The sequence below is a fragment of the Haladaptatus sp. R4 genome (genome assembly GCF_001625445.1).
Lineage (GTDB): Archaea > Halobacteriota > Halobacteria > Halobacteriales > Haladaptataceae > Haladaptatus.
This window is the reverse complement of sequence record NZ_LWHG01000029.1, coordinates 1-57,671: the sequence shown is the minus strand read 5'-3', so window position 1 is coordinate 57,671 and position 57,671 is coordinate 1. Positions and strand designations below refer to the sequence as shown.

General features: G+C 59.6%; 44 protein-coding genes and 8 pseudogenes (1 of these 52 running past the window's edge). 18 read left to right on the top strand and 34 right to left on the bottom strand.

Translation table 11 applies throughout. The annotated features are described in order from the left end of the window. The 5 genes and pseudogenes from gfo6 to A4G99_RS17975 form a co-directional block, all read right to left on the bottom strand. Window positions 1-1,054: pseudogene (gene gfo6, locus A4G99_RS17995) on the bottom strand (D-xylose 1-dehydrogenase Gfo6); it reaches 16 nt to the left of the window's first position. 436 nt (window positions 1,055-1,490) lie between these two features. Then, window positions 1,491-2,588, bottom strand: a complete 1,098-nt coding sequence (locus A4G99_RS17990) for an ABC transporter ATP-binding protein (protein ID WP_066146856.1) — start codon at window positions 2,586-2,588, stop codon at window positions 1,491-1,493. Window positions 2,589-2,621: 33 nt separating this feature from the next. Beyond that, entirely contained in the window at window positions 2,622-3,452 is an 831-nt protein-coding gene (locus A4G99_RS17985; protein WP_066146853.1) for a carbohydrate ABC transporter permease, read from the bottom strand. Window position 3,453: 1 nt separating this feature from the next. Further along, a complete protein-coding gene (locus tag A4G99_RS17980; protein ID WP_150123150.1) occupies window positions 3,454-4,374 on the bottom strand; it encodes a carbohydrate ABC transporter permease in 921 nt (306 codons plus the stop codon). Window positions 4,375-4,385: 11 nt separating this feature from the next. Beyond that, window positions 4,386-5,594: an ABC transporter substrate-binding protein gene (locus A4G99_RS17975; protein WP_223302022.1), complete on the bottom strand. Its 1,209-nt coding sequence runs from the start codon at window positions 5,592-5,594 to the stop codon at window positions 4,386-4,388. A 446-nt stretch (window positions 5,595-6,040) separates the two neighbouring features. On the opposite strand from A4G99_RS17975, the gene A4G99_RS17970 reads away from it, so the two are divergent. Continuing rightward, window positions 6,041-6,811, top strand: coding sequence for an HpcH/HpaI aldolase/citrate lyase family protein (locus tag A4G99_RS17970; protein WP_066146849.1), 771 nt, complete (start codon window positions 6,041-6,043; stop codon window positions 6,809-6,811). Between the two features lie 237 nt (window positions 6,812-7,048). Here the strand turns inward: A4G99_RS17970 and dgoD are convergent, their stop codons facing one another. Further along, window positions 7,049-8,227, bottom strand: coding sequence for a galactonate dehydratase (gene dgoD, locus A4G99_RS17960; protein WP_066146843.1), 1,179 nt, complete (start codon window positions 8,225-8,227; stop codon window positions 7,049-7,051). A gap of 178 nt (window positions 8,228-8,405) precedes the next feature. Between dgoD and A4G99_RS17955 the strand changes: the two genes are divergently transcribed. Continuing rightward, complete coding sequence (locus A4G99_RS17955) at window positions 8,406-9,170, top strand: IclR family transcriptional regulator (protein ID WP_066146839.1); 765 nt, start codon at window positions 8,406-8,408, stop codon at window positions 9,168-9,170. A 27-nt stretch (window positions 9,171-9,197) separates the two neighbouring features. Here A4G99_RS17955 and A4G99_RS17950 read toward each other — a convergent pair whose 3' ends face one another. The 8 genes and pseudogenes from A4G99_RS17950 to A4G99_RS17915 all read right to left on the bottom strand — a co-directional run bounded on the left by A4G99_RS17950 (window position 9,198) and on the right by A4G99_RS17915 (window position 17,723). Continuing rightward, complete coding sequence (locus tag A4G99_RS17950) at window positions 9,198-10,919, bottom strand: glycoside hydrolase family 2 protein (RefSeq protein WP_066146836.1); 1,722 nt, start codon at window positions 10,917-10,919, stop codon at window positions 9,198-9,200. A gap of 25 nt (window positions 10,920-10,944) precedes the next feature. After that, window positions 10,945-11,325, bottom strand: a complete 381-nt coding sequence (locus tag A4G99_RS26115; protein WP_190303805.1) for a hypothetical protein — start codon at window positions 11,323-11,325, stop codon at window positions 10,945-10,947. Further along, entirely contained in the window at window positions 11,289-11,678 is a 390-nt protein-coding gene (locus A4G99_RS17940) for a hypothetical protein (RefSeq protein ID WP_066146830.1), read from the bottom strand. Before A4G99_RS17940 ends, A4G99_RS26115 begins: the two co-directional genes overlap by 37 nt. After that, window positions 11,675-12,535 carry a carbohydrate ABC transporter permease gene (locus A4G99_RS17935; protein WP_066146828.1) on the bottom strand — a complete coding sequence of 287 codons (861 nt, stop codon included), beginning with the start codon at window positions 12,533-12,535 and terminating at the stop codon, window positions 11,675-11,677. Before A4G99_RS17935 ends, A4G99_RS17940 begins: the two co-directional genes overlap by 4 nt. Further along, window positions 12,532-13,456: pseudogene (locus tag A4G99_RS17930) on the bottom strand (carbohydrate ABC transporter permease). The gene A4G99_RS17935 and the pseudogene A4G99_RS17930 overlap by 4 nt, the downstream one beginning before the upstream one ends. Then, window positions 13,446-14,774 carry an extracellular solute-binding protein gene (locus tag A4G99_RS17925; protein WP_082837890.1) on the bottom strand — a complete coding sequence of 443 codons (1,329 nt, stop codon included), beginning with the start codon at window positions 14,772-14,774 and terminating at the stop codon, window positions 13,446-13,448. The pseudogene A4G99_RS17930 and the gene A4G99_RS17925 overlap by 11 nt, the downstream one beginning before the upstream one ends. Window positions 14,775-14,922: 148 nt before the next feature. After that, window positions 14,923-16,062, bottom strand: a complete 1,140-nt coding sequence (locus tag A4G99_RS17920) for an ABC transporter ATP-binding protein (protein ID WP_255359122.1) — start codon at window positions 16,060-16,062, stop codon at window positions 14,923-14,925. 162 nt (window positions 16,063-16,224) lie between these two features. Next, window positions 16,225-17,723, bottom strand: a pseudogene (locus A4G99_RS17915) (alpha-N-arabinofuranosidase). A 552-nt stretch (window positions 17,724-18,275) separates the two neighbouring features. Here A4G99_RS17915 and A4G99_RS17910 point away from each other — a divergent pair. From A4G99_RS17910 to A4G99_RS17890, 4 genes are all read left to right on the top strand, one after another. Further along, window positions 18,276-19,154, top strand: a complete 879-nt coding sequence (locus tag A4G99_RS17910; protein WP_066146821.1) for a fumarylacetoacetate hydrolase family protein — start codon at window positions 18,276-18,278, stop codon at window positions 19,152-19,154. A 626-nt stretch (window positions 19,155-19,780) separates the two neighbouring features. Then, window positions 19,781-20,875: a Gfo/Idh/MocA family protein gene (locus tag A4G99_RS17900; protein ID WP_066146815.1), complete on the top strand. Its 1,095-nt coding sequence runs from the start codon at window positions 19,781-19,783 to the stop codon at window positions 20,873-20,875. A gap of 3 nt (window positions 20,876-20,878) precedes the next feature. After that, entirely contained in the window at window positions 20,879-21,742 is an 864-nt protein-coding gene (locus tag A4G99_RS17895; protein WP_066146812.1) for an amidohydrolase, read from the top strand. 49 nt (window positions 21,743-21,791) lie between these two features. Next, on the top strand, window positions 21,792-22,523 hold the full coding sequence (locus A4G99_RS17890; RefSeq protein WP_066146808.1) for a fumarylacetoacetate hydrolase family protein: 732 nt from the start codon (window positions 21,792-21,794) through the stop codon (window positions 22,521-22,523). On the opposite strand, the gene A4G99_RS29910 is transcribed toward A4G99_RS17890, so the two are convergent. Beyond that, complete coding sequence (locus tag A4G99_RS29910; protein ID WP_223302021.1) at window positions 22,520-22,921, bottom strand: LLM class flavin-dependent oxidoreductase; 402 nt, start codon at window positions 22,919-22,921, stop codon at window positions 22,520-22,522. The two genes, A4G99_RS17890 and A4G99_RS29910, sit on opposite strands and share 4 nt — an antisense overlap. Continuing rightward, window positions 22,918-23,502 (bottom strand): annotated as a pseudogene (locus A4G99_RS29905) (LLM class flavin-dependent oxidoreductase); the annotation flags it as partial. The gene A4G99_RS29910 and the pseudogene A4G99_RS29905, both read right to left, overlap by 4 nt. 277 nt (window positions 23,503-23,779) lie before the next feature. Between A4G99_RS29905 and A4G99_RS17880 the strand changes: the two are divergent. Further along, window positions 23,780-24,256 carry a hypothetical protein gene (locus A4G99_RS17880; protein ID WP_066146805.1) on the top strand — a complete coding sequence of 159 codons (477 nt, stop codon included), beginning with the start codon at window positions 23,780-23,782 and terminating at the stop codon, window positions 24,254-24,256. A 20-nt stretch (window positions 24,257-24,276) separates the two neighbouring features. On the opposite strand, the gene A4G99_RS17875 is transcribed toward A4G99_RS17880, so the two are convergent. The 9 genes and pseudogenes from A4G99_RS17875 to A4G99_RS17840 form a co-directional block, all read right to left on the bottom strand. Next, window positions 24,277-25,806, bottom strand: a complete 1,530-nt coding sequence (locus tag A4G99_RS17875) for an Nramp family divalent metal transporter (protein ID WP_190303804.1) — start codon at window positions 25,804-25,806, stop codon at window positions 24,277-24,279. Window positions 25,807-25,873: 67 nt separating this feature from the next. Then, window positions 25,874-27,121 (bottom strand): MFS transporter, encoded by a 1,248-nt coding sequence (locus A4G99_RS17870; protein ID WP_066147300.1) that lies wholly within the window; start codon window positions 27,119-27,121, stop codon window positions 25,874-25,876. An 88-nt stretch (window positions 27,122-27,209) separates the two neighbouring features. Beyond that, on the bottom strand, window positions 27,210-27,584 hold the full coding sequence (locus tag A4G99_RS27470) for a UxaA family hydrolase (RefSeq protein ID WP_223301968.1): 375 nt from the start codon (window positions 27,582-27,584) through the stop codon (window positions 27,210-27,212). A 377-nt stretch (window positions 27,585-27,961) separates the two neighbouring features. Next, window positions 27,962-28,303 (bottom strand): annotated as a pseudogene (locus A4G99_RS29445) (UxaA family hydrolase); the annotation flags it as partial. Next, window positions 28,300-28,491 (bottom strand): UxaA family hydrolase, encoded by a 192-nt coding sequence (locus A4G99_RS27460; RefSeq protein ID WP_255359121.1) that lies wholly within the window; start codon window positions 28,489-28,491, stop codon window positions 28,300-28,302. The gene A4G99_RS27460 and the pseudogene A4G99_RS29445, both read right to left, overlap by 4 nt. A 109-nt stretch (window positions 28,492-28,600) precedes the next feature. Next, window positions 28,601-29,779: pseudogene (locus A4G99_RS29900) on the bottom strand (UxaA family hydrolase). A 119-nt stretch (window positions 29,780-29,898) separates the two neighbouring features. Beyond that, window positions 29,899-32,103: pseudogene (locus tag A4G99_RS17850) on the bottom strand (LUD domain-containing protein). Then, the gene (locus tag A4G99_RS17845; RefSeq protein WP_066146802.1) at window positions 32,104-32,613 is read right to left on the bottom strand and encodes an LUD domain-containing protein; all 510 of its coding nucleotides are present in this window, start codon (window positions 32,611-32,613) and stop codon (window positions 32,104-32,106) included. 96 nt (window positions 32,614-32,709) lie between these two features. Next, the gene (locus A4G99_RS17840) at window positions 32,710-33,885 is read right to left on the bottom strand and encodes a mandelate racemase family protein (protein WP_066146798.1); all 1,176 of its coding nucleotides are present in this window, start codon (window positions 33,883-33,885) and stop codon (window positions 32,710-32,712) included. Between the two features lie 402 nt (window positions 33,886-34,287). Between A4G99_RS17840 and A4G99_RS17835 the strand changes: the two are divergent. After that, window positions 34,288-35,681: pseudogene (locus A4G99_RS17835) on the top strand (FAD-binding oxidoreductase). Window positions 35,682-35,705: 24 nt separating this feature from the next. On the opposite strand, the gene A4G99_RS17830 reads toward A4G99_RS17835, so the two are convergent. The 3 genes from A4G99_RS17830 to A4G99_RS17820 form a co-directional block, all read right to left on the bottom strand. Continuing rightward, the gene (locus A4G99_RS17830) at window positions 35,706-35,978 is read right to left on the bottom strand and encodes a hypothetical protein (protein ID WP_066146795.1); all 273 of its coding nucleotides are present in this window, start codon (window positions 35,976-35,978) and stop codon (window positions 35,706-35,708) included. A gap of 98 nt (window positions 35,979-36,076) precedes the next feature. Beyond that, the gene (locus tag A4G99_RS17825; protein WP_066146791.1) at window positions 36,077-37,279 is read right to left on the bottom strand and encodes a glycoside hydrolase; all 1,203 of its coding nucleotides are present in this window, start codon (window positions 37,277-37,279) and stop codon (window positions 36,077-36,079) included. Window positions 37,280-37,616: 337 nt separating this feature from the next. Then, the gene (locus tag A4G99_RS17820; RefSeq protein WP_066146787.1) at window positions 37,617-37,847 is read right to left on the bottom strand and encodes a hypothetical protein; all 231 of its coding nucleotides are present in this window, start codon (window positions 37,845-37,847) and stop codon (window positions 37,617-37,619) included. A 200-nt stretch (window positions 37,848-38,047) separates the two neighbouring features. On the opposite strand from A4G99_RS17820, the gene A4G99_RS17815 reads away from it, so the two are divergent. Next, entirely contained in the window at window positions 38,048-38,470 is a 423-nt protein-coding gene (locus A4G99_RS17815; RefSeq protein WP_066147298.1) for a GtrA family protein, read from the top strand. 234 nt (window positions 38,471-38,704) lie between these two features. After that, window positions 38,705-39,262 (top strand): MaoC family dehydratase, encoded by a 558-nt coding sequence (locus A4G99_RS17810; RefSeq protein ID WP_066146784.1) that lies wholly within the window; start codon window positions 38,705-38,707, stop codon window positions 39,260-39,262. Window positions 39,263-40,341: 1,079 nt separating this feature from the next. On the opposite strand, the gene A4G99_RS17805 is transcribed toward A4G99_RS17810, so the two are convergent. Continuing rightward, a complete protein-coding gene (locus tag A4G99_RS17805; protein WP_066146781.1) occupies window positions 40,342-40,872 on the bottom strand; it encodes a hypothetical protein in 531 nt (176 codons plus the stop codon). A gap of 351 nt (window positions 40,873-41,223) precedes the next feature. Here A4G99_RS17805 and A4G99_RS24490 point away from each other — a divergent pair, with 351 nt between their 5' ends. Then, window positions 41,224-43,122 carry an ABC transporter permease subunit gene (locus tag A4G99_RS24490; protein WP_082837887.1) on the top strand — a complete coding sequence of 633 codons (1,899 nt, stop codon included), beginning with the start codon at window positions 41,224-41,226 and terminating at the stop codon, window positions 43,120-43,122. On the opposite strand, the gene A4G99_RS24485 is transcribed toward A4G99_RS24490, so the two are convergent. From A4G99_RS24485 to A4G99_RS17780, 4 genes are all read right to left on the bottom strand, one after another. Continuing rightward, window positions 43,119-44,030: an ABC transporter ATP-binding protein gene (locus tag A4G99_RS24485; RefSeq protein WP_082837886.1), complete on the bottom strand. Its 912-nt coding sequence runs from the start codon at window positions 44,028-44,030 to the stop codon at window positions 43,119-43,121. The genes A4G99_RS24490 and A4G99_RS24485 overlap by 4 nt on opposite strands. 898 nt (window positions 44,031-44,928) lie before the next feature. Then, window positions 44,929-45,981: a S66 peptidase family protein gene (locus A4G99_RS17790; RefSeq protein WP_066146771.1), complete on the bottom strand. Its 1,053-nt coding sequence runs from the start codon at window positions 45,979-45,981 to the stop codon at window positions 44,929-44,931. A 922-nt stretch (window positions 45,982-46,903) separates the two neighbouring features. Continuing rightward, window positions 46,904-47,665, bottom strand: a complete 762-nt coding sequence (locus A4G99_RS17785; RefSeq protein ID WP_066146768.1) for an IclR family transcriptional regulator — start codon at window positions 47,663-47,665, stop codon at window positions 46,904-46,906. Between the two features lie 161 nt (window positions 47,666-47,826). Further along, window positions 47,827-48,612, bottom strand: a complete 786-nt coding sequence (locus A4G99_RS17780; protein WP_066146765.1) for a creatininase family protein — start codon at window positions 48,610-48,612, stop codon at window positions 47,827-47,829. Between the two features lie 322 nt (window positions 48,613-48,934). Between A4G99_RS17780 and A4G99_RS17775 the strand changes: the two genes are divergently transcribed. The 7 genes from A4G99_RS17775 (at window position 48,935) to A4G99_RS17745 (ending at window position 56,353) form a co-directional block, all read left to right on the top strand. Further along, window positions 48,935-50,635: an ABC transporter substrate-binding protein gene (locus A4G99_RS17775; RefSeq protein WP_150123166.1), complete on the top strand. Its 1,701-nt coding sequence runs from the start codon at window positions 48,935-48,937 to the stop codon at window positions 50,633-50,635. Window positions 50,636-50,765: 130 nt separating this feature from the next. After that, window positions 50,766-51,728 carry an ABC transporter permease gene (locus A4G99_RS17770; protein ID WP_190303818.1) on the top strand — a complete coding sequence of 321 codons (963 nt, stop codon included), beginning with the start codon at window positions 50,766-50,768 and terminating at the stop codon, window positions 51,726-51,728. Window position 51,729: 1 nt separating this feature from the next. Then, entirely contained in the window at window positions 51,730-52,722 is a 993-nt protein-coding gene (locus A4G99_RS17765; RefSeq protein WP_066146757.1) for an ABC transporter permease, read from the top strand. Then, entirely contained in the window at window positions 52,719-53,738 is a 1,020-nt protein-coding gene (locus A4G99_RS17760; RefSeq protein ID WP_066146754.1) for an ABC transporter ATP-binding protein, read from the top strand. Before A4G99_RS17765 ends, A4G99_RS17760 begins: the two co-directional genes overlap by 4 nt. After that, entirely contained in the window at window positions 53,731-54,840 is a 1,110-nt protein-coding gene (locus A4G99_RS17755) for an ABC transporter ATP-binding protein (RefSeq protein ID WP_066146751.1), read from the top strand. The genes A4G99_RS17760 and A4G99_RS17755 overlap by 8 nt, the downstream gene beginning before the upstream one ends. Next, entirely contained in the window at window positions 54,837-55,046 is a 210-nt protein-coding gene (locus tag A4G99_RS17750; RefSeq protein ID WP_066146749.1) for a hypothetical protein, read from the top strand. The genes A4G99_RS17755 and A4G99_RS17750 overlap by 4 nt, the downstream gene beginning before the upstream one ends. Window positions 55,047-55,657: 611 nt before the next feature. Next, the gene (locus A4G99_RS17745; RefSeq protein ID WP_066147296.1) at window positions 55,658-56,353 is read left to right on the top strand and encodes a plastocyanin/azurin family copper-binding protein; all 696 of its coding nucleotides are present in this window, start codon (window positions 55,658-55,660) and stop codon (window positions 56,351-56,353) included. A gap of 202 nt (window positions 56,354-56,555) precedes the next feature. On the opposite strand, the gene A4G99_RS26110 is transcribed toward A4G99_RS17745, so the two are convergent. Beyond that, window positions 56,556-57,671: hypothetical protein (locus A4G99_RS26110; RefSeq protein WP_190303802.1), on the bottom strand; the 1,116-nt coding region annotated here is incomplete at its 5' end.

Here is a 57,671-nt window from a genome sequence, read left to right as displayed (position 1 = left end):
TCGTTACGGTCGGCGGCGTCGTGGATCGCTGCGATGGTTCGCATGTCCAGCAGTCCGTGCCGACCGTCGGCGTACACGTCCCCTCCGGCGAGGAGTTGATTCGCGAAGTAGTCGAACTCCTCTTCCATCTGGTCGGCCGATTCGACCGTGGCTTCGTACGTCCGATCGTCCGTGGTGACGGTGAGCGTGGTCTCCATGTGGAACGCCGGTTTCAACGTGAGTTCGCCCTCGGTCCCCACGATATCGAGGCTGGTGGTGTCGAAGGCGTTCTGGCTCGCGCCGAACGCGGCGTGCGTCCCGTCGTCGTACCTGACGCCGAACGTCACCCGCTCGTCGGGAACGTCGGCGAACGCCTCGTGTTCCGAACTCATCATCGACTGGACCGCAACGGGGTCGGCGTCGAGAACGAACCGGGCGGTGTTGAGCGGGTAAATCCCGAGGTCCATCACGGAGGTTCCGTACCCCGTAAGCTCCGAATTCAGCCGCCACTGATCGGGATCGCCGTTCATCTCCAACAGCGGTTGCGCGTTCATCCCCTGCACCAATCGAGGGTCGCCGATACAACCGTCCACGACGATGCGGCGTGCCAGCCTCACCACGGGTTCGGTGTGCATCCGGTAGGCGACCATGAGCGTCACGCCCGCATCGTCACAGGCGTCGACCATCGCCTCCGCGTCCTCGACGGTCGCCTCCATCGGTTTCTCACAAAGTACGTCCTTACCGTGTCGAGCGGCGGCCTCGGCGTACTCCCTGTGGTAGGAATTAGGCGTGGCGATATAGACGGCGTCGTACGACTCCGTCGCCGCGCGTCCACGAACTCGTCGTAGGTCATCGACGCTTCGACCGTCTCGACGTCCGACGCGACCCGTTCCGCCTTCTCGATGCTTCCGCTGACGACGGCGGTGACGGTGCAGAGATCGGAGTCGGCCACAGCCGGGATGACGAAGTCGTTCGTCCACCACCCGAGGCCGACCAGCGCGAATCGGACGGTTCCGTCGTCCACCGTTTGCCAATCTCTCGGTCCGGGGGCATCGAAGTGCTCCTGTAGTTCCATATCGACTACTCCCACGCCGCTCCCATAATAGTTCATGTTGCCCCGTGAACGAACGCAATAGGGTACGAGTAGCTGATCGGATGAAGAGTGGCTTCGATATCGCCGGAACCGTCCACTCACCGCCCGTGGGAGACGTAGTCGCAAAACCGAGCGGGTCAAAGATCATTACATGAATAAGACTGTAATGTACGTCGCGCCGAATCGGGGGATACGGCACGGTATCCTCGGATAGAGGTCGAGGTGCGGACGATCCACCGAGATATCCGACAATGTCGAAGGATGGGTGGATGGACGGAGGGTTCCCTTAGCCGATACCGCGTCGTACCCGAATCGGTCGTGACGAACAGGAATCAAACCCGACGATCCGAAAAAGAGGGAGTACCGGCCGTGACCATCGGTGAACTCGATTTGGGCGAACCGTGCCCCCGTTCGACGGTCAGCGCGTGGACTGGACGTTCCGTTCCGACGTGCGTTCGATGAGGTCCCCGCGCTCGTCGAAGAAGTTGACGTCGCCGAAGTCGAATTCGAGCGCCAGCGCGTCGCCTTCTTCGGCGATTTCGTCGTTCGATTGCGTGAACGTCACCTCGCGGCCGTCGAAATCACAGATGAGGTACGTGGCCGACCCACGCATCTCGACGAGGTCCACCTCGACGATGAGGTGGTCGCCGGACGAGACGTCGGAGGCGGGAACGAGGTCGGCGTCCTCCGGACGGACCGCCATCGAATCGGCCCCGTCCGGCACGGTGCTCGGTGCCTCGGGGTAGGGTACGCCTTCGATACGGAGCGTTCCAGCATCGCCTTCCACGTCGAAGAAGTTCATCACCGGGTTTCCGATGAAATCCGCGACGAAGCGGTTCGCTGGTTTCCGGTACACCGTCTCGGGCGTATCGACCTGCTGAAGTCGTCCCTCGTTCATGATGGCGATACGGTCGGCCAACACCATCGCCTCCTCCTGGTCGTGGGTGACGAACATCGTTGTCACGCCCGTCTGATCCTGAAGGCGTTTGAGCTCCTTTTGAAGTCCGGTGCGCAGTTTCTGGTCGAGCTTCGAGAACGGTTCGTCGAGCAGGAAGGCCTGCGGTTCGCGGACCAACGCGCGACCGATGGCGACACGCTGTTGTTGGCCGCCGGAGAGTTCGCTCGGTTTCCGGTCGAGCAGTTCCCCGATGTCGAGCATGCTCGCGGTGCGTTCGACGCGATTCTCGATGGTTCCGGAATCGGCCCCGGCGGCGCGAAGCGGCGACGAGATGTTCTTTCGGACGCTCATGTGCGGGTAGAGGGCGACTTCCTGAAACACCATGGCGAAGTCGCGCTCGGCCGGTGCTCGGTCGTTCACCCGTTCGCCGTCGACGACGATATCCCCGCTGGTGGCCGTTTCGAGTCCGGCAGTCATCCGAAGGGTCGTACTCTTGCCGCACCCGGACGGGCCCAACAGCACGAGGAACTCCCCGTCGGCCAGCGTGAGCGAGAAATCGTTGACGGCGACTACGTCTTCGTACTCCTTTCTGAGGTCGTCTAATTCGGTTTGTGTCATGTTTGATGTCGGTGTGTGATTGGTTGATGGCTGCTATTCGAGGCTGAATCCGGCGACGAGTCGGTCCTGCGCGATGAACGTCAGCACGAGCAGCGGCGTCATCGCCACCACCGTCGCGGCCCCCATCCGTCCCCAGAGGATGCCGCGGGTGGTGACGAACCCCGCCAAATAGATGGGTACCGTCTGTGCCTTGCTCGTGGTGGTGAGCACCAGCGCCAGCACGTACTCGTTCCACATCAGGATGGCCGTGAGGATGGCGGCGCTGGAGATGCCCGGTGCGGCCAGCGGCAGGACGACCCGCCGCCACGTTTGGATGCGCGACCACCCGTCGACGCGACTCGCCTCCTCCAACTCCTCGGGGATGTTCTGGAAGAAGATGAGCAGTATCCACGTCGATATCGGGATGCCGACGGTGAGGTACGCCACGATGAGCGACTGCCACGTGTTGATCCAACCGAAGCCGAGGAACAGGGTGTACATCGGAATCGCCACCGCGATGGGGGGCAAAAAGCGCATGCTGAGCGCGAAGAAACTGACTTGCCCGTCACCCGGGTCGTACCGAGTGAGCGAGTAGGCGGCCAACGCGCCGACCACGACCGAAACCGACGTGCTGACGCCGGTCACGATCACGCTGTTTCGGATGTACGTGAGCATGTTCCCGCTGGTGAAGATTTGATAGTAGTGTTCGAGCGTGAGTTTCGCCGGAATCAAGCGCGGCGGGTCGGTCCGGGGGGTGACCGCGAGGCCGGTGAAGAGGTCCCACAAGATGGGGCCCCACACCCAGGCCAACCAGAGCGCGACGAGCGTGTAAGTGCTGACGCGGACGAACCGGTCAGAGTAATCGTGAAGCGTTGCGAGTCGCATGTCAGTCCTCCTCCGGGCTGATCAGCCCTTCCGCGACCGATTTGAACAGCACGAACGCCGTGAGGAACATCAACAGCCAGTAGAGCACGCCCGATGCGCTGGCCACGCCGAGTTGGAAGAAGCGAAAGCCGTAGTTGTAGGTCATCATGGCGATGGTCTCCGTGTACGCCCCCGGTCCGCCCTGCGTGAGCACCTGAACCTTGGGAAACACCTTGAACGCGCGAACGATCCTGAGCAGCATGACGACCACTATGGCGGTCCGCATCTGGGGGAGCGTGATCCACTTGAACTGCTGCCACTTGCTCATCCCGTCCACCTCCGCGGCCTCGTAGTAGACGTCGGGGATGGACTGGAGCGCGGCGGTGAACACCAACACGAACAGCGGCGTCCACATCCACACGTCGGCGACGATGAGCGCCACGCGCGACCACGGCCGGGAAGCGATCCAATCGATGTTGAGACCCAGCAGGTGGTTCACCATGCCGTAACTCGGGCTGAACAGCATCCGCCACGTCAACCCGGTGATGATTGGGCTCATGATCATCGGCGGGATGCTGAGCGTCACGAGCAGTTGGCGTCGCTCGATGTACGCGCTGTAAAGCAGGAGCGACACGCCGAGGCCGAGGAGGAATTCGATGGTGACGGAGACGACGACGAAGATGACGGTGAACCCCGTCGCGTTGAGGAAGCGAGGGTCCGAAAGCACCGTTCCGTAGTTGGCGATGCCGACGAACGCCGCGCGCTCCCCGGCCTGCGTGAACCCGAACAGGCTGTCGTAGATCATCTGTGCGAACGGGTAGATGGCGACCATCGCCAACAGAACGATCGCGGGGGCGACGAACAGCCACGCGATAAGCCGTTCGTCGTCCCTGTCGCGGCTGAAGCCGTTCCACCAGTTCGAGAGGGTGTTCGATGTGCTCATGGCGACGGGACTCACTCACCCATGATGTTCTTCCACTTGTCGTCGATGTTCTTCATCGTCTTCTCGGCCCCCGGCCCGCCCGAGAGCGACTGGCTGATTTGAACCTGCATCGCGTCGCCGAGTCGCTGATACTTGGGATTACGCGGGCGGAGCGACGGCGTCCGGATACCCGGATTCTCCTCCGGGTCGTAGTACTGAGACTGGGGAAATCGCTCCTTTATCTGCTTGGTGTACGACGACGCTCTGGTGGGCGTCACGCCGTGTTGCTTGTAGGCGTACTTGTCCATCTCCTTCGAGGTGGCCCACTGGGCGAACACGAACGCAGCGTTCTTCCGTTTCTGTTTCGAGAAGGAATTGATGAGGATACCCCACCCCCCGAGGTTGGGATAGCCGCCGGGGGTAAGGCTGACGCGAACGCCGTCCTCCCAGCCGTACTTATCGACGAACTTCTTCGTCGCCGTCCCCCACTGTTCGACGGCCCACGTCTTCCCGGAGAGGAACTGGTCGCGACTCTGGGTGTAGCCGGTCGAGAGGGGGTTCAACGCCCACTCCTTCTGCTTCAACATCTGTTCGAGTCCCTTGACGGCACCCTTCTCGCTCAGACGAGATTTCCCGTCCTCGGTGAGCATGCGCTGTTGGCCCGTTTCGGCCGCGAACCGGTTGGGGTAGTAGTAGACGAGGTTCCACCCGCGCTTGCCTTCGAGTCCCATCGGCCACCCCTTGTCGTGCATGAACTTCGCGACGCGGTTGAAGTGATCGTAGTCCTCGTATCCCTTCGGGAACGGCGGGAGTATCTCCTCGTCGTGTTTTCGCTTGTACTCCTTCGCGTGTTTTTCGAGGACGTCCTTGCGGACGGTCAGATCCATGATGTCGCCGTACCACGGCAACCCGTATTTCTTCCCCTTCCATTGGCCGTAGGACTGGGCGAAGATGTCGAGGTGGTCGTCGTACGCGTAATTCGACATCCCGAGGTTCGAGTTGTTCAGATAGCCGTCGAGCGGTTCGACGAACTCGGGACTCATCAGCGATCCGGTCCAGATGACGTCGGAGATGAACGCGTCGAACGACGCCTGACGGGACCGAAGTTGATTCTGAAGCTTCGACAGCATCTCGCTCTGAGCGTACGAAGTGACGTTGATCGTCACGTCGTGATCCTTTTCGAACTTCTCGGCCAGATCCTGCCACGCCTCCGTATAGAGCGAACTGGTGGCGAACGTTATCTTCGCCCCTTTGTACTCGTCGGTATCACCACCTCCGCCACCGCTCCCGCCGCCGAGGCATCCGGCTAGTCCGACGGCACCGGCCGTGCGACCGTTTTCAGGTACAGTCGTCTGCTCTCCGCTGTAGACACTGGCTTTCCACCAACCATGAGAAGAGATATATTAGCATACACTAATATTTGTTACGGATAGGGTATTTATAACGATAATCGTCGTCACGTCCGACGTTATCGGATCACTGCTTCGGGACTGACCCCCGTCGAAACCGAACTACCGACATCGAGACGACGATCTGAACGAACCGTCGCGCGAGGGAGGCGAAAAACGGCTCGTTCGGCCCGTCCGAGGATATCGAAACGACGTCATAGCCTTCAACACCCCGAAAAACAGTCAATTCGATTCGATCCTACGCAATATTTATTGCAGTCGAAAAACGTACTAGCAATATGTCCGCAGATTCGTTTCGCCAGAGACTGCTCAGTGGAGAGTGTGTCGTCGGTACGTTCCAGTTGCTCGATTCGACGATGGTCTCGGAGATGATCGGCGTCGCAGGAATGGACTTCGTCGTCTACGACCAGGAACACGGACCGTTGACGGCGGAGACGACGCTCGAACTCTCGACCGCCGCGCAGAACGAGGACGTCGCGCCAATCGTCCGCGTCCGCGAAAACACGGAATCGGAGATTCAGCGTGCGCTCGACATCGGCACCGCAGGCGTACAAGTTCCGCAAGTGGAGACGCGCGAAGGAGCCGAAGCGGCCGTCGAGGCAGCCCGATTCAGCCCACTCGGAAGCCGGGGACTCTCCCAGTACGTCCGCGCGGGAGACTACGTCGGCGGGGAATCGTACACCGAGGACCAGAACGACGAGACGCTCCTCGTCATCCAAGTCGAGGGGGAACGCGGCGTCGAGAACATCGACGAGATACTGCAGGTAGACGGTATCGACGTCGTCTTCCTCGGGCCGTACGACCTCTCGCAGTCGCTGGGGATTCCGGGACAGGTGACGGACGACCGGGTCGAGGATCTCATGCGACGGGTATGTGAGCGCGCCGCCGAAACGGAGACCGTCGTGGGCGCGTTCGCGGACGACGCGGAGACCGCCAACAAGTGGATGGACGCCGGGATTCAGTACCTCACCCTCGGCGTCGAAGTAGGGCTCTTCACCGAGCACCTCAGCGACGTCGTCGACGACGTGGACGTTCCTCGAACCGAATAACGAACGCACGGAGACGACGCCCGGGAAGTGGGCGAGCGCTCACGAATGGATTCGTGGGACGGAGTGACGGTTTTCGAAAAACGATACCGCTGGAATCGAGCGATCCGGTTCGGAACGGGACGATTTCGGAATCGGCACGGTTCGATAGTCGATCCGATACGATTCGACATCGGGTTCAGCACGGAACGACGTTCGATGTTCGGCGTTACTTCGAACGGTTCGCCGGTCGGTAACCCGTCAGTCGACCAACGAACGGGTTTCCCAGTTCTTCTCGAAGAGGTTGATGGTGTGCACCTCGTCCTTCGCGCCCGTGTAGGAGTGTTCCTCGACGACGTCCATGTCGAGTTCGACGCCCAGTCCGGGTCGCTGTGGGATTTCGATGTGGCCGTCCTCGACGACGACGGGGTCGACGAGGAGGTCGTTGACCCACTCGACGTCGTACGTCTGGAAGACCTCCTGAATCATGAAGTTCGGAACCGCGGCGTCGACGTGCGCCGAAATCGCCGTCGCGACCGGTCCCTGTGGGTTGTGCGGCGCGAAGCTGACGTGCTCCGCCTCGGCCTGCGCGGCGATTTTCTTCGCCTCCGTGATGCCGCCGGTGTTCATGATGTCCGGTTGGACGATATCGACGTCCGTGTTCGCCAGCAGGTCGCGGAATTCGTACTTCGTCATCAGCCGTTCGCCGGTCGCGATGGGAATCGGCGACTTCGCGGCCACCTTTCCGAGGCTGTTGATGGAGTCCGGGGGGCACGGCTCTTCGAACCACGTGGGGTGGAACTCCGAGAGGGCGTTCGCGACTTCGACGGCCTGTCCGGCCGTGAACCGGCCGTGGCCTTCGATGAGGAGGTCCACGTCGGGGCCGACGGCTTCCCGCACCGCACCGACGACGTCGACGGCGTGGTTGAACGTCTCGCGGTCCATCCGTTGCCACGACTTTCCGAACGGGTCGAACTTCATGGCGTCGTAGCCGTCGGCGACGACCTGCTCCGCGGCTTCCCGCCACGTATCGGTGTCGTCGGTCGTCTCGGTGTACCACCCGTTGGCGTACGCCCTGATCCTATCGCCGTGGACGTTCCCGCCGAGGAGTTCGTACACGGGGCGGTCGAGCACCTTCCCCTTGATGTCCCAACACGCCATATCGATAGCCGAACAGACGGTCGTGTTGACGACGTTCTTCGAGAACCACTCGTCGCGGTACATCTCCAGCCAGAGCCGTTCGGTGGAGAACGGGTCCTCGCCGATGAAGAAGTCGCTCATCTCCTCGATGGCGGCAGCGACCGTCTCGGGTTTGTCATGCGTCGTCGCCTCTGCGAGCCCCTGAACCCCTTTGTTGGTGTCCAAATGGACGAACACCCAGGGTTTCCACGGGTTGGCTACGACATACGTTGCCACGTCGGTAATGCGCAGTTCCGACATACCTCTTCCTTTTGCGAAGACCGTAATAATACTTATCCCTCGGTCGTTCGCATTGAGTATGTCCGCGAAACGGACCGTCTATCGGGGACGAACTTCCGGAATGACCGATCATCCTCCGACCCGGAACTCGTCCGATATTAGCGGAAAATTATTTAAAAGATGGCTATCTTCGTAAAATATGGGCATCGAATCAAGCACGAAAATCAAATCGACCGCGACCGCGTTCGGCATCGTCGAGTACCTCAAGGAGTTGGAAGGCGCGACCCTGAGCGAGGTCGTGGATCACTTCGAGATGCCGACGAGTACCGTTCACGACCACCTTCAGACGCTGACCGAACTCGGATACGTACTGAACGACGACGGCACCTACAGGATCGGAACGAAGTTCCTCGAACTGGGTGGATACGCGCGAATCAATTCGCGCATCTTTCAGGTTTCGGAGTCGGAGTTGCAGAACTTGGCGGTCGAGACGGGCGAGCACGCCAATCTGATGGTCGAGGAGAACGGGATGGGCGTCTTCCTGATGAAGCAGAAAGGGAGCGAGGCGATCAAAATCGATACGTACGAAGGGATGCGCGTGTACCTCCACACGACCGCGATGGGAAAGGCGATACTGGCGTTCATGGACGACTCCCGGCGTGAAGACGTCCTCGCCCAGCACGGCCTTCCGCGAGTCACCGAGCACTCCATCGGGAATCGGGACGTCCTCGAAGACGAACTCGACGCGATTCGAGAACGGGGATACGCGACGGACGACGAGGAACGACTCAACGGGATTCGATGCATCGCAGCGCCGGTGATGACCGACTCGGGGCGGGTCGCCGGAGCGGTCAGCATCTCGGCACCGAAAAACAGGATGCAGGGAACCGTGTACGAGGAGACGTTTCCGAAGAAAATCCTCGGGACGGCCAACATCATCGAGGTGAACATGAGACACATGTGAGGACGAACGGGGCGACCCGCCCAATCGTCACGAGGTGCGTTCGAAGGCCGCGACCTGCTCGTTGATTTCGCGGAGTCGCTCGGCGTCGAACTTGGGTTCGCGGTCGTAGGTGTACAGTCCGTTGGTTTCCTGTTCGACGTCGTAGAGTTGCGTGTAGCAGAACGCCCACATCGCCTCGTTTTCGAGCAACGTCTCGGTCAGGCCTCGGTAGCGTTCGAAGAACTCGGATTCGTCCTCGGGGCGGTCGCCGTATCCCCACCCGTCCTCGGCCTGCGGGTTCCACCAGATGCCGCCGTACTCGCTCACGTAACTCAGATCGTCGCTCCACTCGGTGTGGCTGTGGCCGGTCGGTTCGACCGGGCCGTCGATCTCGCCGTAAGTTTCGCGAAAGGTCTCCGGGTCCTGTTCGTAGTCGTGGGCGTCCACGAGGTCGGTTTCGACGTGATACCACCCGCTGGTGTCGATGACCGGTCTCGTCGGGTCCAACCGCTTCGTGACACGGTACACCGTCCGCAGGAGGTCGTCGTTCTGGTGGGATTGCGTTTCGTTGAACGGCGTCCACCCGACGAGCGCCGGGTGGTTGTAGTCGCGTCGAACGACTCCCAACCACTCCTGGAGGAACGGTCCCAGCGTTTCGGGACGGCCGTGGTCCATCCCCCAGTTCGCGTGTTCGTCCCAGACGAGGTATCCCAACCGGTCCGCGTGGTAGAGGAAGCGCGGTTCGAACACCTTCTCGTGGAGACGAGCGCCGTCGAATCCGAGTTCCTGCGCGCGTTCGATATCGCTCCGGAGCGCCTCGTCGGACGGGGCGGTGTAAATCCCGTCCGGGTAGTAGCCCTGGTCGAGCACCAGTCGCTGGAACACCGGTTCGCCGTTGAGGTACACGCGGTTTTCCCCGAGCGTCACCGACCGGAGGCCGAAATAACTCTCCACGACGTCGGTGGTCTCACCGTCCACGACGAGTTTTACCGTCAGATCGTAGAGGTTCGGATCGTCGGGCGTCCAGACGTGCGTCTCGTCGAGCGGTAGCGAAATCGCGGCGTATGTACCGTCGGTTCTCACGGTCGTTTCGCCCACGACGCGGTCGTCGAACGTGGCGGTGGCGGTGAGCGTCCCCGCCCGAACCGTCCCCGCCAACTCGACGTCGGCGTGCAACGTGTCGTTCTCGGGGTCGGGTTGGAATCGAAGACTCTCCACGTACGTCTCCGGAACCGGTTCCAGCCACACCGTTTGCCAGATACCCGTCACTCGCGTGTACTTCACGCCGCTGGAGGCGTACTCCTGACTCTGCTTTCCGGCGGGTTGGAGCGTCGAACGGACGTCGTCCTCCGCACAGACCGTCACGACGTTCGTTCCCGGTTCGACGGCATCGGTGACGTCGAAAGCGAAGGGGGTGTAACCGCCGCGATGCGTCCCGACGGACGTCCCGTTGACCCAGACTTCCGTCTCGTAATCGACCGCACCGAACCGCAGGAACAATCGTCCGTCGAGAAACCGTTCCGGAACCTCGATTGCCCGTCGATACCACACGGCGTCCATGAAATCCGTGTGTTCGACGCCGGACAGTTCGCTTTCCGGCGCGAACGGTACTGTAATCGTCTCCGCCAGCGAGTCCGCTTCGGGGAGTCCGCGGGCGCGGCCGCTCGCTCCGCCGTCGATTTCGAACTCCCATTCGCCGTTCAGATTGCGCCACCGCTCGCGTCGCCGCTGGGGCCGCGGATACTCCGGTCGTGGTACGGAATCGTCCATCACGTTCGTTTCACGTGATACCGTATTAATTGTTGTTCCCGGCGGCGAGTGAAACGTCGCCGTTGGCCGGGCGGTCGTTATCGGCTGACCGTTCGGTATCTGTTGGGGGGTCGGTATCGGCCGAACGTTCTGCCTCGACGACGGTCGGCGGCGAACTGCCATCCCCGTCCACGACTTGCAGGTGGAAGCTGAACAGCAGCGCGGGGACGATGATGACCGTCCCGACGACGGACGCGATGCCGACGAGAACGATACCGGCCATCGTCACCACACTCATCGCGGAGCGCAGCGGGTCGTGTATCACCCATCCGTAACCGCCGCTCACCGCCTCCACGAACCCGTCGCCGTCGGACAGGCGGGCGATGGTCGTCAGCACCACCAGCAGGAGGAAGAAGACCAGATACACTCCGGCAATCGAGAGGAGGAGGGACCGAACCGACCCGGTTCGACGTACCGGACGACGTACAGCGCCGTACCCGCCGCGAGGAGGACGGGGACGAAACTCATCAGCGTCACGTTCACTCCCTGACGGCGCAACGAGTTCGTGACGACCCGCCACCGCGGCCGGTCGCCGTTCCGCAGCGACCGAATCGCCGAGAACGCACCGAGCGTGGCGACCCCCGACGTGACGACCGGTATCGACGCGACGACCCAACAGACGCTCACGGCCACGAGCCACGTGCTGTTGTGGTAGACGAACGTCGCCGTCCGCCGGAGCGAGCGTCGGTATTGCTCCGCGCTCGCGTGGGGAGCGGTCATCCGGTCGCCCCCTGAAACTGCACCGCCTCGATGATCCTGTCCTGCAACAACAGGAACAGGATGAACAGCGGGAGCGCGGCGATGACGCCGGAAGCCATGGTGAGTCCCGGTTGGAACGTGAAGGTGTCCCGAAGCACCACCAGTCCGAGCGGGAGCGTGAACGAACTCTGGCTCTGAAGCACCACCACCGGCCAGACGAACTGGTTCCAGTTGAACACGAAGACGAAGATTGCCAGCGCGGACAGTATCGGCTTGGAAATCGGGAGGATGATGTGGGCGTAGATCTGGAAGTTGGAGAAGCCGTCTAATCGGGCGGCCTCGTCGTACTCGTCGGGGATGTCCCGGAAGAACTGATAGAGCAGGAAGACCCCGAGCGGGTTCGCCACCGCGGGAAGAATTACGCCGAGGAGGCTACTGACCAGCCCCAAGTCCGCGACGATGGTGAACAGCGGCACCAGGTTCACGTAGAACGGGACGAGGAAACTGGCGACGATGATGCTCAGCAGTATCGACTGTCCCGGCCAGTCCAACCGCGTGAGCGAGAACGCGATCATCGAATCGACGATGAGGACGAGCACCGTCGCCACGGTTGCGACGATGAACGTGTTGATCACCCACGGAACGATCAGCGACCCGTCGAGCAGGGCCGTGTAGTTCGCGAAGGTGACCTTCGGCGGGATGAGATGGGGCGTCGAACTGATGGCGATGCTCTCCGGTTGGAGGGACAGCGACAGCATGTAGATGTACGGGAGCAGGAAGAGGAACGCGACCCCGTACAACCCGACGTGGACCGCGATGGTACGCACCGTGATGGTGGATCCGATACGACTCGTCCGGCCGACGTTCGAGTTGCTCATGCTGAATCACTCCCGATGTATCGGTAGTTGACGTAGGAGACCCCGACGAGGATGGCGAACAGGAGATATCCGATCGCCGCGGCGTAACCGAACCGCTGCTGGCTGAACGCCGCGTTGTAGAGGTAGAACACCAACGTCGTCGTCGATTCGTTCGGTCCGCCGTTGGTCATCACGTACAGGTTGTCCGAACACCTGAAACTGCTGGATGAACTGGATGATGATGACGAACGCGATGGCGTTGCGCATCTGTGGGAGGGTGATGTCGCGAAACGCCCGCCACGTCCCCGCACCGTCGAGTTTCGCCGCCTCGTACAGGCGCTCCGGGACGTTCTGCCGTGCGGCCAGCAGGATGACGAAGTTGAACCCGAGGAGCCACCAGTCGGTGACCACGGCGAGTATCGGCATCGCCAGTCTCGGCGAACCGAGCCAGTCGGGTGGACTGTCCATCACGAAGCCGAGATAGTAGTTGACGGGACCAAACCCGGTCGCCAGGAACAGCGACCAGACGATGCCGACGATGGAGACGGTGAGGATGTACGGGCTGAAGTAGATCGTCCGCAGGTATCTCCGTCCGAACACCTTCCGGTTCACCCCGAGGGCCAACGCCAGACTGAGGACGACCATCGTCGGGACGGTGAGGACGACGAAGTAGACGGTGTTCGACAGCGCGTTCCAGAACGCCGGGTCACCGAACATCGCGGCGTAGTTTCCGAGGCCGACGAACTGGGACTCCGAGGGGAAGAGGGGGTCCCATTCGAAGAGGCTCATGTACAGGCCCTGTAACAGCGGATAGAGGAGGAACAAGCAGAAGAAAGCGAGATACGGGAGGGAAAACAGGATACCGTCGATGGTCTCCCGCCGTCCGAGGCTCTCTCTCAACCGATTCCGCCCGCCGCTTCCGAATCTGTCCTTAATCGACATCGTTGATCAACCGTTGAATCGAGTTCGCTCCGCGTTGCATTCCCGCCTTCGGTGACACGTTGTGCGCGTAGATGTCCGGGAAGAAACTCCACGTCGAGGAGTTGTTGACGTTGAACGGCGTCCGTGGGAGGTAGGCCAACCGGTCGTTGTTCGCCATCTGGAAGAACTTGGAGAGCGATTTCGGCCACAGCGGCGAGTTCCGTAACGCCTTCGAGTGCAACGCGTCCTTCGCGGCCGGTAGATGCCCGGCCCGGGTTCCCCACACGGGGTTTTTCTGCGTTATCCACTCGGCGGCCTTCACCGCGACGCGCGTCTTCCGCTCGTCCCGGTGTGGATTTCGAGGCAGGGTAACCGTGTGACTACCGGATTGGGTGACGTTCCGTTTCTTCTCGGGTGCCACGAACGGCTTGAACATGTCCCAATCGAACCCGTCGAGCGACTCCAAAACCGCCGCGTACCACGTCCCGTTCATCGTCATCGCCAACCCGTTATCCTGAAACGCGATATCGGCCCTGTTCTCCGAGGCGTTCGGGATGTCCCAACCGTACTTCCCGGTTATGTCGCCGAACAACTGGGCGGTTCCCATCCCAGCGTCGTCGTCGAACGTCACCGAGGAGAGGCCGTCGGTGAAGAGGTGACCGCCGCGCTGTTCGTCGAAGGCGATAAACGTCCGAAGCATCCCTATCGGGTCCAGGTACGGGGTGGGAGCGAACGCGTGTGCGTCCGTTTTCTTCGTGATCGTATCGCAGACGTGCTCGAACTCCTCGAAGTTCGTCGGCGGCGAGTCCGGATCGAGACCGGCCTTCTCGAAGAGCGACCGGTTGTAGTAGATTCCGATCGGGTGTGCGTCGAGCGGGAGCGACAACTGATCGCCGTCGAAGCGCATTCGCTCCCACAGCGTCGGAACGTACTTGTCCGACGTGGAATCGCTCAGATACGGGTTGTAGGGGACGAGCATCCGTTGAAACCGACCCATCAACGCTTGATGCATGATGGCGATGTCCGGTCCCTTGTCCGCGACCAGCGCGGTGTACAACTTCGTGTAGTAGTCGTCCCACGGGATTCGTTGACGGTCGATTCGGACGTTTCCGATCGGTTGCTCGTCGTTGAACCGGTCCACGATCGACTTCATCGTCGCTCCGTCGCCGCCGCTGAATAGCGTCCAAAACTGGATCGTCGTCCCGGACGTGTCGGCCGAGTTTCCCAGGATCACACTCCGTGAATTACACCCGGACAGTCCGACGGTACCAGCCAAGCCGACGCCTCCGAGGAGTTGTCGTCTTGTTAACGCACTGTTCGCTCCCTCTGTGGATGGCATGGTATTAATTATCGTTAAGAAATGATTTAAGTATTTTGTATGATTATATATTATATGGATTCGTTAGGGATGTGGGCCCGTAGAATCCACGATGCCCGCCGTACGATAACCGAAGCCGTACTCGGTGCAGTTCCGGTGGTCCAGTCGTCTACGCGTCCTGTTTCGTGGTTCCCGTGGGGGTAGTGCGGACGGCGTTCCGTCCGACGAAGACGTTCTCACCGGTCGCCCTGTCGAAGACGTGCAGGTCCGACTCGTCGAAGGATACACGGAGCCTGTCGCCCTCCTCGTAGTCGACTTCGCCCAGAACGCGCATCGTGAACTCCGTCTCGCCGCTTCGCAGGTAGAGATAGTTGTCGTCCCCGACCGGTTCCCGCACTTCGAGGACGGCATCGATTCCGTTGTCGTCGTCGGTTTGGGCGAACGCCATGTGCTCGGGGCGGATACCGAGAATCAGGTCGTCGTTCGTACTTCGGTCCACGATTCGTTCGGCGAACGACCGCGAAACCGAGTACTCGATATCGTGCCCGACCAGGGTCGAATCCTGCAACCGAACGTCGAAGAAGTTCATCGACGGACTGCCGATGAATTCGGCGACGAACGTGTTCTTCGGCCGGGTGAACACGTCCCTCGGCGTGCCGACCTGTTGTAACTCCCCGTGATTCAGGATGACGACCCTGTCGCTCATGGTCATCGCTTCCTCCTGGTCGTGGGTGACGTACACCGTGGTCGTCTCCAACTCCTCCTGAATCCGCTGGAGTTCGGTGCGCATGTGCGTCCGGAGTTTCGCGTCGAGGTTCGACAGCGGTTCGTCCATCAGGAACGCCGTCCGGGTCGCGGACGATGGCGCGACCGGTCGCGACCCCTGTTGTTGGCCGCCGGAGAGTTCGCTCGGTTTCTTGTCCAACTGGTCCGCGATTCCCATCATCTCGGTGGCTTCCTGCACCCGCCGCTGAATCTCCTCGTCGGACTTGTCCGAGTTGAGTTTTAATCCGTAGGAGATATTCTGCTCGACAGTCATGTGCGGGTACAACGCGTAGTTCTGGAACACCATCGCGATGTCGCGGTCCTGCGGCGGTACGTCGTTGATCCGACGGTCGCCGATGGAGATGGTACCGTCCGTAATGGACTCCAATCCGGCTATCATCCGAAGGATGGTCGACTTGCCGGACCCCGACGGGCCGACGATAGTGATGAACTCGCCGTCCTGAATGGTGAGATCGAATCCGTCTACCGCGACGATATCGCCTCCGTACCGTTTACCCACGTCTTCGAGATGTATCCCGCTCATGAGTAGCTATATCACCGTCTATAATGTATATACTTTTCTGAAGATATCAGTCTCGGTAGTTATTTGAACGACAACGGTGAAAATTATATTCGGTGGGCGATAGAACCCGTCAGGACCGCCGCAGTCACGGTGCGGCCGACAGGATGGATCGACGGCGGGCGATCATCGGACGGAGATTCCGGCCACGTCGACGCCGCCAACTCCGCGGTCAGTACCCCATCTTCGACCGAAACGTCGAGGTCCGTCGCTTCGAATTCCGCCGCGTTATCGACCGTGACTTCCGCGTTCGGAGCATGGTCCGCGAACAGGATCGTCGCGTCGATGTGGTCCGGGTTTCGAGCGGCCCCTTCGAGCGCGATTTCGACGGTCCGGGACCCGCGACAGTCGAGGTTCGTCACGGTGACGTAAGTTCCGTCCTCGTCCGTCGATGCGGACGCATTGACCAACGGGAGGTCGGTACCGTCGTCGAGTTCCCGCGTCGGCGTATCGACCGACGTTCGAACGGCGTCGTTCCCTTTGTGAGAGGCGTAGAGGTCGAAGACGCGGTACGTCGGTCGCTTCCACGCGTCGCCGCCGTCCGTCTCGATGAGACACTGAAGGACGTTGACCGTCTGGGCGATGTTCGCCATCGTCATGACGTCGCTGTTCTCGTTGAACACGTCGAGGACGGCCGCGGCGGAAAGCGCGTCGAGGACGGTACCCGGCTGTTCGAGGCCGCTTTCCGGAACCGACTCGGGATGCCACGCCCCCCACTCGTCGATGATGACGCCGATGTCACGGGTGGTCGCCACGGCGTCGATGGCCGCGGCGATACGTTCGATGTGTCCCTCTATTTCGAGCGCTTCCACGAGGAACCGGTCGTATTGGTCCTCGTCGGCCTCCGCGACGGAGAACGACCGCCCGTAGTAGTGATGCAGCGTGAGGTGGTCGAGTGGGAACTCGACACCCCAGCTACTGCTCCCGATTTCGTCCATGAACCGTCGGTTCCACTCGTGGTTTTCGAACCCGCAGGCGATGAGTTCCAAGTCGTGGTCGAGCATCAGTTTGTCCATACTTCCGACGTAGGTCGCGTATCGACGATACTCACGGGCGTACTGCTCGGGGGTCATCTGGCCGCCGCATCCCCAATTCTCGTTGCCGAGTCCCCAGTATCGCACGCCGTACGGTTCTTCGTGCCCGTTCTCGCGGCGGCGGTCCGCGAGTTCGGTGTCACCGTCGTAATTGCAGTACTCGACCCAATCCGCGGCCTCCTGCGGGTCACCCGAACCCACGTTGGCGGCCATGTACGGTTCGGTGTCGATGTGTTCACAGAGTTCGAGGAACTCGTCGGTGCCGAACGCGTTGGACTCCTCGGGACGTTCGCCGGTGTCCTGTGACCAGAAGAGGTTCCGCCGCCGCGGCCGTTCCTCCCGCGGACCGACGCCGTCCTCCCAGTGATAGTCGTCGGCGAAACAACCGCCGGGCCATCGAAGTACCGGAATGTCGAGGTCGGAGAGGAGCGAAACGACGTCCTCGCGGAAGCCGTCCTCCTCGTCGGCCTCACCGTGCCAGATTCCGTCGTAGATGCACCGTCCGAGGTGTTCCGAGAAGTGGCCGTGTATCTCGGGGGCGATGCGGTCGATAACCGCCGCTGTGTGAACTGTGACGCGAGCGTCTGTCATACACTTCAATGATATTTATTCGCCGCGATATAAATGAATTGGTCATCGAGCAAAAATATATCTATTTCGCCAAATAAAATGGTCGAGACGTCCCCGAGTCGGCCATCCGGTCACCGATACGGGGCGGTGAATCGGGAGCGATACTGCGGAGAGCGTACGATTTTCTCGGATATCGTTGTACGCGATTGCCGCATGTATGGTCCGGGACGAACCTCAGCCGAACCGTTCGAGACCACGGAAACTCGACCTGATCGGTGGACATCCGCAAGTCACCGTCGCGTTGTATCACTGAACAGCCTCAGTTTTCGGTACTCTCACACGAATAATTCCGATAGTATCGGATCACGGGCATCCACCATCGAGATCGTATTCGGAACCGTGTTCGTGATCGAAAACACGATACCATTACAGTACTATTTTCGTAATAGCAGGGTACGTGGACGCGACGTATTCTTCCGATATTGTCGGAACATGTCGAAAGAATTCGTATTTTCATCACCTGTATATATTTTGGGAGAAAGTTATTTCAACACCATCCGCTCATCTCTCTGTATGCGCTATTACCGACTCCCCAGCGGAGAGCGTGCAGCGACAGATATCCTCGTCGCGATGGACGACGAAGGAACCGCCTACGACCTTACGTCGGCCTCGCCAGACCTCGGTTCGTTCCGGGCGCTGGCCCGCGCCGCGAATGCGAGCGACGAATCCATCGACACCATCGCCCGCAGACGCATCGACGAGGCCGACCGCATCGAGGACGCCGCCCTCGCGGATGCGCTTCAACCGGTCGTCGCCGAGGAGGTGTGGGCGGCGGGCGTCACGTACCGAATCAGCGAGGAGGCGCGCAAAGCCGAGAGCGGCAAGCCCGAAGTGTACATCGACGTCTACGACAGCGACCGACCGGAACTGTTCATGAAGGCCACACCGTCACGAACCGTCGGCCCCTCGGAAGCCATCGGGGTGCGCGGCGATTCGGGGTGGGACGTCCCGGAACCCGAACTCGGCGTCGTCCTCCACCGCGGAGAGATAGTCGGCTACACCATCGGAAACGACGTCTCCAGCCGCGACATCGAAGGGAAGAACCCGCTGTATCTCCCGCAGGCGAAGGTGTACGACCGCTGTTGTTCACTCGGTCCCTGCGTCGCAACCGAGGAAACGATCGGCGATCCACACGACCTCGAAATGTCGCTGACGATCGAACGCGACGGCGAGATCATGTACGAAGACTCGACGTCGACGGGAGAGATGGCGACCACCTGCGAGGAACTCGTCTCGTATCTCGAACGGCACAACACGCTCCCCGAAACGCTGGTTCTGCTCACCGGGACCGCACTCGTGCCGCCGGAATCGTTCACCCTCACCGAGGGTGACGAGGTTACCATCGACATCGACCACATCGGTCGACTCGTGAACGGTACCGTCAGCGTTTGAGCCGGCGGCAAACCCGTTTTCGAGCGAACCTACACCGATCGTGAACGAACGTCGACTCGTTCTCAGATTCAGAATTGATCCGTGATGAATAAACAGCGTGTTCGTCGGAACGATGGTCGATACTTCGGAGAACGTTCGAAACGTTGTGGATTCACCGGCGAACGGGACGAAAACTCCGCCGGTCGGCGTCCGAACGCAAAAATCGAAAACGGACCCTCGACGACGTTTCACCATCGAAAGGGGGAACGACGCGTGGGAATTCCCCGCAAGGACGAGTACCGTCCGTTCGCTGCTTTCGACCACCGGTGCTCTAGGGTCGTGTCCGTAGGAGGGTGAGCGACGGAATAACGCCACTCGATCAGCAGCGGGTGAAAACGTTCGTTGGATTAGCGCAGTGGAAACCGAACGAATACCCATCTCAGTCGTACGAAAACGCATACTCGACATCTGCCGGGCGTTCTGTATTCCAGAAAACTACTCCGAAACGAAATCGGACGAGAGGCGGCGGGAACCGAGGAAATCGAAGTCGAAGCGATTTCTGGGAGACGGGCCGCTTTCGTCGCCTTCGGCGTTCGTTCCGTTTAAACCACCAAATCAATCAAGTACACGGGGGGACGTGTAGTAGTATGGTCTACAGAGCTGGTATCATCGGCGCTGGTGGTATCGCGGGGATGGGAATCCTCGGAATGCACGACGAAGCGGATATCGGTCGGAAGAAGTTTCGAGCGAGCCACGCGGGAGGGTACAACGAAACCGACGGTATCGAACTCGTCGCGGTCGCGGACGTGGACGAGGAAAAACTCGACCGGTTCGGAGAAGCGTGGGACATCCCCGAACGGGGGCGCTACGTGGGCCACGACGCGATGCTCGAAAACGAGGAGTTGGACGTCGTTTCGGTTTGCACGCCCTCGTACCTCCATCGTGACCACGTCGTCGCAGCGGCGGAGTCCGACGCGGACCCGGAGGTTATCTGGTGTGAGAAACCCATCGCCGCGAGCGTGGCCGAAGCGGAAGCGATGACGGAGGTCTGTGAGGAAACCGACACCGAACTCGTCGTCAACCACTCGTTCCGGTTCACCGAGAAGGTCCAAGAGCTACGAAGCGCAATCGAGGAGGGTATCGTCGGGGAGACGAAGTCCATCGCGGCGACCTTCCGACGCGAGTTGATGCGAAACTCGACCCACGTCCTCGACCTGCTCGTCTATCTGCTCGACGCCAGAGCGGCCACTGTCAGCGGCTACATCAACGGGGAGAACGACGCCGTCGATGCGCTCGGCGGGACGCGGGAGGTAACCGACTCCGGCGGCGGCGGTCACGTGCTCCTCGACGACGGCACGTTCGCCACCGTCGATTGCACCGTCGCTCGCGAGATATCGTCGATGAGTCTCCAGTTCGTCGGCACGGAGGGGAAACTGTACATCAACAACGACGACGGCGAGTGGCGCTACTGGACCCTCGAAGACGGAACCCACGTGGAACGGCCGATTCCCGGCGTGTCAGGAGCGTGGTCGTGGGACGAGGATTATCGTCGAGCGTTCCCGAACGCTGCGAGCCACATCGTCGACGTGCTGAACGGGGACGCGGAGAACCACTCCCCCGGCACGGACGCGACGCGGTCGCTCGAAATCATCGTGGGATTCTACATCTCGGACTACACGGAAAGTCACGTGGACCTGCCGCTCGATACGCCGCTCAAGGACGTGCGGATCACGTCGTGGTGACCGATGCGACTGATCGACACGCACGTCCACGCGTGGGGAGCGGACTCCGAGCAACGGCCGTGGTACGAACCCGTTCTCCCGCCCGGATGGTCCGGGGAGTACACCCACGAGGACCTCATCGTGGACATGAACCGCGTCGGCATCGACGAGAGCGTCATCGTCACCACGCCGCTGTACGGCCGGGGACGCGGCGCGAACGATTACACCCTCGAAAGCATCGCGGCCCATCCGGACCGTCTCCACGGCGTCGGCCTCGTTGACTTCTTCGCAGACGACGTTCGTGACCGTCTCAGGGCGGTGCTGGACCACGACGGTATGCTCGGCGTCCGAATGCACGCAGCGTTGGAGTACGACGACGCCCCCACGGAACTCGACCGTACCGGCGACTGGATCCTCGACGACGCGCTCGCGCCGGTGTGGGAGGAGATGGCGACGCTCGATGGGTGTGTGTTCGTGTTCCCGAAAGCACAGCAACTCGGACTCGTCGGGCGACTCGCGGCGGCACATCCCGACGTCGCATTCGTCGTGGACCACATGGCGTGGCCGGACGGGACGACGACCCCCGATTCGGAACCGTGGAGCGACTTCCGCGACCTCGCGACGTTCGACAACGTCTACGTGAAGGTGAGTTCGTTGCCCCGTTCGTCCATCGAAGGGTGGCCGTATCGCGACCTCTGGGGGTACGTTCGAAACCTCGTCGAGTGGTTCGGCGCGGACCGCCTGATGCTCGGTTCGGACTACCCGTGGATGGACGACTGGGCGACGTACGACCAGTGTCTCGATTGGGTCGCGGAAGCCAGATTCCTCTCGCCCCGGGACCAGCGCTACCTCAGGGCGCGGACGTTCACCGAACTCTTCGACGCGTAACCCTGCCGCAACGGCAAGGGTTTTGAGCATCCGCTGGAATCGTGAGTACATGTCTCACGTCAGATTTCGCGACCCCGCCGGTGCCGTCCGAACAGGCTCGTGGACGGACGACGGCATCGTCTTCGCCGACAGCACCTACGACCCGGACGAGGTCGATATCCTCCCGCCGACCGAACCGAGCAAGATCGTTTGTGTGGGCCTGAACTACGCGGACCACGCGGCGGAATCCGGGATGGAGATACCGGAGCGACCGCTGTTGTTCCTGAAACCGCCGAACTCGGTGGCGGGCCACGGCGATACGATTTCGCTCCCCGAGGGGAAAGAACAGGTCGAATACGAGGCCGAACTCGGCGTCGTCATCGGCGAGCAGTGCCGAAACGTCGCCGCCGAGGACGCCGACTCGGTCATCGAGGGGTACACCTGCGTCGACGACATCTCGAACCGCGACGACCAGATGGTCGAACAGAACTGGATTCGCGGGAAGGCGTTCGACGGGTCGGCACCCATCGGCCCGGTCGTTGCACCGCCGGAAGACGTTCCGGGCGACGCGACGGTCGAACTTCGGCTGAACGGGGAGGTAAAACAGCACTCCTCCCGCGCCGAGTTCATCTTCTCCGTCCCGGAGATAATCGAGGAGATCACGGCGTACATGACGCTCGAACCGGGCGACGTCATCATCACGGGAACACCGGCGGGTGTCGGACCGCTCGCGGACGGAGACCGCGTCGAGGTCGAAATCGAGGGCGTCGGAACCCTCGAACACTTCGTCAGCGCGGATTAAAATCGCGGAATCACTTCGTCGCCGAACAGTTCCATTCCCGTCGTTTCCGGGAAATCGAGGAACAACAGCTGAACTTTGTCGAACCCGAGGCCGCGAATCGCGTCGATTTGGTCGGCCACTTCGGCGGGCGTTCCGATGAGGAAGCCACCCTTTTCGCGGGCGTCCTCGGCGTTCGATAGCTCGTCGTCCATGTCCGATTCCTCACCCCACGGCAACGGGAAGATGCGATCGCAGTACTCCTGCAGTTCGTCCTCGTCCGCGCGGACGAGGACGTGGGCGAGCCACGAGCGCTCCACGTCGGCCGGGTCGCGGCCTTCCTCCTGCAATACTCGTCGAACTTCCGAACCTTGAATTCGATGGGCTTCCCCCGAGCACGGGCGCTGATTTCGACGTTCCACTCGTCGGCGTACCTCGCGGCGAGCCGTAGCATCCGCGGACCGGCACCGCCGACGACGAGCGGCGGATACGGCTCCTGTACCGGTTTCGGCTCGTTGTACGCGTCCTCGATGTCGTAATGGTTCCCGTGGAAGGTCGGGGCGTCCTCGGTGAACATCGCCCGGAGAATTTGTATCGTCTCCTCCAGCATGTCGATCCGGGTGTTGACGTCCGGGAAGTCGAAGCCGTACGCGGCGTGTTCCGCCTCGTGCCACCCCGCACCGAGGCCGAGTCGAAGACGACCCTCGGAGAGGATGTCCACCGTCGTCGCCATCTTCGCCAACAGCGCAGGGTTCCGATACGTGATCGAACCGACGAGGGGGCCGAGGTCCACGTCGTCCGTTCGCTCGGCGAGCGCGCTCAGCAACGTCCACACCTCGAACTCCTCCCGTCTGGGGCCGAGCATGAAGTGATCGGGTGCCCACAGGCCGCCGAGGCCGGATTCGACGGCCGCGTCCGCCCCGGCGAGCACCGAGTCGCGGTCCAGCGCGTCGTAGAGCGGTGCGTCCCGGTGGACGCCTGCACCGGCGTAACACTGAACCATCCAGTCGAATTGCATGGATACAACGGTTCGCCCCGAGATGTTAAGTGTTCGGCCGGGACGGAACGAAGTGTGAACGGTGACGGAACGGAGTACGGGACGATAGGGGAACGAAGTATGGAACAATGTGGGACGAAGTGTGAGTATGATTGGGGCGATGGGATCGAACCGCGTCCGATTCGTCCTCGACGATGAAATCCCGACGATTCATTCGTTTATTTTGGTAGTTATGGATTCGTAACCAAAACGTTGATTTCCGATCCTCGGCATCTGTAGTAGCATGTCGCACTCGAAGACCTCGGTCCTCGATTCCGAGTTGTTCTGGGAGTCCCTCACCGTCGGTGCCTTTTCGCTCACTATCCTCGCCTATCTCCGAATCGGGTTCGTCGAGAGCTTCCTTCCGCTCGTCGTCGGCATCTACTGCCTCCGTCGATCCTTCGCCGTCAGGGTCGATGGGGGTCGTTCGTCGCCGAACGAGGGATTGACGGAACGGTACGACGTGCCGGAGGAGGGAGAGGTATCGGACGAGCGACGACGCGAGATCATCGACGAGGTGCGAACGGAGTACCGCAAGAAACGGAAATTGTGGGGGGCATTGACGGGTCTCTCCGGAGTTCTCGCCCTCGCTGCGATTCCGGTGACGGTGGCCGTGACGGCCATTGGCGGCGTCATCGCTGGATACTGCTTCCTGCGTCGTCGTCACGCGAACACTATCGTTCGCTATCTGGACGCCGTTCTCGACGAACTGCCAGAGTAGAATAGGCCGAAGGGGTCGTCTCAGAACGAGGCGAACCCGAGGTACTCCAGGATGGAGATGACGCCCGCACCGGTGAGGAACACGCCGGAGATGATCAGTCCGACCGTGAGCGCCCACCCGCTCCGCAGTTCCTCCGGAAGCGCGGTTCGCTCGGCCCACAGCATCGCCCAACACCAGAGGCCACACCCGAACACGCCGCCGATGATGGAAGCCGGGGTGACGATTGCGACGGCGGACAGTCCGGACCAGATGAGAACCAGACCGATACCACCGGCATAGATCATGGTGATGACCCGTGCCTTCGTCATGTTATCCCGCTCAAGGTTACGAGCGCGCGACGAGAACGGTTTGACCGTCTCCAGCCAGGTCCACGTGTACCCCTCCCACGTCGCGTAGAGGGTCCCGAAGATGGCGAAGAACACGCCGATCTTCCAGAGAATGGTCAAGCCCGGATTGATGGCCGAGAACCACCGCGCCTGAAACGTGTAGAGGTCGATGCCGGAGGGGATGAGTTGAGCCTTGTGGAGGCTCTGTGCGCCCAACACCATCGCCGCCGCCGTGAAGAAGGTGATCGCGGTGAACGAGATGATGACGTCGACCTGCGGGGCTCGCAACCACGATTTGGCCCGCTTGAGGTTGTCGTCAGTCAGTTCGAAGGGGACCGTCGTTCCCGGCGCGAGTTCGCGGACGAAATCGGAAATCTCCTCCGAGTCCTCCCGGCGGAGGACGCCCCAACTGCGTTTCTTGGAATAGCCCACGTAGCCGATGTAGTCGTAGATGCCGCCGCCGACCGCACCCATGTAGGTGACGACTTCGATCCAAACGGAGCGACTCGCGACGTCGGGATACTTCTCGTAGACGAACGGCGCGTACCCCGACGGCATGTGGGGGACGAGGCCGCCGAGAACGCCGCCGAGCGACGGTTGGGCGGCGATGGCGAGCGCGGCGATGGTCGCCGAGAGGAACGCCACGATGGCGATCTGTGCGCGTTCGACGTAGTCGTACCCGCCGACCAGTACGAGTCCCGCGGTCCCGACGATCAGAATCGTTCCAATCGTGGCGAACGTGGTGTCGGTCATCGGGAGGCCGAATATCCACGCGATTATCTGGCCGAGCATCTTGGACAACCCGCTGATCCACGCGGGGAAGGCGAGGATTGCGATTCCGCCCATCAGGAGCGAAAACCACCCGCGAGGACCGGGAAGTTTCGCCCACCGTGACATCACGTGTTCGCCGGTCAGGGTGTAGTATCGGACGCCCGAGTAGGTCATGATACCCTTGACGAGTCCCGCCCAGACGAGCGCCCAGATTATCGAAAGTCCGAAAATCGCACCGCCGCGGGGGGCGAACAACGTTTCACCGGAACCGAGCGTCACCGAGGCGACGATGGCACCGGGACCGAAGTAGGCGAGCAACTTCTTCCAATCCCGCGACCCCTTCTGCAGTTCCTTCGGCGGGGTCGGAAACGTGATCGACCGCTCCTTCGACCGTCCTGGTTCTTCAACCGGCCGCTCTATACCTGTCTGTTCTTGCGCTGACTTGGCAGTCATGTTGTAACCTCCGCTACCGTGCGAAACGTACCCATACAGGGTTGATAAATATTTTTGGAAGATTAATTTAATTATTAAAAAGAGATACCGATGTGTTGGCACTCCCGTCGTGCCTCCCTCGGAGATAAGCCGAAACGACGGTGGCGGCGACTGCCACCGTCGCGAGTACCGCGAAGAGCGAGGCGACGCTCGCTCGCGTGAGGACGTATCCGGCGAGCGTCGCGCCGAGTGCCCCGATTCCGAAGACGCCTGCGTAGGTGTAACCGTAGCTCAGACCTCGCGTATCGGACGAGGAGTGATCCGCGACGGTCGCCTGCATGAGCGGTTGCTCTCCGAAGAGAAAGACGCCGAGGAGGACGGAGAGGGGAACGAGACTCCACGAACCGTCCGCGGCGACGGTCGCAAACGCCGTGGAAACCGCGGCCAAACAGAGGAAGACGAGGATCAGTCCGCGGACCGGGTCCGTCCTATCGACGAGCCATCCGCCGACGTACTGGCCGACCACGCCGACGAGGAGCAACCCGCTGTACAGGTACCCGGACACGTCGCGAAGCAAGCCGGAGAACACTGCTCCCGACCCGGCCGCCGTCTCGAACACGTCCGGCAAGAACGTCAGCACGCCGCGGTAGAACAACCCTTCCAGAACGACCAGCAGGAAGATGACGTAAAACCCGCGTTCGAAAAGTCGCTTCGACGAGGACAGGAACGACGCCATCGAAAGGTCGGTTCGAAACCCGTCCTCCCGCTCCACTTCCTCTCGACCGGTCTGGTCGGTGTGAACGACGAGCGTAAGCGCACCGATCAGTACCCCGGGCACGACGAGAAACGCCGCGACGTACCGCCAGGACAGGTCCGCGAGCAACACCGAAACGGCGAGCGGCCCCATCGCGGTTCCCAGGTTCCCGGCGACGCCGTGGACCGCGAGGCCGCGCCCGCGCTCCGAGACGGTGCGGCTGAGCAACGAGAGGCCGGTCGGATGGTAGATACTCGCCGCACCGCCCCACAACAGCAGGCCGACCGTGAGGACGAGGAGGTTCGGTGCGAGTGCCAAGAGGCCGAACCCGGCCCCCATCCCGACGGCGCTGACGGCGATGAGCGTTCGCGTGTCGTACCGGTCGGCGAGGATGCCACTCGGGAGCGCTCCGACGCCGAAGAGGCCGTATCCGACGGTGACGACGACCCCTATCGTCGCCGCATCGGCGGAGAACGAGGACATCCAGAGCGGGATGAGGAGCGGAATGGTCAGTTCGTACGTGTGCACCAGTCCGTGCGCGAACGACGCGACGGCGACGGTTCGGCGGTCGTTCCCGTTCATCCCGTCCACCGTTCGGGTGCGAAGCCTTCACCGCGAGAAATCGAACGCCGACCGAACCGCGACGATGGGAGGGTCGTGAATCGCATCGTCACATCGAGGGGCCGACTCGGGTTATCGCGAACTCGGTCAGACCGTGTTCATCGACGGCGCAGGGTCGCCCATCGGCGACGGCGCGAATCGAGGCGTGCAGGTCGTCGGCCGTCGCCGTCGTCGCGTCCACGTCGATGTCGTCGGCGAGCGCACCGACCGTGGAGCGCTCCCCGGATACCTTGAGCACGGGAGCGGTCGGATGGCCCGCGGGAATCCCGTCGGCGGTGAGATGGACGATGAGTCCGGCACCGGCGGCGACCAGACCGGTCGCCGCCTCCTCGAACCGGGACGGTGCGTCCAGGAGGACGAGACCGGAATCGATGGACGACGGCGACCCGTACTCGACGACTTCCTCGACGTCGACGAACCCCACTCGCGGGTGCCGTCGTCGAAATCGAGCGACGCGGCCCGCATCCCGACGCGAGTCGCTCGCGGCGGCTGGTTTCGATGGCGGGAGAGCAACTCGTCGAGTTGAGCCGCCGCATCGGACGTCGTCCGCGCCCGTGCGGCGTCCGGATGCGCGAGTACGCGCTCGGTTCCCGCGACGACGACCCGTGCGCCCGCTTCCAGTAGTTCATCGACCGCGTCGCCGACGAGCGGTGCGGCGACCTCGCGCGTGCTCTCGCGCAAGTCGCTCGAAACGACGCCGACGGTCAAGTCCCCGAGCGAAACCGCGCGTTCCTGCGTATCGGCTTGCATCCAGAGTTCGCGGGCCAGTTCGACACCGCGTTGAACACAGGCTTCGGTGCCGCCGACGTCCTGAATCGATAGCTCGCGGACGGGAGCGCCTCGTTCGGCGAGCGAATCGGCGACGTCGTCGCTCTGCACCTCCTCACAGCCGAGACCGACGACGACGACCCCCGCCACGTTCGGGTTCGTTCCGATACCCACGAGCGTCCGCGCCGTCTGTTCATTGTCCGCACCGAGTTGCGCGCAACCGTGGTCGTGCGGCGTCGCACGAGCGTACGGGAGTTTGTCCGCGATTCGTTCGGCGACGATTTGGGAACAGATGACCGACGGGACGACGAGCACGTGGTTTCGGATTCCGACGGTGCCGTCGGGTCGTTCGTAGCCGTCGATGGAGGTCGTCATCGGTCGTCCTCCTGCTGGTCCCCCCGCCCCCGCGTGCTTTCGCAGTTGTGCGTGTGGACCCACGTTCCGGAGGGAACCTCGGCGGTAGCGCGACCGATGACGGCTCCGTACTTGTACACCTCGTCGCCGCGGTCGATGGATTCGAGCGCGAACTTGTGTCCGAACGGGATTTCGTCCGCGAGCGTCACCTCCCGCCCGTCGTCCGCGAGGGTCCGCCCGGCGTCGATATCCGCGAGCGCGTCGCGACGGTGTCCTGTCGGTCCATGACGAGGGCGACGTCCTCGATGACGTCGCCCTTCATGCTTCCTCCACCAGTTCGTTCGGCTGAATCTCGTTGATGGCGAACTCCTCCAGTTGACGGCGTTCCGCCTCGGTTCGGCGTCCGTCCGCGACGGCCCGAACGGTCTCGAACAATCGCTCGCCGACGGTGTCGATTTCCTCGCCCTGCACGATTGTCGAGGCGTTCACGTCCATGTTGTTCCGCATCCGCTCCCACGTGTTGGGATTGCCGGTGACCTTGATGACCGGCGCGATGGGGTTTCCGGTCGTCGATCCCCGACCGGTCGTGAATGCGACGATCTGTGCACCCCCGGCGACCTTCGCGACGACGCTTTCGACGTCGTATCCGGGCGTGTCCATGAGGACGAGGCCGCCGCCCACCGGCAACTGCTCGGCGTAATCGACGAGTCCCCTGACGGGCGTGGTTCCGCCCTTGGCGATGGCCCCGAGGCTCTTCTCCTCGATGGTCGTCAGTCCGCCCTCCTGATTGCCCGGGGTGGGCTGTGCGCCCCGGAGGTCCACGCCCATCAGTTCCGCCTGTCCCTCGCGCGCTTCGACCGTTCGTGGAGTCGCTGGCGGACGTCTTCGTCCGCGCATCTATCGGCGAGGATGTGCTCGGCGCCGATGAACTCCGGCGTCTCGCTGAAACTGACCGTTCCACCGGCGGCGACGATTCGGTCCGCGGCGTTCCCGACCGCCGGATTGGCCGCGATTCCGCTCGTCGCGTCGCTCCCGCCGCACTCCGCACCGAAGATCAGTTCTGACACGTCCGCCTCCTCCCGTCGCGCGTCCGCGATGCCTTCGTGGAGGGATTCCGCGAGACGCGTCGTCTTCGAGCACTCGCTTCGTTCCCCCGCAGTCACGGAGCGAAAGCGTCTCGACCGGTTTGCCGGACGCGGCGATGTCGTCCGCGAGCGATTCGGCGTCGATGTCCTCGGTTCCGAGTTCGAGAACCAGCGCCGCGCCGACGTTCGGGTTCCGACCGATACCGGCGAGGACGCGCTCGGTCTGTTCGCGCGCCGGTCTCGGTTGTGTCGTTCCCATCTGGTGGGGCGTCGCCCGCGCCCACTCACCCGCTTCGGACGCGATTCGACGGGCGACGGGGCTGGCCGTCACGGAGGTCGGGATGAGGGCGACGTAGTTGCGGACGCCGACTCGCCCGTCGTCCCGTCGGTACCCTCGAAACGATGTTGACATACGGCTACTTCGTTGTTCGGAGTCCGCAATAGCTTTTACCCCATTATTCGGTGAAAATACAGGAACAACGCCGTTCGACGGTATCGAAGTCGAAACGGCGAACCTCGTCTCCCGGGTCGCTATCGGACGGAGTCCGCGAGAATCTCGACGGGGTGTCGAACGTCGGCGGTCAGGAGGTCCGTGAGCTGTTCCGTACAGGAGGTACCGGAGGCGACGATGGTTCGGTCGGTTTCGTCCGCGAACTGGTCGCGGAGCGTCTCCCCGACGTCCATGCTCAACTCGTAGTACTCCGATTTGTAGCCGAAACTCCCGGCCATGCCACAGCACTCCACGTCCGAGGTGACGACGTCGTACCCGAGTCGTTCGAAGACGGCTTCCGTGTACACGTCGAGTCCCAACGTCCGCTGTTGGCAGTGGCTGTGATAGGCGAGTTTGGAGTCGGAACGCGCGAGAGCGTCCGCGTCGGCACCGTTCTCCAGCAGGCCGAAAACGTATTCGAGGACCTCGTAGCTGTTCTCCGAGAGCGTTTCGTAGGCGTGAGCGGGAAGCAGTTTCTCGTACTCCCGCCTGAACATCGCGAGGTCGCTGGGTTCGATGACGACGACGTCGCGGTCCCGGTCGATGTGCCGACGGAGTCCGTCGAACACGCGTCGGGACTTCGACGCGGCCGTGTCTATCATCCCCTGTGAGAGCGGCGCGCGACCGCTTCCGGGGACGTCCGGCACGACGACTTCGACGCCGAGCGATTCGAGCAGGGAAACCGCCGCCTTCCCGCGCTCCACGAGGACGTAGTTCGTGTACACGTCGGGGTAGAGGACGGCGGTTCGGTCGGCGTCGCGGACGTGACTGCCGCCTCGCGCCGCGAACCACTCGACGAGCGACTCGCCCCGGAAGGTCGGCAAGTCGCGTCGCCTGTCGATACCCGCGATTCGACCCATCGCGGCCTTGACGGGCGAGGAGTCGAGCAGTCGGTTCGAGACCGGTGCAGTCTTGCTCGCCACCTTCGCCAGCGTCTCGAAGTTGCCGAACGCGCGTTTCTGCAGGTCGAGACCCGCGGGTTCCTCGTCGGGCGTCAATCACTCGACGAGGAAGTCGAACTCCGAGGAGTCGTGGTCGTGATTGAGCCTGTCGCGGACGACGGTGTTTATCCACGGGATGTCGATCTTCACCGGGCAGGCGTTGACACAGCGCGAGCAACCGGTACAGAGGTCGTTGAACTCGGCGGCGCTGTCGATGCCGTGGACCCCGGTTTCCCACCCCGTCGCGATGCCGCCGGTGTACGTCTCGCCGCCGAAGGCGTGGCCGCCGACGTGCTGGAAGTTCGCACAGGAGTTGGCACAGGCACCGCACCGGATGCAGTACAGCGTCTCGCGGAGTTGGTCGTCCTCGCGCATCGCCATGCGACCGTTGTCGATGAGGACGAGGTGGAAATCGCGTTCACGCTGGCGTCCGAATCCCGGTTCGTCGGGGTGTTCGAAATCCAACGTGGGCGAGTCGGTCGGCGGACTGAACAGCGAGACGTATTGGGCGATGTCCTGTCCCGTGGCCGACCGGGCGATGAGTTCGACGAACGGCCCGAGTTCGGCGAGCGACGGGATGACCTTCTCGACGCCGGTGACGGCGACGTGGGTGTCGGGCGTGACGGCACACTTTCTGGCGTTTCCCTCGTTGGTAACGAGCGTGATAGTGCCCGAATCGGCCAGCACGAAGTTCGCGCCGGTCATGCCGACGTCGGCGTCGCGGATTCGCTCCCCGAGGTAGTCCCGGGCGAAGTCGGTCAACTGTTCGGCCGTCTCGAACGGTTCGTCCGGGTCGAAGTACTCGTTGAAGAGGTCGGCGACGTCGTCGGTCGTCCGGTGGAACGACGGTCCGATGAGATGGGAGGGCGCTTCATCGGCTATCTGGACGACGAACTCGCCGAGGTCGGTCTCCCAGACGTCGACGTCGTCCGCTTCCAGTGCGTCGTTGACTTCGAGTTCCTCCGTCGTCATCGACTTGCTCTTCACGACGGAATCGGCGTCGGCCTCGTCGACCACGTCTCGGATGTACGCGTTCGCGTCCGCCGCGTCGTCCGCGACGTACAGGTGACCGCCGTTCCTCTCGACGGATTCGCGGAGGGTCTCGATCAGTTCCGGAAGCCGGTCGATGGCGTCCTCCTTGATGGCGCGGGCTTCCTCTCGAACCCCCTCGTACCCGGCGAACTCCTCGACGGCGTCGTATCGACCCTCGTTGAAATGCGTCGTGTTCTCCTGAACGCTCTCACCTTCCGTCTCCAACAGATGTCGAATATTGGCCGCTTTCTCCCGTCGAAGTTCGCCGCTCATCTAGCGACCCTCCACGACGATGACGCGGACTTCGGCGGGACCGTGCACGCCCTCCACGAGCGCACCCATGTCGCCGGTGGCGCTGACGCCGGTGGCGAACACGGCGGAGCGCAGACCCTCCTCGAACTCGCCGTCGAGCCAATCGAGGGCGTCGCGTACGTCGGGGACGATGTCGCTCTCGCGGACCACGGCGACGTGGCGTGGGGGATAGAGGCTCACAGGTTCGGTTCCGTCAGGGGTCGATTGGAGCACCAGACTTCCGTGGGCCGCCACGCCGAGCGCGGCGGGCGTGATACCCGTTTTCGCATCCGCTAGTTGTCCCGTCGAGGGTGAGCGCGTCACGTCGGCGTCGTCGAGCGAGACGCCGTCGATATCCAGGTCAACGCCGACGGCGGGCCGTTCGATGACCTCGTCCAACGCGTCGGGGAAATCATCGACGGTCGTCACCGTACACGGAACGTCGAGGTTCCGGAGCGACGATTCGAACGCCGTGGTCGATTCCGTTGGCATGCACGGACCTTGTGGAGATGGCCTAATAACCATTCTCCTGGCGGCGATATACTATCACCCGTCGATGGACGAGGAAAAGGAAATCGGTGAGGCGTCTTATTCGTACACGTGCACGCTTCCGGTGGCGTTCGATTCGACGTAGTCCCAATCGTACTCCACGCCGAGTCCGGGGCCGTCCGGAACCGGAACCGTGCCGTCGTCATCGACGGCGTCGATCATGTCGGAGTACTCGCCCAGATACACCGGCGGTTGGGTGTTCTGGCAGTTCGGATGGACGAGCGCCATCTCGTAGTAGTTCGAGTTCCGCGTCGCGGCGATGCAGTGTCGCTGTGCCGGACCGGGTGCGTGAAACTCCACGTCGAGTCCGAAACTCTCGGCCATACGGGCGCGCTTCATCGCACCCGTGATGCCGCCGTCGTACTCGGGGTCGGCGCGGACGAAGTCGGTCGCCTCGTTCGCGACGAAGTCGGCCGCGGGTTCGAGGCCGCGAACGTGTTCCGTCTGGAGTATCGGGGTATCGAGCGACTGTCGGAGCTTTCGGTGTGCGTGCTGTGAGATGCCGCCGTCGCGGAAGGGGTCCTCGTACCAGAAGAACCCCTCCTCGTCGAGCGCGCGGCCGAGTTTGAGCGCGTCAGCGAACGTTTCGAGTTCGCAGGCCGGGTCGTGCATCAGGTCCATCTCGTCGCCGACGCGCTCGCCCACCGCGTGAACGGCGTCGATTTCGCGGCTGAGGTCGCGGGAGGTGTCGCCGCCGCCCCAGCCGTGAATCTTGTAGCCGGGGAAGCCGCGTTCCCGGCACTCCTCGGCGAAATCGGCGAACGCTTCGGGGGAGTCGAGACCCCCGTTCTCGTCGCCGTGGTAGGTGGAGGCGTAGGCCGGAATGCGTTCGCGGTACGTTCCGAGGAGTTCGTGAATCGGGGCGTCGTAGTACTTGCCCGCGAAGTCCCACAGCGCGATGTCGATGGGGCCAATTCCCATCCGGTCGTACTTCCGCAGCGCGCGCTTGACCTCGCTCCAATGTTTTTCTCGTTCGAGCGGGTTCTTGCCGACGAGATAGTCGGCGACGGTGTTGTACTGTGCGGCCCCCGGGGAGTTCCCGCCGATGTACTCGCCCGAGATGCCGGTGTCCGTCTGAACTTCGACGGCGAACAGTTTCCGTTCCGTCGTCGTTCCCGGTTCGTAGACGAGGTTGAAGCCGTGTTCGTCGGTGCCGACGTCCTCCAACGGGTAGGCGAACTCCGTACTCACTATCTTCGTTATTTCTGGTCCCACAGTACCTGATTCCGGGAAGGCCGTATAAAATCTTTTTCGTCACTCCAGTAACGAATGGGGACGAACTCTCGTCCCGAACTATTCTGCATCGGGACGGGGCGGCCCGGCGGCCGATTCATCGCCAACACGAGACGACGCGGCACGGAACGACATATTCGACGGCCACTGAACGGGTAGTCGGCAGTACGTACCCGATATCGTACGGACGAAATGTCGTCCCGCGAGGGAAATATACTAGTAGTTCCGAGAATATCGCATCTATAGTTCCTACGTTATGCAAATATTTGGCAGATTTCGTATAATTTCCGGGTGAGGGGTCGGTGTGAGATTCCCGTGGAGATCATCGGTCCCAGATCTACCGCTTAGTCGGGGGTTTATACCGCCTCCTCCCGTCTTTCTCCCATGGCGTACGATTGTTCGTTTCTTGCGGATCTCGCGTTAGAGGGAACCGTCTCGCAAAGCCGATCCGACCGGGGAAACCACGCCGGCGACTTCGGAACCCGCGAAGAGGACGAGACCGAACCGGACAGCGTCGTCTTTGCCGAATCCACCGCGGACGTCGCTTCGGTCGTCGAGGCGGCGAACCGCCACGGTGTTCCAGTTACGCCCTACGCTGCGGGCACGGGGCTTGAACACAACGCCACGCCGGTTCGGGGAGGCATCAGCATCGACACCACGCGGATGGACGCCGTTCGGGAGATACGTCCCGACGACCTCCAGATCGACGTCGAAGCGGGCGTCATCGGCGACGATATCAACGAAGCTCTCGAACGATACGGACTGTTCTTCCCGCCGCTCCCCTCCTCCGGAGCCATTTCCACGATCGGAGGGATGATCGCCACCGATGCGTCCGGACAACAGACGGTCAAATACGGGGAAGTAGCCGATTGGGTACTCGAATTGGAAGTGGTGTTGTCGGACGGGTCCGTCATCGAGGCCGGAAGCAAGGCGGCCAAAACCTCCAGCGGGTACAACCTGAAGGAACTACTCATCGGAAGCGAGGGGACGTTGGGGATCATCACGCGAGCAACGCTCGAACTCGCCGGGCGGCCCGAGCAGGTGAAGGGCGGTCGTGCCGTCTTCCCGACGTTGAACGACGCCACCGAGGCGATTTCCGACGCCGTGACTTCGGGAGTGGACGTGGCGAAGATCGAACTGATCGACGACCAGACGGCGATGCTGGCGAACGATTACTCGGATACCGATCTACCCGAGCGACCGATGGTGTTCGTCGAGTTCCATGCCAATCACGGCATCGAGGAGGAAATCGAGTTCTGTCGGAACGTCTTCGAAGCGCACGACCTCGAACGGATGGAAATCGCCTCGGGGGAGGAGATGGAACGACTCTGGCAAGCCCGCAAGGACATCACCTATGCGGCAAAGGAGTACGATCCGGACCTCGACATCGGACCGCCCGGCGACGTGACGGTCCCCATCAGTCGGTATCCGGAGATGATCTCCGAGGTCGTCTCAGTCGCCGAGGAGTACGATTTCCCGATTCCCTGCTTCGGTCAGCCGGGGACGGTAACCTCCACTACTTCGTGCTGGCGAACTACGACGACCCGAATGAGGCCGCCCGCGCCGGTGAGGCGTACTCCGAACTCGTCGAACGTGCGATCATGCTCGACGGGACGGCGACCGGTGAGCACGGCATCGGCGTGGGAAAGCGGAAATTCATGGAGTCGGAACACGGCGAGGCCGCAATCGGCGCGATGAGAGCGATCAAGGAGGCGCTCGACCCGAACGATATCCTGAATCCCGGAAAGATCATCCCGCCTTCGGACGAGTCCGAATAGAGCGGGCGCTTCGCTTGTCCGTGTTCACTGGAGTTGCATTTGAGCGGCGTGGTCTACCGCGGCGTCCGCTATCTCGGCCGCGGTGGCATCGGAACGGTCCGCGATCACTCGAAGCAACATCCCCAGTTGGACGGCGGTCATCTCCTGTAACTCCTCGTTTTCCTCGACATCGTTTCCGAAGTAGTACTCCTGTTCGCCACCGTGGTGAACGAGTCCGACGTAGACGGACCTGAGTTCGTCTCCAGTGACCGCTTCGGACGCGCGCTCCTGCAATTCCTCGAATTCGGGGTTTTCCATCGTTCAATGGACGTAACGAAGCTCCGTTAAACCATGGGTACGTTCCATCCGTTCGCAAGCGTTGAGCACCACGGATTGTATCGCGCAACCAGCGCAGGTCACCTCGGATGGGGGCCCGTCAGCGGTACCGCCGAATCCTCCATCGCGGACATCCACTGCGGATACTCCTTCCGTTCCGTCCCGTCGAACGACGGGTCGCCGGACATCGCCTTGATGGCACGGGCGTCGTCGAGACTCCAGACCGCGCCGTCTTCGTGAAACAGGCCGTTCACCACGCCTTGACGCCGGAAATGGAGCTCCGAGGCTGGCCGTACCATCAGCGACCAGAAGAAGTTCCCGACGTTCGCTTCGTGGATGAGCGGGGCGAGCGACGCGTAATCCGGGAAGCGCGCCTCGCCGCTTACGTCCGCGAAAAATCCATCGCCCGGACGGACCCGTTGCCATTCGGAGAGCCACACTTGGCTTTCTTGCTGAACTTTCGTCAGCGCCGCCTGTTGGAGCACACGGCGGAACAACGATGGCGTCTTGACGAAGTTGTAATGGAACTGGAGGATGTCCATCCCCCAGTCGAGATACTCGGCGTTGTTCGCGAGACTAGTGGAACCCATCGTGAGCGGAACCGAACCCCGATGGAGCGTCAGTACCTTCGCCATCGCCTCGACGAACTTCCGGGACGCCTTCCGCCACCCCGGTTCGTTCGAGAGTTCGATGGCGAGCAACCGTTCGTCGCTCCCGTATCGGGTCATGAACCACCGGATGAACTCGCGCGGGGTATCCCAGAGTTGCTTGTCGAGCATCGTCCTCGTCGACGGAGAGAACGTTTGAACGCCGGTGAAAAGGCCCGTGTCGTACAGGTTCTCGAAGGTGGGTTCCTCACCGATGCTATCGAACAATCCGAGAAGAACGCGGAGTCCGTACGTCTCCGCGGTTTCGAGGAAATGTTCCAACCGCTCTTCGTGTGCGTCGCGGTCCTCCACCCAGAACTCGTAACTCAACCACGTTCTGATGGCGTTGAGGTTCAGACTGGCGGCGTAACCGAGATCGCGTTCGATGACCGCGGGATCGTACTCCCGCCACATCTGGTACCGGTTGAACGCCCGTGCCGGAATATAGATGGCACCGCGAACGTCGACCGCATCCGGATTCGAGTTCGATTCGCGCGAGGTGGTTGTACTCCCTGACGCAGTTCGTTTCGTTCCATCGCCGCGCGAGGCGGACCACGAATTACAGCCAGCAAGCCCGATAGAAGACGATGTTGCCCCTATTTGGAGGAAGCGGCGGCGGGAAATCTGGGGGTCCATTCGTAGGGGGCGATTGTCGAGTCGTATGATAAAGACTGTGCCCATGGGTTTTCGATGTGAAATGATACCACTACCCAACGGATCGTAGAAGAAAAGACGATGAATTCGGACGATCATCACACCCGGAATTCCCGTGCGCGGTAATCCCTGTCGGGTATCGAAGTCGGCCAAACGGCGTGGCATGTGGACGGGGCGAGACAGTCGTTCCGATACGCCGCAGTCGAATTCCACTCACCGCTACGAGGACTCCCCATCACTCGGTCGGGGACACGGGTGAGGGGTGGGAAGTGGGAATGGGATGGGGGATAGGAACGCGAGCGAGGGACGCGTATGTCGGTTAGCGCTCCGAATACCACGCCTGCTTTTTCTCGTCGTCCTCGGAGCGTTCGTCTTTCGCGGCGCGCGCCTCCAACTCATTCACGCGCGCTTGGAGATCGTCGATCTCCTCGCCGAGCGTGTGAACCGTTTCGCTGAGGGCACCGATCACTTTCCGCGTATCGGGGTCGATACCGCGTGCCGCCTGCATCTCGTTCAACTGTTGTAGCAGTTCGTCGTGTGTGTCCGTCATAGGCGAGGTATGGAATGGGACCACCACAAATCTTTGGCAAAATATTCGATACCTTCGATTATCAGGTGTGTTAGGGATGAAAACCGTCAGATAATTGGATGACCATCGAATGGCGCTTCGGATTTCCCGTCGCTTCCACGGGCGTTCGAGCGGGAGAGAAACGACAGGAATACACGGTCCGAACCACTCGGTACCGAAATATGCTTCGGGAACCTCTTCGCGATCTCCGGCGCGGCCCGCTCTTCCCCCAGTTACGACGGTTCGTCGCCGTCGGAGCAGTCGCTGCGGGAGTGCAAATCGTTCTGCTTTGGATGTTCGTCGACAAAGCCGGTCTCAACTACTTGCTCGGCGCGGCAATCGCCATCGAGATCACGATCCTGTTTCAGTACTCGCTCAACAACGCCTGGACGTTCCGCGCGACTCGAAATTCGACCACGAGCGACTATCTCGCCGGGTTACTCAAAACGAACGTCGTCCGCGGGTCGGCGATCCCCATCCAACTCGGGATCCTCTATGTGCTCGTCAACAGCGGCGAGATTCTCTATCTGCTGGCGAACGCCGTCGCGATCATGATCAGTGGCGTCTACCGCTACGTCCTCGATTCACGGTGGACGTGGGGGTGAACGATCCATCCGGCATCGAAGGCCGGACCGCGACGAGTCGATCCGCGTCGAACAGGGCAACGATCACCGACCGAGTTCGTTTAAGTAGTTCTCGCGATAAGGAGTAGATACGAGGGAGATTTTCGACGACAATCATTTTCCGGTGAGTCCGTACTATCCCGGTAGTAGATGGAGAGCGGACGCTAGGGGAGTCGTTCGTTTTAGTATGCTCTCGGTCGCATAGCCAACTGAACGATGAGCGAGAACGATAGACGCCTCGTTGCTGGCTGGCACGGGCGATATTTCGAGGATTTCACCGTGGGCGACGTGTACAAGCACCCGTTTGGACGAACGGTGACCGAAACGGATAACGTCTGGTTCACGAACGTCACGATGAACTGCAATCCGATGCATTTCAACGAAGCGTACGCCGCCGAGACGGAGTTCGGCGAACGACTCGTCGACGGGACGTTCGTCATCGCCCTCGCGGTCGGAATGAGCGTCATCGATATCTCCGTCAACGCGACGGCGAACCTCGGCTACGACGAAGTTCGCCATCACGCACCAGTCTTCCACGGCGACACCATCTTCGCGGAGAGCGAGATACTGAACAAACGCGAAAGCGAGTCGCGCGAACACGTCGGAATCGTCACGACGGAGCTCCGTGCGTTCAATCAGGACGGCGATTTAGTGCTCTCGCTCGAACGGACGCCGATGGTACTCAAACGAGCGTTCGCGGAACCGAGCGCGGCGGTACCACCGGGATGGCCCGACGGCGTCGGGACACAACCGGACGATGTCGATTCATCGTGACTCGCACTCGTTTCTATAGCCCTTACGATCTCTGAACGGAATAAACATACACGATTTCTTCGTAGTACAATCACACCCGCTCTTTAACTTTATCCTGACCCTGTCTGTGATCGTTCCCACGCGATCATCGAACTCATTTCTCCTCGTGAGTTTCTGAGATAGCCCGCTCGCTACGGAGGGACTGGTTTCGTGATTCGATGAAGGCACCGTTCCGCTCGAAATCACTTCCGCTTATCAAATCAGGCAGAAGAGCAACTTCATGATGAATAGAAATAGGCACATTCATTACTTTTCTTAGTTCTTCGTAATTATACGTCGCGCTGAATCACGATGGTGTCTAGTTAAGATTCTATACTAAATCGATGGTTCCAGGTAGGATGTTTGCGAGACTTACCGCCCTCTGTAGTCCCAGAATCCAGGGGAGTCTCGGGGGTGGTCTACCCGCGCTTGATTGATCAGGGTCTATTTGTTTCACTGCCTCATGTTGCACTAAGCGGGTGTGGATGAACGGTCTTTTAAATACGCGCAGTACCCTTGCTACTGCCGGCAGTTCTGGTTTCTGACCTGAACATTATGTTCCAGTCACTTTTGATGGATTTCATGTTGTGGCTGCTCGTTCACCACAGAGTGCAACAGGCACCGAAACAAAGCTGCTGCTCAGTATTGACGTGTTTGATCGGCATGGGAGTAACTCGACGGCTGCGTTTCTAACTGGATTGACTGAGAAATACGATCTTTCGGACGCTCTGTTTCTCGTCGATGGCTACGGCTATCGGACTGCAATCATTTGAATGAATTGAGTAGCCGGCTCGACTATATAGAGCGAAAGCGGATCGAAGTGGTTTTACACGCTCAAACAGCAAATCGACCGCCTCCATACATTGTGGGTGAGCAGTCGGTCAAGTGTCCAGCGGTGGCTTGAACAATTTGGGCATTACTAGAACCGCCAATCGTTCGATGGCCGTACATCTCTTGAGGACGAGCTAAACTAGACAGAGCCCGGCTCACTATTGTGTGAGAAAAGTAATTTTTATCTATATGATTACCTGTGAAGTCTAGATTGTCTACCTATGCTTGTATTAGAGAACTTTCCGATTTGCACTTTTATTGATGTTCCCGTTATTGTGTGCAACAATCTCTAATATTGCTTGATTCGTGGATATATGCTGTCCTGCAACCGAGTGGCTGAACCGTAACTTCCGCTTTGCATCAACGGCCCCAGCAGTATCCACATTTGAATAATCTATTCCTTTGTAATGCCACAGAGAGTTCGGGGCATTCCCGTTTGAGGAAAGCGAATTAAAAGAGACATTATTATCACTAGGGTAATAGTGGCAATCGAGAGTCATGGATGCCCTCCAAATTATCGTGTTCGTTTCCTTTATCTTATGTGTGTACGACACGCTAGGTGAGATGGGAATGTATTCGGGAGTAATCGCATTCTCCGAGCTGATCTCCGTTGTCGTGACTCGCTCGTATGCCTCTCGCACCAATTCGAGTTGCTTTTCGTCCAATTCACTGTAAGCTTTGACGACACTATCGGTTTCTCCCTGTTGAAGCGACCGCGTCACGAACTCATCGACCATGTTGGGCTTGTCTTCAACGACCATATCGGCCGAAACTGCGTCATCTTGACCGGACGTTGCACTACTCAAACCGCCAAGTAGACCGATGCTAGCCGTAACTCCAAGACCTTTAACTACGTTTCGTCTATTCAGTTGATCTCGTTTATCTTTCGTCATAGACTGCAAAATTCTATTATTATCGAGATCGCATAATATTTTTCTATTGAATAAAAATAAATACTATATAATATGACACTCGTGCATTCTATTATTACTCAAAGAGGACATAATATGGACAAGAATAAGGATTGGTTTTTGATAGACTAGATCTCATACTCATTCAACATTCTGGAAGGACAGATTTAAGCGATCAGGAGAAGGTTCTAACCGTGAAGGATGCATGTACAATTTACCAAACTACTCTCGGTTTCACGAAGAGAGTACCAAAATATTCTTAGTCGACGACTGTTTATAATCGTCTCCGTTATTGCTTTCTCTATAGGATTGATCACAACTTCATTACGGCCAACGACTGTCCAGATACTCGGTGGGGCAACTCCTATTGCAGACGTTCAGGGGACAATTGCTTTATTAATACCATTCGTTGCAGCGACATTTGGGTATCGTACGATCATTGGCGAGCGGGAGTCCGGAACGATTCGTATTCTCGCGGGAACCCGTCTTAGCCGCTCGGATATCGTCCTCGGAAAAATCGTTGGACAGACCGCTGCAACATTCACACCGGTTATCTTTGGAACGATTTTCGTCGTCGTCGTCGATATATTCTCATTGCATAGGTTTTCCGTTGGAATCGCCCTTGAATTCGTGGTAGTGGCACTAATATACACTTTCGCAGTTGTCTCTATCATCGTCTCGATCTCGACGCTTGCCACCTCATCGGTTCAATCGGCAGTCCTCGTAGGAGTCACCGTGCTCGCTGGGTTGCTCTTCTGGAGCGACTTGATGGTGACCTTTCTTTGGAACATATTCACGGGCACTGTCCCCGGGAATAGTCTACGATATCCGAACATCTTCGAGATGGCTTCTCGATTGTCACCGAATGATGCCTACTACGTTCTCACTAATTGGGTTCTCAACGTGCCAGTCGGAACGGATAGTGCCGTTACTCAACTTACTGGGCCGTTAAACGAAGTTGCGAGAGGAGAGTCACAACCTATCTATCTCGCACCGTGGTTCTCTCTTATACCCCTTGTTGGTTGGCCATTCGTGTTAGTACTATTCTCACTTCGAGCGTTTGAGAATGGATCACTCACTGTCCAACACGATAAAGAATCTAACTGGATTCGTCGACTGCAAATCCTGTGGAGTCGTCCGTCTAACTGGATTTCTTTTGGGAGCATCGTTGGTAGAAGAGAACTCTCCTCTCGGCTTCCCGGACGATGGCAGTCAATCGCACAACGTGAGTTCCGTATCCTCTCACGTTCACCGGGCATCTGGCTCCTCGGCGTTCTCATTTTCGTAATCAGCATCTCCAGTCTTGCTGTTCAAGATATCGTCAGAAACTATCTTGGTTCACTTGTCCCATTGGCTGTTTTACAAACACCAGGAATTACATTGTTCGCAGGTAGTGGAGTCGTGTTTTTCACATTCCGTGCACTGTCCGAAGAGCGTCGCTCAGGAAGTATTCGCTTGACAGCGGGAACAAAAGCATCGCGTGTAGACGTTATCGTTGGTATTCTTATAGGACGTACAATTGCGTTCTCGGTTCCTGTGCTGATAGCAATTGTACTCACCTGTGCCGTCGCAGCTCCTCAGTATGGTGCTGTTCCCCTAGTGGAGTTACTCGGATTTCTCGCGGCGAGCGTAGTATTTTTGTTTGCTATGGCTGCTGTTGGAGTTGCAATCTCTACACTTAGCCGACACCGGGTTGTCGTTGGTGGGTTGGCATTTGCATTCGTTGCTCTCCCGTTTTACTGGCAGCCAGTAATAAATTCATTTTATAGTATCGTAACCGGGCACGCGGTTAATCTTCTTCACCCACCAAATGATCCCGCTTATTTCCTACTTAAATGGTTGTTACCGCAGAACTTGTACCGAGTTCTCACGAACTGGCTACTTGGTGTCCCAAATTCTAGTGGAACTGCTCTATTTGTCATCTCTGATGTTTTACAGCCATCCACCATCTCGAATATCACAACCGTGAGGTCTGTATTTGGGACAGACATACCGGTTTGGTTCCTTCATCCAATTCTGACCATGGTTGGCTTGGTGCTCTTGCTTGGAGTCTCGCAGATCTTCTCAGTTCTTGTATTCTCCCGTAGCGATTTAGGTTAATTCTCGGGTGTATTATCGGCCAGCATGATGAAAGCATCTTCAATAGTCTCTTTTTCGATGTGGAAGTCAGAAACAGAAAGATCGAACTCACAGATTAATTCAAGGATTCTGAACTGGTCTTCAGGTTGGCAGGTGATTGTTACTCCAGTCTCTTTCTCGTCAATTTCAGTGACTGATCCCAGATCTTCGAGACGCTGATATAGTTTCTCTGGGAGTGGCGTGTCGATTGATAGCCGTCGTTCAGTTCTAACAGTTCTCCGGAGTTCTGTGGGAGTTCCTTCGAAAAGAAGTGTACCATTGTCGAGTAATCCAACTCGGTCGCAGACGCGTTCAACTTGATCGAGAACGTGAGATGAAAACAAGACAGTCGCACCGCGATCGCGCTCGTCAGCGACAATCTCTCGGACAAGACGAACACCATGCGGGTCAAGACCGGAGAATGGTTCATCGAGAATGAGCAGATCTGGCTTCCCCGCGATAGCCATTGCGAGCCCGAGGCGCTGTTGCATACCTTTTGAGTAGTCACTAGCATACTCATCGGCTGCGCTGTGGAGTCCAACTCGGTCAAAGATGAGGTCTATATCGTCATGATCATCATTTGCGTCGAGAATGTATTTGACGTGTTCGCGTCCTGTGAGCCGCTGATACACGCCAAATCGGTCTGGGAGAATACCAGTTCGTGAGTGGATCGTTTCAGACTCTGTCTGCACATCGAGGTCAAAGACTGTTGCACTACCACTGGTGGGTCGTGTATAATCCATTAGCATATCGATGGTGGTCGATTTTCCTGCTCCGTTCGGTCCCAGGAAACCATACACTTCTCCACGTTCGATGGTGAGTGAGAGATCGTCAACAACTGTTTTGTTATTATATGATTTTGTGAGATTAGTAGTACTGATCATAGACATATTATATGATAGTAGGGGATTTAAAAAAATGTGACTATCTCTGTTGTCCGAACAGCGTTACCCTGGAGGTAGTGAGACTTTACAGTCTACTCTGTTGAGGAAGTACGATGACGACAGACAGTCTGAGATCGTACGTCAGACATAGAGTTCAGTAAGTACCAAAAGTTCATAGGTAAACAGCAGCAGGCCAACAACATGGCGATGGCCGCTAGACCACAACCTCGACAACAGCCAAACTACCGTTATTCAACACCTGTCACGTTTGATTCTGTACTTGATTGAGAGACTTAATGAGTTGGTATCCTACGATGAATATTATAAAGCACACGAGGCCAGCAATCCAGGATATTAACTTGGCTGGATTGATAGCGATGACCAATATTGCGAAACCTGTTCCCAGAACTCCTGCAAATACAAAAACGTGACCAATCAGCCTCATAATTATTCGATACATCTGAATCTTATCTACTCCTCTGTATGCTTCTGCAATATATCTGTGTAAAGGATTTTCTTAACATACCGATGAATGATTGTCTTCACGAACCGTGCATAGATTGTTGTGCGGATTCTAAGGCCGATCCACTGCCGCTTATACTGCCCAGCGGTAGTCAATCGCCTAAATCGGCGAAATTCAAGAACTCGATCGTACCGCCGTCATTCGTTCTACTTCTGTTATTAAATCAATCAGTCATCTCGAAACGGGGCGTAATCCCAGAAATCAGACTGCTTATGTCTCGATTGTTCGGAGCAGCCGAATTCAATCATTGAAATCGACGACAGTTGACACGCTAAACATGAAACTCGCAACAGAAACCTATGTCATCCGTTCTATTCTGTAAACAGGGAGTGGCTGCTGACAAGGAAACACAGGACCCCGGCACATTACCCTGTCGTGCAATCAGAGAAGTCGAATTGATCTGGTTGAAGGTTCTATTTCGACCTCACCGCCGATCGGAACCGGGCACGTCGGGTACGTATGTCCAAACTCGCAATTAAAGACAGCAGGTGCGTTCGGGTTGTACGTCTCGAGAACGTCAGTAATAGCGTCGCGCTGGCGCTCTCGGTATCCCGCTCGCCATTCCTCTGGGTTGTCCTCGGCATGTGAGCGTGCGGCGGCACGCCCAACGAGAACACCGTCGAATCGTTCAAGGAGACCGCGTTCGCCGAGTGCTCGGAGGTTCGCACGCATGACGGCTGGGTCAGGAATCAGCTCGCTCGTTTCGAGCGCAAGAACAGCGCCGTTCAATGTGTCAGGATTGGGTACATAGCGATCGGCGAGGAACTGCTCGACGAGGACCTCATAGCAGCCACCCCAAATTCGACCCGAGACAGTTTCTTCGCCGCCACGCCAGATTCGACCACCAGATTGTTCGATCTCGCGCGTGGTTTCGACTGAATCGGGGCTCTCCCAATCACCGGCCTCGTCGGTGAATAGTTCCGCTTCGGTCCACTCACCGATGGAATCCTCGAAGAGCGCACGCCGGAGGTACTCCGTGGTGTAGTCGAACATCTCGCCGTCCATTGCGTATTCGAGCAGCGTTGACCCGCCGTAGTACGAGACAATACCCTGATTCCAGAGGAACAGCGCTAGATTCGTGTTGTCTGACCAGCCGTAGAATCGCGTTGGGTGCTTGCGGAGCACGTCACCGTCGAGATACGGGAGGACCGTGAGCTGGTCATGGCCACCGATATTAGCAATCACAGCCGAGATATCAGAATCACGGAAGGCACTCATGATATCTTCAGCGCGCGCTTCTGGATTGTCCGCAAGCCACTCAGGGTCGGCAGTCGCGGTCGGGTACTCGATTGGTTCAAGATCGAAGACTTCACGCATTCGTGTGAGACCGAGGTCATAGACGAACCGAGCACTCTCTGGGGCGTTCGACGCCGGTGCGATAACTGCGACCTGATCGCCGGGTTCGACAGGCTGAGGTGTGATGAAATCAGGCATGATTGGTATCTGTGGAGGCGTCAAATAATTCTTGTCGAACCACGCAACTATCTGGCGGGCCGTGACGATCCTCTCCGGAGGCCGGAGGGCTGCCAGGATAAGCGTGAATCTCGCCGCAGCCTAGTCCAGCAGGCCAGTGCACGCACTCGATCGGACTGACGAATAACACACCCAATTAAATTGTACTTTCTCTACAAACACGAAATTATACCTTCCACGAGAGCCATTAGATTCCTCGCAGGAATCAGAGTCAGTCGATTTCGACCACCAAGCCAAGCGTTCGAAACACTCGATATATAACACACCCAATCCGCACCACGGATTGCGCACAGATCGATTCGGGGGTCCCGGGGTGGTGGTACTTCCGCTTATGGTTCTAAGCGGAAGTTCGTGTGCCGAAGGAAGGATTACAGATATCGGTTGTTTCAGACCCGCTACTGCTCAAAAACGTCCATCCGCGAAGATTATAAATTATATAATGCTATATCAAATTCGCCGTTTCGATCTATCGAGTCCGAGAAGGAGATTTCGACGGGATACACCGTGAAGGAGTGTCGATCGACGCTTGCGGGTGATGATAGCTGACCCTACCCGCGGCAGTTTCAATTAACCATTACACAATTAGTACTGTAAAGTACAACTCCAAGAGAGGGTAATCGCTGACGAAAGATAACCAATTCATGTGATCACTTTTCGTACCCCGACTCGGACGACGCTTTGAATCGGTATCCCGTTCGGAAGCGAAATGATAGTCATGGTCGATTTTGGCGCTCAAATGGTCGGCGAGGAAGAACCACTGTCGAATACTGCTTCCAACAGTGTTGGACAACGGCAGGAAAAGGGAACCATGGTTCGAAGTCTTTGTCCTCGGCGACTGGACGTTCGTCGGTGGAAACCGACGCGCGAGTATCCGACAGTATCGCTAGGAGTAGGTGAGGTTGATTCCGATGATGTTGGCCGTATTCTGGACCAAGTTCGGTAGGTCCTCGCGGAACCGTTGACCGGTCATTCGACCGCGGGGACCCGAGACGCTGACGGCACCGATGACTTGGCCGTTGTCCAATATCGGTGCAGCGACACAACGGAGACCTTGTCGGAGTTCATCCTCGTTGGTCGCGTACTTGCGTTCACGAATCCGTTCCAGTTCGTTCCACAACACGGAGCGGTCGGTGATCGTTTTCTCGGTTCGTGCGGGCAGTCCATGCTTCTCGATAATCTCCTCGACGTGGCGACTCGAGAGATGGGCGAGTATCGCCTTTCCCGCGGAGCGACAGTGCAGATGGACCCTGCTTCCCGGGTAGTTGTGAACGGGAATCGAGTTCTCCCCCTTCGCTCGGTATAGGTACACTCCTTTCCCATTTTCGAGGACGGTGAGACTCACTAGCTCACCCGTCTCCCTCGCTAGGTCGTTGATTTCGGGATACCCGACCTCGTAGACCTGCCGTTGGTTGCGAACCGTCTCCCCCACGTCGAGAAATCGAAGTCCGACGTAGTACCGATGATTTCGATTCACCACGTATCCGATGTCCTCCAAGGTACTGAGGTAAATGTGTGCGGTACTTTTCGGGAGACCGAGTTCGTTTGCGACCTCGGTTACGCCAGCACCATCCGTCTGTTTGAGGTGTTCGATTATCTCGAAAGCTTGTTGGAGCGATTTGAGTGATTTCGTCGTTCCCTGTGACATTGAAACACTGCTTTTCGTAGAATCATAATAAATCTTCCTCCAAAATTACCCTCGATTCCTCTCACTTACGAATTCGCTCTCTCATCCCGCCGACGCGGTGTCCAATATAGTTGGACACCGGTTCTCGGTGGTTTCGACGACGTTCGAAACGACCGTCTCGGTCACTCGTCACTCGCTATACGGCCGTCACCGCCGCTCGGTTGCTGGAGATCCTCCCGAAGCGCGGTGAGGATTCGATCGGTCGTTTCAGCGACGACAGTCTCCATGAACTCCGGATCCGAGTTTCGGGGGTCACCGCGTCCGCCCTGGACGGCCAAATCGGTGTACCACCGATACTGGCGTGCATTGTAGCTGGCCTTCCGCTCCTGTTTTTCCTTCCGTTCCGTCCTGACGAGATCCGGATGGAAGAGTTCGACGGCACTGGTCTCGTGCTCGCCTGCGTGGCTCCAATCCTCCCCGAATCGCTCGTTGAGTAGGTCCCGTGCGTACGACGTCCAATTGACGATGTACACCTCGATTCCCGTGTCGCGTTCGAGGCGGTCGGCCGCGAGTTTCAACGGGGACAGATTTCCGCCATGACAGTTGACGATGAGTAATCGACTCGCCCCGTGTTCGGCGATCGATGAGCCGAGCTCCCGAATCACGGTCTGGTACGTGTCCGGCATCAGGGTCATCGTTCCTGCCCGTGTCATGTGGTGTTCGGAGTACCCGTACGGAAGCGTCGGAAGCCGAAGCATGTTGAATTCGTGTTCCGGTGCACGTTCCACGAGAACTCGCGTGAGGTTTTCCGCCCGGAGGGTATCGACCGACACGGGAAGGTGTAACGAATGCTGTTCGATACTACCGGTAGGGAGGACCACGAAATCGGCCGCCAAAATCGATTCCTCGGCTTCCTCCCACGTGAGACCCCCCAAGTCGTAGTTCTCGTATTCCAATGAAACCGTCATTTGTTTCGATGCCCTCGTGTTCCACTCGTCGTCGTTTCCGAACGCGTGTGAGTACTGAACGCTCTATTCTCCCGAATACGTGTTCTTACCATTTCTGGATCGATCTTAGCATCTGGGCCCCCTCTATAAATAAATTTGCATACGAGGAACTTATTCTCGGGATTTCCGTGTTAGTCTTCTCCGCAACCGATTCGTCGTTTTAGCACGCATATTGACACGAATAATCGCTCAATAGCAAAAATATATATGTAGTTAATTCGATGTCCGAACGTCACGCGACACCAGACCACAGACTATGACAGGGAAGATCATCGAATACGACATGGATAGACGTGAGTTTCTCGGAATCGCCGGGGCTCTCACCGGAGCATCGCTCGCCGGGTGTACAGGAAACGGTTCTACAAACGGCGATACGAACGGGAACGGAAACGGCGGGGGCGGCGGAACAGGGTCGAACGCGACGGTTCGGCTCAACGTGGGAATGCCCGCTGAACCGTGGAACTTCGACCCGGCACTCTGGTCGGATACGTCCTCAAGTATCATCGGCCGATTGATCTACGACGAAGTGATCGAGCTATCGACGAACACGAAATTGCAACCCGGACTCGCGAAATCAGTCCCGAAATCCAAAAGCGGGGGAAAGGCGTTCGAGTACACGCTCCGGGATGGGCTTACGTTTCATAACGGCGACGAGGTCACCGTCGAGGACTTCAAATATTCCGTCGACTGGATTTTGAATCCCGACAACAACTCACCCGTTCGACGGCGTATCCCGTTCGCGAGTGGGACGAAAATCGTCGACGACCGGACGCTTCGTCTCGAACTCTCGAAGCCGTTCACGACGATCAATTGGTGGCTCACCCGCGGTCTCGAAGGAGTCGTTCCGAAGGGGTCGCGCGGGTCGACGTCGAAGGGAAAAGGTCCGTCCGGATTTTCGACGAACCTCACGCGGGACCCGTCCGGCGCCGGAACCGGCCCGTTCGAATTCGTGGAGTGGAAAAGCGGCTCTCACGTACTCCTGAAGAAGAACGATAACTACTGGATGGACGGCATCCCGAAGGTCGACGAGATCAAGTTCCTGTTCATTTCGGAGGATGCGACCCGCCTCTCGAAGCTTCGATCGGGGAACCTCGACCTGACGAGCGCGATACCGGCCAAGGACTACGAGTCGATGACGAATCGACCGAATCTCGACGGAAAGACGACCGCGGGTAACACGACCGAGGTCCTCTATCCGAACTTGATGGATACCGGAAACAATCCGATGGCGAACGTGCACAACCGGCGCGCGGTCCTCTTCGGAATCGATGCACAGGAGATACTGAAGGAGATCTTCTACGGCAACGGCGTGGTACAGAAAGGGCTGTGGTATCCGGACAGCGACTGGACGTCCCCCAATCTCAAGAAGAAGAAGCTGTACGACCCGAAGAAAGCCAGAGCAGAACTCGAGAAGGCGGGTAATCCCGACGGGTTTTCCCTCAAACTCATCACCACGAAGGGCGGCCACTTCAAGGACGAAGCCGTCATCATTCAGAACCAACTCGGCAATATTGGGATCGACGTCGAAATCAGCGTCCTCGAAAAGTCCGCGCTCTTCGATCAGGTGTACGACACGAAGGACTGGCAGATCGCGCTCGAAAACTGGACGAACGCGGTCCCCGTCGTCACGTATTGGCTCAGGTCCGGTTTCGCCGACAACAACCACAACCACGTCAACTGGCACCACGAAAGCCCGGACCTGGACGACAAGTACAAGCCGACGGGTCCGGCGGCACCGTCGGACGCGAAGGGGGACTTTTCGAACGGCCACGAGTGGTTCGTGAAGACGCTCGAAAAGGCACAAGCGTTGGACGACCAGGGGAAACAGAAGAAGATCGTCTGGAAACTCGAAGAGTATCTCGTCGAGAACGCCATTCAGATCGACATCGCGTACAGCAATCGGTATGCGGTGTGGAACTCCGACGTTACGGGCTTCAAGATGGGCAAATTCACCTCGGATATGAGGGGAGCCAGCAAGAAATGATTCAGCCGTCGTGGTACCCACTCGTACGAAAGTAACAGATCAGAACGACCAGTGTTCGCACAGAGATATATATGGAAATCAGCAACGATACGGCCGACACACATCGAACAATGGAGAATCGAACATGACTATCGCCCGGTACGTTCTCAAGCGGGGACTGCTCGCCATTCCGGTATTATTCGGGGTGAGCATCGTGGTGTTCGGAATGGTTCACATCGCCCCCGGCGGTCCGGTTCGACTCCTGCTCGGCCCGTTACAGGACGAGGCGCTCGTCGCGAAGATACGACAGAACCTCGGCTTGGACCAGCCCATGTACGTCCAATACTGGTTGTGGATTACCAAGGTGGTGCAAGGGAATCTAGGCACGTCGTTGACGATACAGCCGGGAACGCCAGTGACGAAACTCATCGCCGACCGCCTCCCACTCACGATCGAGCTTGCGGTCTTCGGACAGCTTCTGGCCGTCCTCATCGGCATCCCGGCAGGGATCATCGGCGCGCTCCGTCAGAACAAACCGACGGACCACGTCGCACGAATCGGCGCGCTCGCCGGTATCTCCATTCCCGACTTCTGGCTCGGCGTCGTCCTCATCATGGTGTTCGGCGTCTTCTTCCAGTTCAAATGGGCGACCGGCGGGTGGGTCCCGCTATGGCAGGACCCCGTCTCGAACCTGAAGCACATCTTGCTACCGACCATCGCCCTCGGAACCGCTCACGCGGCGATCATCCAACGGATGACGCGTTCGGAAATGCTGGAGACGATCAACCAGGATTACATCCGGACCGCGAGAGCGATGGGAATCAAGAAATACGAGATCATATTCAAAGACGCCACGAGGAACGCGCTCATCCCCGTCGTCACCGTCATCGGTACCGGATTCGGCGGGTTGATGAACGGGGCCGTTTTGACCGAGTCCGTGTTCAGCTTACCGGGCGTCGGACGCCTCCTCATCCTCGCGATCAGCCGACGGGATTACCGGGTCATACAGGCGCTCGTCCTCTTCATCGCGATCGTCTTCGTGTTCATGAACCTCGCCGTCGACGTTCTGTATGCGTATCTCGACCCGAGAATCCGTCAGGAGGGGCAGAACTGACATGGCGACCGAAGACGCAACTCGGTCCGAGCGGATCGGACCACACCGAACGCAGTTTCAGCAGTTCTGGCACGATTTCCGGCGGAACCGACTCTCCTTGGTCGGTGGCGCGATCATCGGGATCGCCGTCGTCGCCGCGATTCTCGCACCGGTACTCGCGCCACATCCACCCGCGGCGCAGTACGACGCTCCGGGGATGTCACACAATCCACTCCCACCTGGCTCCACCGTCATGATAAAGAACGAGAACGGACAGGTCGTCGGATCGACTACCGTATTGCTCGGGACCGATAACCACGGGCGGGACATCCTGTCGCGCATACTGTTCGGGCTCCGAACGTTGCTCACGGTATCGCTCGGTGTCGTGATCTTCTCGATGATCGTCGGCGTGGCCGCGGGTGGGGTTGCCGGTTACTACCGCAACTCGTGGCTCGACGAGGGGATCATGCGATTCATGGATATCCTCTTTTCGTTCCCCAGTTTGATCCTCGCCATCGCTGTGGTGGGGGTGCTCGGCGTGGGAACGACGAAATTCGGTTCGTTCGTGATACCGAACATCCTGAAGATAGTGATCGTCATCGGCATCGGATACATCCCGAACTTCGCTCGGGTGATGCGCGGGGCGGTTCTCAGGGAGATGGAGGAGAACTACATCAACGCCGCGAAGTCCATCGGTGCAGGGGATATCCAAATCCTCACCCAGGAGGTCGCTATCAACACCATCCCGGTCATCATCGTTCAAGCGACGCTCTACATGGCGACCGCGATTCTCGCCAGTGCGGGACTCTCGTTCCTGGGGCTCGGGTTGCAGCCACCGACGTCCAGCCTCGGATTGATGCTTTCGAACGCCAGGAGCTACATTTACAGCGGTCAATGGTGGTTCCCGGTGTTCCCCGGAATCGGGATCATGCTGATCATCCTCGGGTTCAACCTGCTCGGCGACGGTCTACGTGATGCGCTCGATCCGCGGTACACCGAGGAGGGTCGAGAATGACGGCCGAGGCGGTTCTCCAAGTCGAAGACCTCGTGACGCGGTTCTACACGGAGGAGGGCGTGGTCAAAGCCGTCGATGGAAACTCGATCACGCTGCACGAGGGAGAGATACTCGGAATCGTGGGCGAGTCCGGGTCGGGAAAGAGCGTCAGCGCCCTGTCGATCATGGGCCTGATCGATTCCCCCGGACGAATCGAATCGGGGACGATTCGATACCGCGGTGAAGACCTGCTGGAGAAGACGGACGAGGAGATGAGACGACTCCGCGGTGACAGGATTTCGATGGTGTTCCAGGACCCGATGAGTTCGCTGAACCCCGTCTACACCGTTGGGAGTCAAATCGCACGGGTCGTCCGAGAGCACCGAGGCGTCTCGAAGCGGGATGCTCGGGAACGAACCATCGAACTGATGCGGGAAGTCGGTATTCCAGAACCCGAAGCGCGCGTGGACAACTATCCGCACGAGTTTTCGGGCGGGATGTTGCAGCGTGCGCTCCTGGCGATGGCTATCTCCTGTGACCCGGACGTGCTCATCGCCGACGAACCGACGACGGCGCTCGACGTGACCATCGAAGCACAAATCTTCGAGGTACTCGACGACCTGCAAGAGAAGTACGGGATGAGCATCATCCTCATCACGCACGACCTCGGCGTCGTCGCCGGTACCTGTGACCGCGTCGCGGTCGCATACGCGGGCCGTATCGTCGAACGAGCCACCGTCGATGCGCTGTTCGAGAACCCACGCCATCCCTACACCCGCGGATTGATGCGCTCGATCCCGCACGTTCGCGGCGGTCGAAGCCGACTGACGCCCATCGAGGGACAGGTTCCGAACCTCACGGCACTTCCGTCGGGGTGTTCGTTCTCCCCTCGCTGCGTCCACGCGACCGAGGAATGTCGGACGTACGACCCGGAGCTACGAACGGTGGAACCCGGACGGGAAGCCGCGTGCATCCATGCCCGGGGATACGGCGCACACGACGTAATCGCTTCGCGCGAGGAGGTGGCCGATGACTGACGACATCGAGGAATCGTTCCTCAGAGTGACGGATCTTCGAAAGGAGTTCGTTCAGAACGACGGCGTCATCGACAGACTGCTTGGGTCGACCCGGGAGGTAAAAGCGGTACGCGACGTTTCGTTCGATATCCAACAGGGAGAGACGCTCGGTCTGGTCGGGGAGTCCGGTTCGGGGAAATCGACGACGGCACGGAGTCTACTCAGACTGATCGAACCGACCGCGGGCACCGTCACGTTCGACGGAACGGACATCACCTCCCTTTCCGAACGGGAGTTGAAGCGATTCCGAAAACGGATGCAGATCGTGTTCCAAGACCCCGCATCCAGCCTCAACCGTCGGAAGACGGTCGATCAGATCATCCGTCAACCGATGAAGATTCACGGGTTGTACGCCGGGGAACGAACCCAACAGGTTCGAGACCTGATGGAACAGGTGGGACTCCCACCGGGGTACTCCAACCGATACCCGCACGAGTTCTCCGGCGGGCAACGCCAACGGATTGGGATCGCACGGGCGCTGGCAGTCGAGCCGGATTTCCTCGTCTGTGACGAACCTGTCTCCGCACTAGACGTCTCGATTCAGGCACAGATTCTGAACCTACTCACTGATCTTCAGGACGAGTACGACCTCACGATCCTGTTCATCGCCCACGATCTATCCGTGATTCGTCACGTGTGCGACCGGGTCGCGGTGATGTATCTCGGCGAGATAGTGGAGGTCAGCGACACGGAGTCGCTGTTCAGGAGCCCACAACATCCGTACACGAAATCGCTCATCCGTGCGATTCCCGAGCCTGATCCGACGCTCGCCCGGGAACGGGAAGCGCTGTCGGGAGAGGTCCCGTCCCCGATAGACCCACCATCCGGATGCTCGTTTCACCCTCGTTGTCCCATGGCAACGCCCGAATGTCAATCACGAGACCCATCCCTCGAACAAGTGTCGGGAGCGAAGACATCACACGAGGTATCGTGCATCCACGTCGACAAGTTCGAAGAAGGGTCGGATACCCGAGTCGATGATCGGTCGGTGGATCGATACGCGCCGGAAGCGTTCGATCACGAGTCAGAAGCGACGCCGATATACGAGGAGGAACAGCGATGAATCTGCGGACGGACGACGTGCTGATGCCCGTAATCCACCTCGGGTTGACGTTCGTGATCGTGGCAGCGTATCACTGGTTGCTCCCCCTGTCCGGGATGGTCGGATTCGTCGTTCTGATCGCCCTCTCGATTGCGACGTGGGTGATCGTCCAGTTGCTGTTTCTTCGTCGGAGCGGACCCCAGCATCGGAACGTGGAATTCCGGTAACGCTCCGATCCGGGTGGGAGTCGGACTGCGAAGTTCGATTCTGCCGGTGCGAATTCGGCGGGTGCTACGCGGTGTCGTTTCGTAGACGTCTCGTAACCTCGTTGCATAGCCGACGAACCGGCCGAGATAGAGTGCGGAACGTCTCGGCCACCGATCCTCGAACGAGATTGAAGGGATCATAAACTCGATGTCGCAATACAGATCGTGGGAAACTGGAAGGCACGAACGGAATGATCGGGTCGGATCGAGGTCCCCGATAGCGCCCCCTTCGGGGAAGAATCGACGTTTTACTGACGGCGCGCTCGATACAAGAATGGTATCAGCGACTGGCTCGATTATTGGTTAGTACAATTGACCAGTTCATCGATGACTCATCGGTCGTAAACTCGAAAAGGGATGGGATCGCTGCTGGATTCGTCCCCTAATCACGGACGAGCGGCATTTCGAAATCGGCACCACTACGCTTTTTGACGACCGGATAGTATGTCTCTGATGAGACCGCTTACGATACACCGACGACGAGCGGTCCACGGGGGGACATGGATGTACGCAACAAGGACGAACGACGGAAAGGGGGAAACGACGGTTCTCACGCAAACCGTCGATGGGGTATGAAACGAAGAACGTTCATCGCCGGTCTCGGTACCGGAGCGGCCGGGGCGACTGGAACCGTCGCTGCCCAGGATTCCGGCGATTCGGGGTCGGGAAGCGGTGCCAATCCGCGGCGAGGAAGCGGAAGCAAATCCGACCCGTACGTCGTGGATATGGTGACGAGTGGATCGAGCTACTACTTCGACCCCGTCGGATTGTACGTCGAGAAGGGCAGTTACGTCCGCTGGGTGATCGAGTCGGGAGGCCACTCGACGACGTCGTACTCCAAGAACAATCCCAACTCGTCGTCGTCACTGATTCCCGACGGAGCGAAGTCGTGGGACAGCGGCGTCATCAACCAAGGACATTTCGACTACCAATTCACCACCGAAGGGACGTACGACTACTACTGCATTCCTCACAAGACCCTCGGCATGGTTGGCCGCATCGTCTGCGGAAGCCCTGGCGGTCCGGCGGAGAACACGGAGATTCCGGACGACGTCGGTTCCGGCATCATGCCGGACGGAAAGACCATCGTGAAGAAACAGTCGCTCTCGTACCCGTACGTTCCGACCACCGGCCACGGTGGGCCGCCAGCGTTGTTCTGGGCGGGGGCAGGCATATTCGGAGCCGTGAGTCTGTACCTGTTCCACATCTACGACGTGAAAACGGGACGGTACGACGAGGAACACTCCGAATACCCGAAAACGAAGTAGATAGTGTCAACCACTCGTTCGGGCAGAAGTGTCAGAGATAGGGACGCGGGTCCGAATCAGTATCCGAACAGTTTCCAGAGCCACTGGCCGGGCGTCCGCGGGCCGAGATCGGCCGGTCGGCGGGCGATCACGTCAGGTCCCGTTTTCACGTCGTAGCGCACCGAGACGTCGGGGTCGAAGTCCGAGTCGGGGGACGTCGCGTTCAGGCGGGCGCGCCGCCGAGGAGGACGCCCCGGTCGGTGTCTACGCGCATTCGGACCCACGCGGAGTGGTAATCGGCGTTTGCTGGTGGGTCCACGCCGACGGCGCGGAACGCCGCGGCACCGTCGAGTTCGAGCGTCTCGGTGTCGTTGCTGTGCGCGACCACGTTCCACGCTCCGGTGTCCGGCCTCGGGACGCCGTACCCCCCGGTCGGACCGTAGTCCTGGCGAAAGACCCAGTAGCCCGGATACGCCCACACCACGTGACCGCGGTCGGTACGTCGGGTACTGACCGCGAGGTAGCGGTCGCCGCCGCGGAGGGCGTACTCAACACCGGCGTCGGCGTAGCCGGTGTTGTTTTCGTTCTCGCTCCGGTACGAAGTGCGGAAGCGCCGGTTCGTGCGGTCGAGGACGAATCCGTTGTACACTGCGTGGCTCCCGTCCCCGTCGTTGGCGAGGTATTCGATCCGGTTGTTCGACGCGAAGGTGTTCGAGACGGCCGTCGCGTACGCCGCCGTGGGATCGCTCGGCAGCGGCGTCGCCGCGTTCGGTGTCGGCCGCGTCTCGGTTACCCGGACCATAGAAGTGCTGGCGACGAGAGCGAGGACGATCAGGCAGGCGACGACCGCTCGTCGAACCGGGACGCGAGGCGAACTCGACCGTCCGCCGTCTGTTCCCCTCGCTTCCGTCGTTGCACCATCGACGACGGCCGCATAGCAGAACGGCGTGACGAGCACGACCGTGAGAACGGGCAGGGTGACGACGACGAGGAAGGTAACGGGCGAGGCGGTCCGGGCAGCGTAAAAGAGGAACGCAACGCCACCGTCGGCCACGACGGCGTTGAGGACGAGGGCGATGCCGACGAGGGTACCGGTCCGGCGCGGGTCGGCAAACGCAGTTCCCACGGTCGCTCGGGCGGCGGCGCGGCGGTCCTCGCCAGCGACGACGCCGGCGAGACCGGGCGTGAGCGCGATCCACACGAGCAGAGTACCGAAGGCGATGCCGACGAGTGGTGCGAGGCCGACGACGACGTACGGGATGACCCGCCGAGTGCGTAGACGGCAAAGCGAACCGGCGTATCGACGAGGATGAACAGCGCCGCGCCGAGCAGCGACTGC

Bases quoted from the DNA above. Each gene is read 5' to 3' on its own strand.
- A4G99_RS17990 (WP_066146856.1), bottom strand. From the start codon at position 2,588: ATGACACAAACCGAATTAGACGACCTCAGAAAGGAGTACGAAGACGTA.
- A4G99_RS17985 (WP_066146853.1), bottom strand. From the start codon at position 3,452: ATGCGACTCGCAACGCTTCACGATTACTCTGACCGGTTCGTCCGCGTC.
- A4G99_RS17980 (WP_150123150.1), bottom strand. From the start codon at position 4,374: ATGAGCACATCGAACACCCTCTCGAACTGGTGGAACGGCTTCAGCCGC.
- A4G99_RS17970 (WP_066146849.1), top strand. From the start codon at position 6,041: ATGTCCGCAGATTCGTTTCGCCAGAGACTGCTCAGTGGAGAGTGTGTC.
- dgoD (WP_066146843.1), bottom strand. From the start codon at position 8,227: ATGTCGGAACTGCGCATTACCGACGTGGCAACGTATGTCGTAGCCAAC.
- A4G99_RS17955 (WP_066146839.1), top strand. From the start codon at position 8,406: ATGGGCATCGAATCAAGCACGAAAATCAAATCGACCGCGACCGCGTTC.
- A4G99_RS17950 (WP_066146836.1), bottom strand. From the start codon at position 10,919: ATGGACGATTCCGTACCACGACCGGAGTATCCGCGGCCCCAGCGGCGA.
- A4G99_RS17940 (WP_066146830.1), bottom strand. From the start codon at position 11,678: ATGACCGCTCCCCACGCGAGCGCGGAGCAATACCGACGCTCGCTCCGG.
- A4G99_RS17935 (WP_066146828.1), bottom strand. From the start codon at position 12,535: ATGAGCAACTCGAACGTCGGCCGGACGAGTCGTATCGGATCCACCATC.
- A4G99_RS17925 (WP_082837890.1), bottom strand. From the start codon at position 14,774: ATGCCATCCACAGAGGGAGCGAACAGTGCGTTAACAAGACGACAACTC.
- A4G99_RS17920 (WP_255359122.1), bottom strand. From the start codon at position 16,062: ATGAGCGGGATACATCTCGAAGACGTGGGTAAACGGTACGGAGGCGAT.
- A4G99_RS17910 (WP_066146821.1), top strand. From the start codon at position 18,276: ATGCGCTATTACCGACTCCCCAGCGGAGAGCGTGCAGCGACAGATATC.
- A4G99_RS17900 (WP_066146815.1), top strand. From the start codon at position 19,781: ATGGTCTACAGAGCTGGTATCATCGGCGCTGGTGGTATCGCGGGGATG.
- A4G99_RS17895 (WP_066146812.1), top strand. From the start codon at position 20,879: ATGCGACTGATCGACACGCACGTCCACGCGTGGGGAGCGGACTCCGAG.
- A4G99_RS17890 (WP_066146808.1), top strand. From the start codon at position 21,792: ATGTCTCACGTCAGATTTCGCGACCCCGCCGGTGCCGTCCGAACAGGC.
- A4G99_RS17880 (WP_066146805.1), top strand. From the start codon at position 23,780: ATGTCGCACTCGAAGACCTCGGTCCTCGATTCCGAGTTGTTCTGGGAG.
- A4G99_RS17875 (WP_190303804.1), bottom strand. From the start codon at position 25,806: ATGACTGCCAAGTCAGCGCAAGAACAGACAGGTATAGAGCGGCCGGTT.
- A4G99_RS17870 (WP_066147300.1), bottom strand. From the start codon at position 27,121: ATGAACGGGAACGACCGCCGAACCGTCGCCGTCGCGTCGTTCGCGCAC.
- A4G99_RS17845 (WP_066146802.1), bottom strand. From the start codon at position 32,613: ATGCCAACGGAATCGACCACGGCGTTCGAATCGTCGCTCCGGAACCTC.
- A4G99_RS17830 (WP_066146795.1), bottom strand. From the start codon at position 35,978: ATGGAAAACCCCGAATTCGAGGAATTGCAGGAGCGCGCGTCCGAAGCG.
- A4G99_RS17825 (WP_066146791.1), bottom strand. From the start codon at position 37,279: ATGGACCCCCAGATTTCCCGCCGCCGCTTCCTCCAAATAGGGGCAACA.
- A4G99_RS17820 (WP_066146787.1), bottom strand. From the start codon at position 37,847: ATGACGGACACACACGACGAACTGCTACAACAGTTGAACGAGATGCAG.
- A4G99_RS17815 (WP_066147298.1), top strand. From the start codon at position 38,048: ATGCTTCGGGAACCTCTTCGCGATCTCCGGCGCGGCCCGCTCTTCCCC.
- A4G99_RS17810 (WP_066146784.1), top strand. From the start codon at position 38,705: ATGAGCGAGAACGATAGACGCCTCGTTGCTGGCTGGCACGGGCGATAT.
- A4G99_RS17805 (WP_066146781.1), bottom strand. From the start codon at position 40,872: ATGGTCGTTGAAGACAAGCCCAACATGGTCGATGAGTTCGTGACGCGG.
- A4G99_RS24490 (WP_082837887.1), top strand. From the start codon at position 41,224: ATGCATGTACAATTTACCAAACTACTCTCGGTTTCACGAAGAGAGTAC.
- A4G99_RS24485 (WP_082837886.1), bottom strand. From the start codon at position 44,030: ATGTCTATGATCAGTACTACTAATCTCACAAAATCATATAATAACAAA.
- A4G99_RS17790 (WP_066146771.1), bottom strand. From the start codon at position 45,981: ATGCCTGATTTCATCACACCTCAGCCTGTCGAACCCGGCGATCAGGTC.
- A4G99_RS17785 (WP_066146768.1), bottom strand. From the start codon at position 47,665: ATGTCACAGGGAACGACGAAATCACTCAAATCGCTCCAACAAGCTTTC.
- A4G99_RS17780 (WP_066146765.1), bottom strand. From the start codon at position 48,612: ATGACGGTTTCATTGGAATACGAGAACTACGACTTGGGGGGTCTCACG.
- A4G99_RS17775 (WP_150123166.1), top strand. From the start codon at position 48,935: ATGGATAGACGTGAGTTTCTCGGAATCGCCGGGGCTCTCACCGGAGCA.
- A4G99_RS17765 (WP_066146757.1), top strand. From the start codon at position 51,730: ATGGCGACCGAAGACGCAACTCGGTCCGAGCGGATCGGACCACACCGA.
- A4G99_RS17760 (WP_066146754.1), top strand. From the start codon at position 52,719: ATGACGGCCGAGGCGGTTCTCCAAGTCGAAGACCTCGTGACGCGGTTC.
- A4G99_RS17755 (WP_066146751.1), top strand. From the start codon at position 53,731: ATGACTGACGACATCGAGGAATCGTTCCTCAGAGTGACGGATCTTCGA.
- A4G99_RS17750 (WP_066146749.1), top strand. From the start codon at position 54,837: ATGAATCTGCGGACGGACGACGTGCTGATGCCCGTAATCCACCTCGGG.
- A4G99_RS17745 (WP_066147296.1), top strand. From the start codon at position 55,658: ATGAAACGAAGAACGTTCATCGCCGGTCTCGGTACCGGAGCGGCCGGG.